The sequence below is a fragment of the Woodsholea maritima DSM 17123 genome, assembly GCF_000382325.1.
In the GTDB taxonomy this organism is placed as follows: Bacteria; Pseudomonadota; Alphaproteobacteria; order Caulobacterales; family Maricaulaceae; genus Woodsholea; species Woodsholea maritima.
On sequence record NZ_KB908058.1, the window covers coordinates 226,064 to 281,783 of the forward strand.

Here is a 55,720-nt window from a genome sequence, read left to right on the forward strand (position 1 = left end):
AACAAAACAGAGTTCGACGGGGCGAGTGTTGTGAGCCTTAATCAGCGCATCGCCAGCTAAGTTTCTTACAGATGATGAGGAAGGCCCCGGGCATAGTCCGGGGCTTTTTTTGTTCGCTTTGCTCTGAATTATTGTGCCACTCCGGATGAAGAGCATGTGCTCGCCTACGTGCGGGGGAGCTGACTGAGGGGGCATAGATCCCGGATCTCACTCTCGTTCGTCCGGGAACCCGGTTGAGAGTTGCCTCTACGCGGCCCCGGACTTGATCCGGGGTCCATCGACCCCAGAGGGGTCGCAAGCGCGAACGCGCGTCCGCAGCGAAGCGAGGATTGGGATAACTGGGCGATCAGCCCGCAAGCGCAAATGTCCTCAAATAGCCGACAGGCGATAGGACAAATAAAAAGTGCGCGCCCGCAGCGAAGCGAGGATTGGGATAACTGGGCGATCAGCCGGCAAGGACGACCGCCCTCAAGTAGGCGACAGCCGTTAGGGCATTAAAGAGATGCCGCCCGCAGCGTAAGCGAGGACTTTTCAAGAAGCTGTCACCCCAAACTTGATTTGGGGTCCATGAAATTAACGCCTCCCACTCAGGGAAGAGATAAATCAACAAAACTTGTCATCCCGGGCAAGCGTTAGCGCTCAAGTAGCCGATAGGCGGTAGCGCACAACAAAGCCCGACCCGGGATCTCCTGAGTTTGCCTATAAGGGAGATAGATCCCGGATCAAGTCCGGGATGACAGTATTCATTGATAAGCTCAGAAAAAAAACGCCCCTAAGGTCCTGACGGACCAATTCCCCCGCTGCGCAGGGGAGGAGAAGAACGGGCCATAATGAGGAAAGACCGTATTTCAATTCATCGCGGCATCAAGGAAATCAATCGCGGCGCGAAGCTCACCGACTTCTAGCCAGATATCCTGGTCACGCCGTCCGTCTTGGCCATAAAGCTCAACCTTGACCCCTTCGCGCGGATCGAGCCCGGCGAGGCGCTGCAAGGTATCATCGGGAAAACGAAAGCTGTAGACCTGGGGCATGGCCTCGGGCGCGGGCGCTTCGCCGTTTTCTGAGATGGGGTAGGCGGTTAAAGGGCCCATCATGCGAGCTGAGGCCCAGATGCGGGTTTGCGCCTGTGGGGGTGGGCCATAGCTGGCCAATACCTGCCCGCCGGGCGGCTGTAATATTCCGCCAGCAGTGGCATCATAGGGCCCTTGAGAGCGCGAGGTGTCGCGTAAAACCAAGGCCGCGCCGGTCATTTGCGTCTGCGTCCGCCCGGTCAGCAAAATGCCATCGCCGTCATCGGTGAAGGCCAGACCAAAGCGGGCTTGCGCCTGGGGCAGGGTCTGATAAAGCGCCCATCCGCCCAGATCCAGGCGATTGCGATCTGCGGTCCAGCTCTGCACCCGGCCGTCGAATTGCCATTGGCGCATGGTGAGATACCCTGCGAAAGCCTGGCGAATATGTTCGGCGGCGGCCTGAATATCGGGATGATTACAATCGGCGCGGATCGCGGCGCGGCGCGCGCGGACCAGCTCTTCATCCAGCTGGCTTTGCCGAACCCCGGTGCGCATCAAGGTGGCGCTGGCTTGGCGTAGGCCCGCCTCTAGGGAGCGACGCTCACGCGCATTGAACAGATGACAGCTCTCATCCAGCGCCAAAGCTTCGGCGCGATCGACAAAGGCGACATCGGCGCGCGCGGCTTGGGCCTGGGCCGAAGTAGGAAGGCTCGCTCCGATCAGAAGCGCAAGGGGAAGGGCATAGCGATAAACCATGCCCCCTTGTTTAGACCGAAAGCTTTGATTTCCGGTTTACTGATGTGCCCATCAACAGCAAAAAGACAGAAAATGCAAACAGCCCTAACGCCAGCCAACGATCGTGCGCGCGCACAAAGCCGATCGCGGCCAGCGCGCTGGTGCGCGCGGTCATGCGTTCGCCAAAGGGGGTGACTTCGCGAATATCCCACAGGGCCGCGCGCCCGGAAAGGGAGGTCCACAGGCCATCATGGCGCGCCAGGCGCCGGGCCGCGCGGGCAAAGTCTGAGCCTTCAGGCGCGGCAAGCACGCCCATCCACCGCTGGGCATCTAAGCGATACAGCGCAGCGACACCGGTCAGGGGATCACGCTCTTCACTGAGATCATCGGCATAGGCGCTGGAGCCGAAATGAAATTGGCGCCGTTCTGGATTACGATTTTCCGCCGCGTCAGTGGCCGCGCGCAATTCTGAGGGTGCCTGCGCCAGGAAGTGGCGGTCCAAACGATCAAGATCACCCAAGAACAGGATATTATGGGTAGAGGGTGCAGCCTTGGCATCGTCGCCATACCAAGCATAGACCCAGGCCTCACCGCCTGCCAAGGCGGCGCGCGCCAGCACGGACAGGGCCGCAATATGCGCGGCCTGCGTGTCGGTGGCGATCACCACGGCACTTTGCGCACCTTGGTTTTGGCTGAAGGGGGCAGCGCTGTGGGCAAAATCGGTCAGATCGCGTTGCAAGCTAGCCGTAAGCGGGCGCGTTTCGCCCAGGCTGGGTGCATTCAGCGCCAAGGCGGGCGTGAAAACGTCACCCTGTCCGCTGAATTGACGCGCCGCAAATAAACGGCTGGCATTGACAAGGCCCTCTAAAGTGGGCGCTTCGACAACCAGTGTATGACCATCATTGAGGCGTAGGCGCGGGCCGGTTGCTTCGCTCGACAGAGCACTGCGGATAACAATTTCGGCCAGTTGGGGCTCTTCCACAAATACCGGCGCTTCGCCCATGCGCAGCGCCAAACCCTGGGCCAGCATGGCATCAATGATCAGGCGCTCACGCCCTGATACGTTTGTATCAAGGGCAATGCGGCGTGGGCCAGCGAAGTCTGACTTCATAGCGGCTTCAAAATCGCTCAGGCTGGCAAAATCTAAAATCGGCGTGGTGCTGACGCGTAAGCGGCTCGCGTCTTGTGAGATGCGCCAGCCCTCGACGCCCTCTTCACCGGCGAAACTCAGGCGCAATGTGTTGGTGCCGGTCCGCAGAGCTTCGGAATAGAGGGTGAAGCGCGCTTCGAAGGTTTGTGCATGAGGGGAAAGCTCAATCGCACGCCCTTCATTGATCGCCACTGATAACACCCCGCCTGACGCGGTGCCCAGGGGTGAACCCTTCATGACGAGTTCAATACGGCTAGGGTCCGAACCGGGTGCGATAACAAAATCAACGCGGGCCGCTGGCGTGGTACTATCAATAACAAGGGGCGCGGTCGAACCGGTAATCTCGCTCAGTGCGATATCTTCGGTGCGTTGGGTCTGGGCCTGCGTTAACCCTGAAAACCCCAAGGCCAGCGAAAAACCAGTGATGACACTCAGCGCAATTCGACGTATCGACATGAAACACTCCCCTGTCTTTAACGTCTTATTAAGCAATTGCCCGGCCATCAAGGATTATGTTTGATCTCAAAACACAGATTTGGCTCGATGCCCTGCGCTGGCGGGCCGAAGCCGGGGGGGCCGCGTTTTATGTGATAAAGCGTGGAGATAGCGATTTTGGCAGCGTCTTGTTAAAGCGCCTGCGCGCCGACGGCATGGCCCTTCTCATGGCCCCAGGCTATGCGATGAGCGGCGAAAAAGTCTGGACATTTCCGCGGGGTGACGTCTGGATGGTAGAGCGTGAACTGGATCAATACATGACACGGCGCGCCGAGGATGATCGTGATCTATGGTTAATCGAGATTGCTGATCGCGAGGGGCACCATTATTTGACTGAACGGGTTGAGGTTTCTTAACTCTGATCCGGTTTCATATGAGGCGTGAGCCGGGACAGTCAGGGAAAAGGGTTTATGCTGTTCGCGTTTAATAATGCCGTGTTTGATTTGGGCGACCCGGCCCAGACCTATAAATCCATGCCGGAAAAATTTCATGGCGCGACCTTGAAAGAGGCGCTGCGGGTCACACAGGGCGTGATCATGGAATATCCCGACGTGGTCAAAACTCATCCCGAAAAAGCCAAGGCGCTGGCCGCCTTGGTGGCCTGCCGGGCCGGGGATGCCAATGCGATGATGGCCTTCGTGCCGCCGGGTGCGAGCGTGTCGCAAAAAGTCGTGGTGCGCTTGGCCTCAGTCTCTTTGGTGGTGCTGCAATCGCTGTTTCAGCTGCATAATGAAGGCAAGCTCAGCAAAAAACACGTCAACGCCATGGTGTGGAAGTCTGAACCTTAGGCGTGCTTAAAGCCGATCAGCAGGCCAGACTTGCGAATTTCGCCGCTGGGCGCTACCCAGACGGCCAAATGTGACGCGACAGTCTAGGACACTTTATGACCGATCTTGCCCCCGCAGGCCAAGGCGCGAACCGTGCGCCCTGGTCCCTTCGCCGGACCTATGCCATTATCTCTCACCCGGATGCGGGTAAAACGACGCTGACGGAAAATATTCTGGCCGCGGCCGGGGCCATTCGTGCCGCCGGTCAAGTGCGCGCACGCGGTGAAAATCGCCGCACCCAATCGGACTGGATGAAGATCGAGCGTGAGCGCGGGATTTCGGTATCGGCCTCGGTCATGACCTATGAATACGCCGGGCTGACCTTCAACCTGCTTGATACGCCGGGCCACGAAGACTTTTCTGAAGATACCTATCGCACCCTGACGGCCGCAGATAGTGCGATCATGGTGCTCGACGCCGCTAAAGGTGTGGAGCCAAGAACGCTGAAATTGGTGGAGGTCTGCCGCCTGCGCGATATTCCAATCCTGACCTTTATCAACAAGATGGACCGTGAAGCGCTGGACACTTCTGTGCTGCTCGATGATATCGCGGACAAGTTGGCGTTGGATGCGGCCCCGATGCAATGGCCTGTGGGCTCGGGTAATCGCTTTAAGGGCGTGATGGATCTGACCAGCCGTGATTTCCTGAAATATGTCCGTCCGGGCGAGGGGCATAATCCAGGCGCAGGCGCACCTCGCTTTGCCATGGACGGCGGGGCCAAGGCCGAGCTCACCCCTGAAGAATACGAGGAATTGGTCGAGGGCGCGGAGTTGGCGCAAGAGGTTTGCCCGACCTTCAACCCTCAATCCTATGAAGAAGGCCATATGACGCCGGTTTATTTCGGCTCAGCGCTGCGCCAATTCGGGGTGAGGGAGCTGTTGGACGCTTTGGCTAGGCATGCCCCAGGTCCGCAAACTCAGGTCGCCACGAATAATGGTCGTGAGGACAAGCTGGAGCCCGGCGATAAAGAAGTTGCAGGCTTTGTTTTTAAGGTTCAGGCCAATATGGACCCCAATCACCGCGACCGGGTGGCCTTTGTGCGTTTATGCTCAGGCGAGTTCAAACGCGGTATGAAGCTGAAAACCGATCAGGGTAAAGCCCTTACCGTGGCCAATCCGACCATGTTCTTCGCCCAGGACCGTGAACTGGCTGATGAAGCCTATGCGGGTGATGTCATTGGTGTTCCCAACCATGGCACCTTGCGGGTTGGCGATACGCTCTCAACCAGTGGAAAATGGCGCGTGGCGGGCCTTCCCAACTTTGCCCCGGAAATGCTGCGCCGGGCACGCTTGAAAGATCCGCTCAAAGCCAAGCATTTGAAAAAAGCGCTCGAAAGCCTCGCCGAGGAGGGGGTAACCCAGCTTTTCCGCCTGCAAGTCGGCGGGGAATATGTGGTCGGTGCCGTGGGCCAGCTGCAAATCGAAGTGATGGCGGAGCGTGTGGACACTGAATATGGCATCGAGGTGACCTTCGAAACCGCCAGTTTTGAAACCGCGCGCTGGCTGGATGGGCCGAGCGACAAGATTGACGCCTTCATTGATCGCCATAAAACGGCCATCGCCGAAGATATTGATGGCGCGATCGTCTTCCTGGCCAAATCGGCTTGGGAAGTGTCGTATTCTGAAGAAAAACACCCCGATATTCGCTTCTTAAAAGCCAAGGAACGCCGGGCATGAGTGCACCCCAGCCCCAAACCGATATGACAGCCGATCTTGATAGCCTGTGGGCGATCGCAAAAGATGTCTGGCATACCAGTTTCATGGGGCTGGATGTGGGCGATGCCCTGATCGCGCTGGGCGTGATTATTCTGTCTTTGGTGGTGCGCGGCCTGTTTACGCGGCTCTTGTTTGCCTTGATCAAACGGCGCACGGAACAGACCAAAACCCTGCTGGATGATCGGATTTTAGAGGCCGTTACCGATCCCCTTCGCCTGATCCCGATCATAATCGGGGCCTATGTGGCGGTGCATATTCTAGGCCTGAATCAGCCGGGTGCGCTGATCAATGGCATCGCGGTTGTGCAATCGCTGATGATTGTCACCTTGTTTTGGGCCTTGCATAAGGCGGTGGAGCCGGTGGCCCATATCATCCGGCCTTTGCAGCGGGTGCTGACGCCAGTTCTGATCGACTGGATGGCCAAGGCCTTGAAAATCCTGTTCCTGATTGTCGGCGCGGCCGCCGTCCTTCAGGTCTGGAATATCCCGGTGGCTCCCATTGTTGCGGGTTTGGGCCTCTTCGGTGTGGCCGTGGGTTTAGGCGCGCAAGATCTCTTTAAAAACCTTATCGCGGGACTTTTGGTACTGACCGAGAAGCGTTTTTTGCCGGGTGAGTGGATTTTGGTCGATGGCGTGGTCGAGGGCACGGTGGAGCAGATCAATTTCCGCTCTACACTGATCCGACGCTTTGATAAAAGCCCGGTCTATGTGCCCAATTCCTTTCTGGCCGATAATGCGGTGACGAATTTCTCGCGCATGACCCATCGCAGAATTCGCTGGATCATTGGGGTGGAGTATAAAACCACCACCGCACAGTTGAAAATCATCCGCGACCGGGTTTTGAGCTTCGTTCTAGAGCATGAAGAATTTGCCAAACCGCCCGAGGTGCCCACCTTTATGCGGGTCGATCAGTTCAACGCCTCTTCGATTGATTTTATGCTCTATTGCTTCACCACGACCACCAATTGGGGCGAATGGCTGCGGATCAAGGAAGAGCTGGCCTTTGCGATCAAGCGCATCGTCGAGGATGAAGCCGGGACCAGCTTCGCCTTCCCATCCACCACCGTCTATCTTGATGATGGTGCAGAGCGTTTTATGCCGCCCAAGGCTGAGCCTGGTTTAAGCGCGAAGGCGCGTCAAGCCGTTGCGATGAGTGAGGCTATGCGCGCGCGTGGTGAGGATGATAGCGGTGAGGGGGCAGAGCGCTAAGCCGCGGCCGCAGCCGCGTTCTTGCGCATTTTATAAAAGCGCATCACCCGTTCAGCCTGTTCCTGGCTGAGATCGTCATAGATCTTGCCCAGCTCGCGGGCATGGCTGAAGGCATCGCCCGGTGCATCACTGCGCAAGACCGCCAAGGTGACAAACAAGGCGCGATCAATGTCCGTGCTGGCTTTGCAGATCAGGGCCAAAGCATCTACTGTGGGCTCTTCCAAGGCTTTTTTAGCGGCGGAATAATCCACGCCGGCCAATTCGGCGAAGCCTATGCAGAATTTAATATATTCCTTTTCGCGCAACAGGCGGACCAAAAGGGCCCCGTTAAGCTCTTTACGCACCTGCTTGGAGGTAATGAAGCGCTGGGCCTCGGCTATAGCTTTATCTTCCTTCAAGCGCGCTTCCAGGCGGGTGTGCGAGGCGGCGAGGGCGGCTTCCAAGACGCCGGGGTCCAGCTTGTCAAAACGGCGCTGGATATGATCGCGCAAGGCCCCTTCCACAACATGGGTCAAATCGGCCAGCAAATCGGTGGGCGTATCGGCACGGTGCGCCAGGGGGGCTTGCAGGATTGGACTGGTCTGCGCGCGTTCGGAAACCACTTCAAAGGTTTGGCGCGAGAGCTGTGCGCCTTCGTTCTTGACCAGGGTCGCGACCGTTTCATCATCGCCGCGTTCGACAATGGCATGGGAAACGCGTTCAGGTACAAGCGGGCGTGCGGAAATGGCACGCAAATGTTGCTGGCTGGTTTCATGGATGATCTTCAGCAGGTCATCCTCGTTTAAGACGCCCGATTTTTGCAAGATGGGGGCGGCGACTTCGATGGCATCACGCGCCAGCTTGCGGATCATGCCGGGCGGGGCCACAGGCGTATCGGCAAAGCGCCGCGATATTTCCGCGCGCGCATCCTGGGCCGCTTCACTGGCGAGTTGGCTTAGCACGGCATCAAATTGCGCCTGCACGGGAGAGCCGGTTTCCGGCGGCGCATCAAAGAATAAATCCGTCACTTCACGCAGCAGCGCCCGGCGGCACTCAGACGAGCGCTCCTTTGCCAATTCGGCGAGTTTGTGAAGCTTGTTAACCGTTGCCATAATGTTGTCCAGTGTCCGCGAATGCTTTGTTTTCCCAGCGCTATAGTATGTAGGCATGCGCGTGTAGTATTGAACCTGTTTAGGGTAAAGATTCAGTGCCTATCGCGCAAAATTTCATCAATGTATTGATCTTCACGCACGCTGGGCTCACGGCTGAGACCGGTTTCGATCCGGGCACGGATCTCAGGGGCTAAACCGCTAACCGCATCGGGGGCGGGACTGGGCGCATGCGCATGACGTAACAGCTCGCATCGCGCCGCGCGATCGGGACGCGGCTGGCGCCAGGTCCAGGCCTGACAGGATGGGTTTTCTGCACACGCTTCGGCACAGTGAAACGGACTTTGGGCGCGCGCATCGTCATAGACGCCGACAAAGGCACCGCGTCGTTCAAATCCGACATCTTGAACGAGGCTCACAGCCAGCAGCGCGCTAAATATCAGGCCCGTCATATCTTTATCCTCAAATGCGCGAGATGCTGAAGCGATTGTAAGGCAAAACCCGTTGCGAAGATGTTGCCAGATCGCTACCCATCGCCAGCATAAAACTATTTTTATAGGACGACTGACGCATGACGAGCCAAGACGCGACATCCCCATCCTTGCTCAAATCCGTGGTGGAAAATGCTTATTTCACAAATGCCATCACCGGCGTGATCTTGCTCAATGCCGCGATTTTGGGCGCGCAGACTTATGCTCTGCCGCACAGTGTGCGCGAAACTCTGCACGTCATCGACACACTGATTGTCTGGATTTTTGTATTTGAACTGGCGTTAAAGCTTCTGGCCTATCGCCAAAACTTCTTCAAATCGGGCTGGAATATTTTCGACCTCTTCGTGGTCTCACTCTCTTTCATTCCAGATGCCGGGGCGTTCACGGTCTTGCGTGCCTTACGGGCGCTGCGCCTATTCCGCCTGTTCTCGGTGATGCCGGAGATGCGCCGGGTGGTCGAATCTCTGGGCCATGCCATTCCGGGCATGGGCGCGATCTTCATGGTGCTGGGTCTGATTTTCTATGTCGCCTCGGTGATGGGGGCAAAGCTGTTCGGGGCCAGTCATCCCGAATGGTTCGGGGATCTGGGGGCTTCGGCCTATACCCTGTTCCAGGTGATGACCCTGGAAAGCTGGTCGATGGGGATTGCTCGCCCGGTGATGGATATCTACCCCTATGCCTGGGCTTTCTTTGTGCCTTTCGTGATTTTAACGACTTTTGCGGTGCTTAACCTCTTCATCGCGGTGATGGTGGATTCGCTGCAATCCCAGCACGCTGAAGAGGCCGATAGTGCGCAAAGTGTGGCCCATGATGAGCGTGAAGTTCTGCGCCAGGAATTAATGAGCCTGCGCGAAGAGATCCGTGCGCTGCGCGATGACATCAAAGCGGGCCGCGATTGATTTAAGGTCTTCAGTCGCAAAGAAAGACAGTCTGGCATGACATGTTCGAACCCGGCAGGGTTCGCAAGCGCGCCCGCGCGCCCGCAGCGCAGCGAGGACACAAAAGAAAAAATGTCATCCCGGACGAACGATAGCGCTCAAGTAGCCGATAGGCGGTAGCGCACACACAGTGAGATCCGGGATCTACTGAGCGTGCCATCAAAGCGCATAGATCCCCGATCACGTCGGGGATGACAGGGTTTAGGGTAGGGTGTCATGCCAGACGTGATCTGGCATCCATGCCGTAAGCTTGCTGTATAATCTGCACGATCAGAACCACGCTCAACCCGTCCGGCATGGACCCCAAATCAAGTTTGGGGTGACAGGATAAAGTATGGACCCCCGATCAAGTCGGGGATGACAGGTTGAGTTTCCCCATTGTCTACGCCTATTTGAGGGCGGATACCCTAATCCTGAGACTGTTCGCCGTCATGGAGACGGGCAAAGGTTTCGGCCAGGTTGGAGTAAAAGGCGGCCAAGCGTTCCTCGCGCTCACCGCGCCGGCGCGGGGCCGGGGCATTTAAAGGTTCGCTCGCAACCCCTTCATGGGCGCGCACCATGAAATCATGCCAGATTTGCGCCGGAATATTGCCGCCGGTGACATTATTCGTCGGGGTATCATCATCATTTCCGGTCCAGACCCCGGCGGTCAGGTGCTGGGTATAGCCGACGAACCAGGCATCACGGCTGTTCTGGCTGGTCCCGGTTTTACCGGCGACGGCGCGATTGCCCAATTGGGCGCGCCGCCCGGTGCCATCACGCACTACGGCCTGCATCATAGTGGACAGCTCACGCGCATAGCGTTGTTCGTAAACGGCGGCGGCGCTCTCGGTCTCTTCACGTTCAAACAAGACGCGGCCGCGCGAATTTTCGATGCGGGTAATCAGATAGGGCTGATAGCGTCGGCCATCCTGGGCGATGGTGTTGTAAACATTGGTCAGATCAATCAGGCGCACTTCCACCGCGCCCAGGGCGATGGAGGGCACGGCCTCCATCTCGGTCGTGATGCCCAGACGGCGCGCCATCTGAACCAAAGTCTGGGGCCCGACTTTGGCCCCGATTTGCGCGGCAACGGTATTGATCGAGCGTTTGAGCGCATCTTCCAAAGTGATCTGGCCGCGATAGCTGCCGCCAAAGTTTTCCGGCGTCCAGCCCTCCAGATCAATCGGCTCGTCTTCAAAAACGCTGGTGGCGTCATAGCCGTCTTCAAAGGCGGCGGCGAAGACAATGGGCTTGAAGGCGCTGCCCGGTTGGCGCATGGCCTGGGTGGCGCGGTTAAACTGGCTGTCGGCATAATCAGTGCCGCCGACCATGGCGCGCACGGCACCATGGGGCGACAGGGCCAACAAGGCTGCTTGAGAGATGTTGCGCGCCTCACCCTGTTCTGCGATGGCGGCGGTGATCACCTCATGGGCGGCGATTTGTAGATCCGGATCAATCGTGGTGTGGATCACCAGATCGGGCGCAATCGTGTCTTCGCCCAAAAGGGTTTGCGCATCCAAGGCCACTTGGTCAAAGATATACCCAAAGATCGCGGTATCGAAATCCCCGCCCGCCGATTGTACGGGCGCGGCGGGATTGGTGCGCGCCTCGATATAGGTGATGTCATCAATGAAGTTTTGCGCGCGCATGGCATCGAGCACCAAGGCCGCGCGGGCCTGCGCGGCGGCGAGATTGGTCGTGGGGGCCAGGCGACTGGGCGCTTTTGGCAGCGCCGCCAGCAGGGCCGCCTCGGCCACGCTAAGCTCGCTCGCGGGCTTGGAGAAATAGCGCTGTGCGGCGGCTTCAATACCATAGGCCTGGGCGCCGAAATAAATCCGGTTGAGATACAGCTCTAAGACCTGATCTTTCGTGAGGCGCGCTTCCAGCGCACCGGCCAGGCGCAATTCCTGGAGCTTACGGCGCAGGCTCCGCTCCGGTGTCAGGATCAAATTCTTCACCGTTTGCATGGTGATGGTCGATCCGCCCTCGACCAGATGGCCCGAGGTGATATTGCGCAGCATCGCGCGGGTCAGGCCGTGATAATCCACCCCGCCATGCTTATAATAGCGCTCATCCTCAATCGCGACGAAGGCGTTGGGGATGTAATCGGGCAGAGCCTCTAGGCGCACGATAGAGCCATAAAGCGGGCCGCGCTGGATCAGGACATCGCCATTTTTATCCAATACGGTAAGGGTTTCTTCGCGCCGTACATCCCATAATACTGCAATGTCTTCAGGCACATCAGGCATGTCGTTGAAAGCCCAGCGCCAGAACAAAGCCCCACCAATGACCAGAACGATCAGCAAGCTCACGCCGCCCCCGATCAGGCTCGGCCAGAAGGCCTTCTGGGCGATCTTCATCCATTTTTGTTTCTGGTCGGCGCGATAGGTGGTCATAAAGGCCCTTATGAACTGATTAGGCTTTTGTCTAAACCAATAAAGACGGCTAAATTCAGGCTATGGCTGAAACGAAACCCTTTTGGGAAACCAAATCCCTGACTGACATGTCGCGCGAGGAATGGGAATCGCTTTGCGATGGCTGCGCGAAATGTTGTGTCGTAGTGTTGCAAGATGAAGACACTGAGCGCTATCACCGCACCAACATTGCGTGCAAGCTGTTGGATGTAAAGGCATTGAAATGTCGCCAATATGGCACGCGAACCCTCCATGTCCCGGGATGTGTGCCTTTAACGCCTGAGAATATTGCCCAGTTGCATTGGATGCCCAGTAGCTGCGCCTATCGGCGTTTGTCTGAAGGCAAGGGGCTGGCCGACTGGCATCCCTTGGTCACCGGTGATCCCAACTCGACCCACACACACGGCCACAGCGTGGCGCGTCCGCTGGTGTCTGAGTTGAATGTGGACGAAGACGATTATGAAGATCACATCATTGAGGACCAAGATTAAGTCCGTGATCGGGGATAGGGCGGGGCTAATCCTGCTTTTGAAATTATAAATTCTATTTTGTTTTAAGTGTTTATTGCTTTGCTCGCCTCTCTCATCCGACCGGGATGGGGCCGCGCTATAGTGTGGGCATGGTCGAGAAAAAGGGCTCACCGAGCCGCCCCCCTCAAACATTGCTCCGCGCGCTTACGGCGTTGCGGCGAGAATTGGCCAAGGGCGCACGCGATGTTGCACGCCTATTGGCCGAAGGTGAGGATCAGGCGGCAAGCGAGCGGGTGAAGGCCCTGGCCCCGATCACCAAATGGATCAAGGATTTGGAGGCGATGTGCGAGACATCTTCTGCTCCCCCACCCCACATTTATACGCCGTCCCCCGAAGAGGCGGCGGTGATTTATGAGGAGATTGTCACCCGCCTCGGCCTTCATCAAACGCACGAAGAACCCTAAAGCGGCCCTAGCGAGCCTGCCTTTTACCCATCAAGCCTTGCTGCGTCATCACTGGCCCTTTTGGGCGCGCCCGGATCAGCTGGCCCCGCCGGGGGCCTGGTCAATCTGGTTGTTCATGGGTGGGCGCGGGGCCGGGAAAACCCGCGCCGGGGCGGAATGGGTGAAGATGAAGGTGGCGCGCGGGGCGCGGCGCATCGCCTTGATCGGGCCAGCCTTTCGCGATGTACGTGATGTGATGATTGAAGGGCCTTCGGGCCTGATCGCCATTTCCGATCCCGGCGCAAGGCCCAGCTATGAGGCGAGCCGACGCCGCTTGGTCTGGCCTTGCGGGGCGGTGGCGGCGGGCTATTCCTCTGAAGATCCGGATGGTCTTCGTGGACCGCAATTTGATCTGGCCTGGGGTGATGAATTCGCCGCCTGGACGTATGCGCAGGAAACTTTGGACATGGTGCGCCTGGGCCTACGCCTGGGGCGGCACCCGCAAATGATGTTGACCACCACGCCGCGCGCCCATCCGGCCTTGCGCGCTTTGATCCATGCGCCGGGCGTGGTGATGACCCGCGCCAGCACGCGCGATAATGCCGCCCATCTTTCGGCGGGATTTGTTGAGGCGCTGGAAGCGAGCTTTGGGGCCAGCGCCCTGGCGCGACAGGAATTGGACGGCATTCTGATCGAAGATCCTGAAGACGCGCTGTGGACCCGCGCCGATGTGGATGGGGCGCTCAAGCGTGGCCCCTTTACACCTGAACGCCTGGTGATCGGGGTCGATCCCCCTGCCAGTGGCGGTCCCAAAAGTGATGAATGCGGAATTATCGCGGCCGGTTGTGACGGGATGGGTCCCACACGGCGCTTCATCGTGCTGGGTGATCATTCGTTACACGGGCGCGCCGAAGTGTGGGCGCGTGCGGTGGTGGAGGCTTTTCATGCCCATGAGGCCGACAAAGTTATCGCCGAGGCCAATCAGGGCGGGGATATGGTGCGCGCGGTGCTGCGCCAGGTTGATCCTGATCTGCCGATCCGCCTTGTCCATGCCAGCCGGGCCAAGCGCGCGCGGGCCGAGCCGATTGCCGCGCTCTATGCCCAGGGCCGGGTCCATCACGGCGCGCGCTTTTGTGAACTGGAAGATCAGATGTGCACCTTTGGCTCGGATCAGATGACACAGCGTAGCCCCGACCGGGTCGATGCCTTGGTCTGGGCCTTATCCCATTTGGCGGGCAAGGGCGCAGAGCCGCGCTTTCGCGCTTTATAAACGATCAGAAAAGAGGTTGGAATGTTGAGATCCTTCTGGGCGCGTGGGCGAAAGTCTGCGCCCTTTCATCTTGCGCTCTCGGGCCTGGCCCCGGCCCAATGGAGCGGGCGCGATTATCATAGTCTATGCCAGGAGGGCTATCGCCAGAACCCGGTGGCCCATCGCTGTGTGCGCCTGATCGCGGAAAGCTGTGCGGCGGTCGGCTTTCGTCTGGACGGTGAGGGCCCCGCCTATGATCGCGCCCGCAGCCTGCTGGATGCCCCAAATCTGGACCAGACGGGGCCCGAGCTGATGGAGACCTTCTTTGGTCATCTGCATATGGCGGGCAATGCCTATCTCGCGATGAGTGAGGGGCCGGGTGGCAGTCTGGAAATCCATACCTTGCGCCCGGACCGGGTAAGGGTAGAGAGTGATGGACGCGGCTGGACCACGGGCTGGACCTATCGTGTGGGGAGCCATACGCAAAGCTATCAGCGTGATCTGGTGCGCGGTACTTCGCCGGTCTTGCACCTGAAACTCTTCAATCCCCATGATGATCATTATGGCCTACCCCCATTAGAGGCCGCTGCGCGCGCGGTGGACATCCATAATGCGGGCGGGGTGTGGACCAAGGCGCTGCTCGATAATGGGGCGCGGCCCAGCGGAGCGTTGGTGGTCACAGGGCGCGATGGCGGAGAGGGCTATCTAAGCCCGGATCAATTCACCCGTCTTAAAGCGCAATTAGAAGACATGCATACCGGGCCGGATAATGCCGGGCGGCCGTTATTGTTGGAAGGCGGGCTTGATTGGAAGCCGATGGCGTTGAGCCCGGCAGACATGGATTATCTTGAAGCGCGCCGCGAAGCCGCGCGCGAGATTGCCCTGGCCTTTGGCGTGCCGCCGCTGCTCCTCGGTCTGCCGGGCGATAATACCTATGCCAATTATAAGGAGGCGAATTTGGCCTTTTATCGCCAGACGGTTTTGCCGCTGGCGCGCAAAACCATCCGCGCGCTGCAAACCTGGCTCAGGCCCTATCTGGGGGAAGAGATCAGCCTTCGCCTGTCCGAAGACAGCTTGTCTGCCCTGGCTGATGAGCGTGCCAGCCTGTGGCAGCGCTTAGGCGATGCTGATTTCTTGAGCCGTGAAGAAAAACGGATGCTCGCTGGGGTGGAGGGGGATCATGCGTGAGGCTTTACCGCGCTGGCAGCTCGATCGCCAGATCAGCCTGGGCGTGATCATCGCCATTGCCCTTCAAACCGCCGGGGCTTTGATGTGGACCGGCGAAGCGGGCGCGCGTCTGCGCCATCTTGAAACCCGTGTCGCCCAGCAAGATCCGGTTTTGGAGCGTTTGGCGCGTTTGGAAGAACAAGCGCGCGACATTCGTGCGGGCCTCATCCGTATTGAAAACCGTTTGAATGAGGAGGGCCCACGATGAGCCTGATCCCCCTTTCGGGTTATGCCAGTGTTTTTGATGTCCCTGATTTGAGCGGTGATGTCACCGTGAAGGGATGTTTTGAAGACAGCCTGGGTGAGCGCGCGGTCCTACCCATGCTGCATAATCATGATCTGAGCCGCCAGATCGGGCGCTGGAGTGAGATCTATGAAGACGCCTACGGCCTTTATGTCGAAGGCGTGCTCGATCTGACTTATGCGAGCGCACAGGAGGTTTGGCCCGCGCTGGCCGCCGGGCGCTTATCGGGCCTCTCCATCGGGTTTGAAACCCGTGACAGCCAGCCCCGCCCCGGAGGTGGGCGTATTCTTCAGCGTGTTGACCTTTATGAAGTTTCGCTCGTGGCCTTGGCACTTTTGCCGCAAGCGCGGCTCGATGCGCCGCCCGATGCGGGCGCGCCTTCACATCTTCAGCCTCACCCCGCCGCCCTTTAGGCGGTTTTTTTATGCCCACAGTAAGGAAGACCTATATGACGCTATCACATGTCAAACCCCATGCCCCGCGCCGGGATATGCGTACCGCTATTCATGAATTTTTGTGCGCTTTTGAAGCCTTCAAACAGGCCAATGATCAGCGCCTGAACGAGCTGGAATCCAAGGCCCACACCGATCCTTTGACCGAGGACAAAGTTAGCCGTCTCGATCGTGCGCTGAGTGAGCAACAGGCGATGATTGAACGCATGGCCCGCGCCCAGGTCCGTCCCATGATGGGCGAGGTAAAGGCGCAGCGTGATCCGGGCTTTAACGCGTATCTGCGTACTGGTGAGGGGCGTGAGGCCAAGGCGTTGGCCTCAGGCTCTGGCCAGGGGGGATATATCGCCCCGGCCCAGACCGAAGAATTGGTCACGCGGCTGATGAGCGAAGTCTCGCCGCTGCGCCAAATTGCCAGCGTGCGCTTTGCCGGATCGCAGACCTTCAAAAAACCGGTCAGCCTGGGCGGGGCCGGGGCCAGCTGGGTTGGGGAAACCGCTAGCCGTGCAGAAACCGATACCCCCACGCTGGACCTTCTGGAATTCCCGGTGGCTGAGCTCTACGCCATGCCCGCCGCGACGCCAGCTCTTCTGGATGACAGCTTTGTCGATTTGGACCAATGGCTGGCCGAAGAAGTGCGCGATGTCTTTGCCGAAGCCGAAAGCAAGGCCTTCATTCAAGGCACCGGTATAAATCAACCCAAGGGCCTGCTCAGCTACACCGCCAAAACCGATGGCACGCAAAACTGGGGTGAGCTGGGCTATGTAGCCAGCGGCGGTGCCGGTGACTTTGCCGCCAGCGCGCCGGTCGATGCCTTGATTGATCTGATCTATGCGCCCAAGGCCGCCTATCGCGCCAAGGGCCAGTTTGTGATGAACAAACAGACCGTCTCACGCCTGCGTAAATTCAAAGACGCCGATGGTCATTATATCTGGCAACCCGCGATGGAGGCCGGGGGGCCGCAGCGCCTGCTCGGCTATCCGCTGGTTGAGGTTGAGGATATGCCCGATATTGGGGCCAATCAGTTCGCGATTGCGTTCGGTGATTTTGAACGCGGCTATCTGATTGTGGATCGCCAAGGCCTTCAGGTGCTGCGCGATCCCTATTCGGCCAAGCCCTATATCCTGTTCTACACCACCAAACGTGTCGGCGGCGGGGTGCAGGATTTCAACGCCATCAAGCTGATGAAGTTTGCAACCAGCTAAGCCAGTCTTGCAGGCTAAATAATAAGGTCATGGTGAAATAATAGGTCTGGTGAACCAGGAAGGTGGCGATCATTGCGCGTTTTAGTCGTGGGCGATCTACGTTTATGAAAACTTCGCCGGGCGCCGCCTTCCACGGGGCATTCCATAACGGGTTTCTGGCCCAAAGATAGGCCAAGACTATGGCAAGACCGCCGAGGGGGGCCGCCCATTCTTTCCAGGCGGGCATGTGGCCCTGCATCGTGACCGTAACCCATCCCCAAATGCCGACGAATATCGCAGTCCGACTGGGGATTAACATCGTCGGCTTGGGCTGAGCGTTTTCTAGAGGTTTCATATGTCTTTATACCCTCTTGCACAACCGGTGCTGGAGCCTGTCAGCGTGGCTGACATCCAGTCTTTTTTGCGAATATCGCCCGATCATGATCAAGAGCTTATTGTAGGGCTCATTCGCGCGTCAAGGGAGTTTGTGGAGCGCTTTACGGCCCGCGCCCTGATCACGCGCAGCTATTCCTGGACGTTTGACGCCTGGCCCTGTGAAGGAGCATTACGCCTGCCGCGCGGACCGGGGGGCAGTATCATAGCGCTGGAACGCCTGGATCGGGCGGAGGGTTGGCAAAGCCTCTCCATCGCCCCTCTGCGTCTGGAAGATGATCAGATCATCGCCCCCGCGGGCACTATCCGCCCCGACATGCCACGCGCGGGCCTGCGCCTGACCTTCACGGCAGGCTATGGCCCCGCCGCCGAGGACGTGCCCGAAATTTATCGCCAGGGCATCCGGCTGGGGGTTAGCGCGCTGTATGCCGAAGCCAGCGCTCCGGAAAGCGCGGCGCGCGGGGATGGGCGTTTTGAAGCTTTGAAAGACTGGCTCTCGCCGTTAAAGGCGGTGCGGTTATGAGTGCGGAGGCGGAGTTTCAACGTGCCCTTGTCAGCGCGCTAAAGGCCGATGCGCGCCTTTATCCCTTGCTGGGTGAACCGCCCCGGGTGGTCGATGAAGGCGGGCGCGGGGCGCTCTTTCCCTATCTGCGCGTGGGTCAATCCACCTCTGAGCCCCTGGTGCAGGGCGGCTTAGAGGGCGGAGGCGATCTTATCGATCACCGCCTCAGCCTAGAGGTTTGGACCCGCTGGGGCGGGCTGGAGGGCAGTAAGCAAGCGGTCAGCCTGGTGCGCACCTGCCTTCAAGGGCTTCGCCTGACGCTGAGCCCCTCGGGGCAAAGCGCGGATGTCATGGTGCTCTATACCGATAGCTTCCGCCAAGCCGATTTACGCACGCATCTGGGCGTGGTAAGACTGCGCTCCATTGTGATTTAGGTGGCGTGATCATTAAGCATAGCTAGAAAATTTCACACTAAAAGCTCTTGTGGGAACGTCCGGCGTCTTATATACGTTATCTAACTGGTGGCCAAAGAGCCACCTTTTTGGACTTCATCGTCATCCTTTAAACATAAAGTTTGTGTTTAAAGAGATGGTAAGAGATGCTCGTTAGACTTCGATAGAAGTTGAGCTTGCATAAAACAGCGAGTCTCGAAAATCTGAGCTAGGCTCAGAGCGGAGATACGAGCTGTAGGAGCAATGGACATGAAAGCGCTAAATTATACTCATGGAGCCATCGAGGGTACCAGCCGTATTGAAGGTACGAGCCGGTGCGAGGGCACAAGCCGTATCGAAGGCATCAGTCGTTAAAGACCTCCGTATTGAATGAATTAAGCCAGCCAAAAGCTGGCTTTTTTTGTATCTTGTTGTGCAACCTTGGGGGGTAGTGTGGCGCAAAACTTTTCTTTATGGGCTTTGTTGAAGAATCATTGGCGTTGGGTTTTAGTCTCGACTTTGGCTTTTCTCATCATTGTAGTGATGTCAGGGCTTTATATTGCAGGCCTTGCGGTTGTTTCGGAGACAGGGTCTACGGCTGAGGATGTCATTGCACGTTCGACTGCGCTGATTTATTTTACAAATCTGTTTGCCCTCTTTGTTCTGATTTCGACGGCCTATCTGGCCTGGTTGACGTTGAGAAGTAACAAGGACCGTGAATGCAAGACAAATTCCTTCAAGCATATTGCTGAGCAAACGCGCGATCGCGAACTGATTGAGATGTTTGAAGAGTTTCGAGTTGTTCGTAAGGAGGTCAAAAATGGAAACGATAATCCGTTATCGATTGACCACATCGTCAAAATTGTGATTGATCATAATGGTCGCGCTTTGAAAGCTGAAGACGTCATCAAGAAGGTGTTTAATTATTACGAAGCAACCGCACTGGGCATTGCCACTGATGCCTTGGATGAAGACATTATCAAGCGCTGGTGGCGAACAAGTTTTGTGCTCGATTGGAGTGACTTCTCTGAATATATTCGACAAAAGCGTAAGGGGCGGAGCGACAGTCCGGGAAATCCGAAACTCTATATTGAGTTAGAAAATCTGGTTAAAAAATGGGCCTTGCCCGAAGAAAGATCAAAGATTTAACCAAAAAAACCGTCCTTTAGGGCGGTTTTTTTATGCCCCACTTCAAGGGGCGCTTTCCATCCATCTGATAACAAAGGAGGCCAGCTTTATGAGCGTGGCAGCGGGTAAGCATGTCTTACTGAAAATCGAACACAGCCCCGGCACGGGGGATTTCGTGACGGTGGCGGGGTTGAAAATCAAAACCTTCACCTTGAAAACCCAAAGTCTGGACGTCACCCATTGTGACAGTCCCGGACAATGGCGTGAATTACTGGGTGGGGCGGGGGTGCGCGGGGTTGATGTGTCTGGGGCGGGCGTTTTCGTCAATAGCCAGGCCGATCAGATCATGCGTCAGCGCTTTTTTGATCAGGCCTTGAGCCGCTTTCAGCTCTGCCTGCCTGAATTTGCCATTCTGTCAGGTCCGTTTTTAATTACGGAGCTGGAATATTCCGGCCGTCATGATGGCGAAGCTGCCTATGTGTTGAGCCTGGCGTCCGCAGGCGCGATCAGCGTGACGGTGCTGTGATGACCAGCCCCTTTGGTGAAGGTGAGTTGAGGATCGCAGGCGAGATCTATCCCTTGCGGCTCAGCCTTGGGGCTTTGGCGCGTATTGAGGCCGATCTGGGCCTGGATCATATCGCCGATCTGGGCACGCGCCTGGCACAGCCACGCGCGGGCGATCTGGTGATCATCTTGCGCCATGTGATGCGCGCGGCAGACCCTCAAGCGCCAGATCCGGCGCAGTTGGACTTTGATTTGCCCGCAGTGATCGCGGCGCTGACGGGCGTATTCGCTGCCACGAAGCCCCGATCATGAAAGACCATTGGCGCGCGGTTTTGCGCATCGGCGTGAAGGCACTGGGGTTAAGTCCGGCTGAGCTTTGGGCGATGAGCCTGCCGGAATGGCTGGCCTTGGTGGAGGCTGAGCCGATTGCCCCGCCCAGTGTGGCGGACATGGCGGCCTTACGTGCGGCCTTTCCCGACCATCAAAACGAGGATCAAGCATGAATGAGGAAAGCCTTATCGCCATGAGCGAGCAGGCCCGTGACGGGCTGGAGCCTTTACGCCAAGCCGGTGAAGATTTGCGTGCGGTGATGCACGAGATTGGCGGCGCGCTAAAAACCAGTTTGGAGGATGCAGCGCGTTCCGGCGAGGTGTCCTTTGCGCGGCTGGGCCGTGAATTGCGCGCCAGCCTGGTAAATCTGGCGTTGGATCAGGTGATCGCACCGGGCCTGGATCAGGTCTTCCATCGCCTGCGCGGCGGGCTGGGCCTTGATCATGGCGCTTCGCGGTCTTCGCCCATGGGGTTCGAACCGCGCAGCCGGATCAACGAAGCTATGGCCCCGATCTCGATTGTCGTGAACCATCAAGGTGGGCCGTTACAAGGCATAGAGGCGTCAGAAAATCAAATCGCGGCGGCGATTGCGCGCGCGGTGCAGCGCGGGATGACCCGGCTATGAGCGGGTTTCATGATGTGCGCTTCCCCTTTCATCTGAGCCTGGGTGCGAGGGGGCAGATTGAACGCCGGACAGAGATTGTCAGCCTGAAATCCGGGGCCGAAGAGCGCAACTCCCCCTGGGCTCATGGGCGGCGGCGCTGGGATGTGGGTGCGGCGTTGAAAACGCGTAGCGATGGCGATCAGCTGATTGCGTTTTTTGAGGCCCGCCGCGGGCCACTACACGCCTTTCGCTTTCGTGATCCTTTGGATGATCGCGCCGAAACCATGCTGTTGGGAGTGGGCGATGGCCTGAGGACGCAGTTTCAATTGATCAAAACCTATGACAGCGGAGCCTATGGCTATGTGCGCCCCATCACCTTGCCGGTGGTGGAAAGTGTTGCGCTGTGGGTCGGGGGGGCGCCCGTCACGGCCAGCATCGAAGCGGGCGGCGTGATCAGCTTGGTGAGCGCGCCTGCCCCGGGCGAAGAAGTGCGCGCGAGTTTCCACTTTGATGTTCCTGTCCGCTTTGAAAGCGAGCGCCTGGCTTTGTCCATGGTCCATCCAGGCCATGTTGAGGCGGGGTCCATTGGCTTGATTGAGGTGCGCTTATGAGACTGATCTCCAGCGCCCTGCAAAGCCATCTTGATGGCGGGGCGACGACCCTGGCCTGGGCGTGGCAGATCACACGGCGCGATGGCGCGGTCTTTGGCTTTTGCGATCATGATGAGGCCCTGGTGATCGAGGGGGTGACTTATCATCCCGGCGTCGGGTTGGAGGCCCAGCCGCTGCGCCGTGATGGCGGCCCTGCCCAAGGCGGGGTCCGGGGGCTGATCGACAGTGATGTTATTACCGAAGCCGATATCGGCGCGGGTCTATGGGATGGCGCGCGTTTGCGCTTGATGAGGGTGAATTGGGCGAGCCCGGATCAGCATGTGCAGATCTTTATCGGCGAGCTGGGGGAGATCCGCCACGGCCCGGCCGGCTTTGAGGCGGAGATCCTAGGGCTCAGCCATCGGCTTAATCGCACGCTGGGCCGGGCGTATGCGCGCACCTGTGATGCCAGCCTGGGCGATGCGCGCTGCGGGGTTGATCTGGGTGATCCCCGCTATGGCGTGCAAAGCTGTGATAAGCGCTTTGAAACCTGTCAGGCCCGCTTTGCCAATGGGGTGAATTTTCGCGGTATGCCGCATATGCCGGGCAATGATGTTTTACTGCGCGCCGGTGATCAAGACCCCATTCGCGATGGGGGGCGGCGATGAGCGAGAGGCTGCGCGCGGTGATCGTGTGCGAGGCGCGCGCCTGGCTGGCAACGCCCTATTGCCATCAGATGAGTGTGAAGGGTGTGGGCTGTGATTGCCTGGGCCTGGTGCGCGGTGTCTGGCGTCATCTTTATGGCGCAGAGCCTGAGACGCTTGCGCCTTACAGTCCCGACTGGGCGGAGCGCAGTGGACGCGAAACCTTGTTGGGCGCGGCAGAGCGCTGGATGATCCGCGTGCCGCGCGATGAAGCCCAGCCCGGTGATGTGGCGCTCTTTCGCTATGGTGCGGGCTATCCCTTGAAGCATTGCGCGATTTTAAGCGCGTCCGGCCAGATGCTGCACGCCTATAGCCCGGTTGGCGTCGTTGAAAGCGCGCTGATCGCCTGGTGGCGCAGGCGTATGGGCGCGGTGTTTCGCTTTCCTGATTTATAACGCAAAGGGGCTTTCCCATGGCGCAAATGGCGTTGAGCTATGCAATAGATAGCGCGCAAACCCTGGCCTTGAATTATGCCAGTCAGGCGTTAAGCGCGGCGCTGGCCCCGCGTGGGCCGGATGGGCCGCGCTTGTCCGAACTGGCGATCCAGACTTCCACCGAGGGCCAGTTTATCCCTATTCTCTATGGCCGGATGCGCTTGGCTGGTCAGGTGATCTGGGCCGCGCGTTTTAAAGAATATGTCACCAAAGCCGACCGCCCGGGCAAGGGCGGCGGCGGGGCCAGGCAATATACCTATTCCCTGTCGTTTGCGGTGGGTCTGTGTGAAGGCGAAATCGCCGGGATTGGCCGGATTTGGGCCAATGGTCAGGAACTGGACCAGACAGAGCTTGTCTACCGTGTCCATACCGGTACGCCTGATCAGGCCCCTGATCCTTTAATTGCGGCCATCGAAGGGGCTGCGCCCGCCTATCGTGATCTGGCCTATGTGGTGTTTGAGGATTTGCCGCTGGATCCCTTTGGCCAGCGCATTCCGAACTTAAGCTTTGAAGTCATCGCGCGCACCAAGGCCAGCGAAGAGGTGCCCTTGGAGGATTTAATCGAAGGCGTGTGTCTGATCCCGGCTTCGGGCGAGTTCAGCTATGCCACCACGCCGGTCCTGCGCGATTTACGGCCTGGTGAAGCGCTCAGTGAAAACCAGCATAGCTCAAGGGGCGTGGACGTGTTGGCCTCGCTAGATGATCTTGAAGCGCGCCTGCCCAAGTGTCGTTCGGTGGCCTTGGTGGTGGCCTGGTTTGGTACGGATCTACGCTGTGAAGCCTGTCAGCTAAAACCGGGCATTGAGGTGCGGTTGAAAACCACCCAAGGCGTAGAATGGGGGGTGGCGGGGTTGAACCGTGATAACGCCTATCTCGTCAGCCAGAAAGAGGGCCGTCCGGCCTATGGCGGCACGCCGAGTGATGACAGTGTCAAGGCTTTGATCGGCGAACTGAAAAGCCGGGGTTTTCAAGTCACTTTCTATCCCTTCATTCTGATGGATATTCCTGACGGCAATCGCTTGCCCGGATTGAGCGGCGGTGTAGGTCAACCGGCCTTTCCCTGGCGCGGACGGATCGCCAGCGTGGCCACGGATCGCACGCGCGCGGTTGCAGACTTTTTTGGCAGTGATCATGATTTCCGCTATCGCCATTTCATCCAGCATTATGCGCGCCTGGTTGCCGAAGCGGGCGGGGTGGATACGTTTGTCATCGGCTCGGAAATGGTCGCGCTCAATCAAATCCGCACGACAGCTGGAGATCATCCGGCCGTCACAGCCTTCCAGACTTTGGCCGGTGATGTGCGCGCGATTTTAGGATCGACGACAACGCTGACCTATGCGGCCGATTGGACGGAGTATGCGGGCTATAGTCCCGCGCAGGGTGATAAAGCCTTTCACCTCGATCCTTTGTGGGCGGATCCCAATATCGATTGCGTGGCGCTGGATTGGTATATCCCACTGGCCGATCAGCGCGATAACCATCTTCCAACCTTAGAAGACATGCACGCCCATATTGAGGGGGGAGAGGGGTTTGAGTGGTATTATAAAACCTCAGAAGACCGCGAGGCGGGGCTGCGTAGCCCCATTGAAGACGGGGCCTATGGGGAGGCTTGGATCTGGCGCTATAAAGATCTGCGCTCTTGGTGGAGCCAGCGCCATTTTGAGCGCACCCAGGGCGTGCGGGCCTCAACCCCCACCGCGTGGCAGCCCCGCTCAAAACCCCTTCGCTTTATGGAAATGGGTTGTCCCGCAATTGATAAGGGGGCCAATCAACCCAATGTCTTCGTCGATCCCAAAAGTAGCGAAAGCACGCGGCCCTATTTCTCCACCGGGGGGCGTGATGATGCGGTCCAGCGGCGCTATCTCAGCGCCCTGATCAGCTATTGGCGCACGCATAATCCGGTGTCGCCGGTCTATGGCGCGCCGATGGTGGATCTGGCCCATAGCCATGTTTGGTGCTGGGATGCGCGGCCCTTTCCAGCTTTCCCCAGCCTCAATGAGATTTGGTCGGATGGTCCGAACTGGCAGGTGGGCCATTGGCTCAATGGCCGGGTCGGGCAATCGCCTCTGGGGGCTATCGTGCGCGATTTGGCGGCGCGTGCCGGGCTGGAGAGCCTGGATGTCAGCCAGCTCAACGCCCCCTGTGCGGGCTATATTCTTGATCATCCTCAAAGTGCGCGCCAAGCCCTTGCGGGCCTGAGCGAGCTTTACGGCTTTCAAATCCTCGACCGCAGTGATGGCCCCATCGCCTTACCCGATCAGCTCAACCCTTCGCGAGCTTTGTCCTATGAGCAGCTTTCCACCCAGGTCTCAGGCCCGCAGGCGGTGCGCCTGGCCCAAACCGATCGGGTGGAGGAGGTGCGCCTGACCCTGATCGAAGATGGGCCGGATTATCGCCCGCTCTCCGTTTATGCCCGCGGCGATGAAGCCCGCGTGGAGGGCGTAAAGCGGATGTCGCTCGCGGTCTTGGGCGATGAAGCGCTTGGCAAGGCGTGGTCCCAAACGGCTTTATCGCGCGCCAAGGGTGGGGAGGCGGGCCTGCGCCTGGCCATTCCCCCCAGCCAAATGGCGTTGGAAGTCGGCGATGATGTCCTGCTGGAGGGGGCTGCAACGCCGTGGCGTATTCGTAGCGAGGAGGGATTGTTTGAGCGCGCCTTGACCCTGGAAGGTCAAAGCGCTGGGCTGGCTCCGCTTTATGGCCCGACGCCCGGCGCGCCGCAGCGTCCTGTTATCAAGGCCAAGGCTGAGTTGGTGATCATGGATCTTCCGCCCCATCCTTTGGCGACGATAGAACGCCAAGGCCCGATTGTGGCGGCCCATGTCCGGCCCTGGCAAGGCGGGGTGGAGCTTTATGTCGGCGCGGATGAGATGAGCGCCGAAGCCCGCCTCAGCCTTAAACATATCAGTCCCATGGGGGAGGTGATCTCAGGGTTAAATCCTCATCCCGAAGGGCGCTGGGATGAAGGCGCGGTCTTGGACATCACGCTTTATGATGGAGTTTTACAAAGCCGTCCGCGCGGTGAGGTCCTGGCCGGGGCCAATGGCATGATTATCGAGACCCAAGCCGGGTGGGGCTGGATGGGTTTTGGCGAAGCGGCGTTGATTGCGCCCGGTCAATGGCGCTTAAGATCTTTGCTGCGTTATGGACCGGCCACGGGGTCGATTGCGCCCCAGGCGCGCTGTGTGATTGTGGGGCCAGGGCTGGGTGAGCTAGCGCTCGCGGACTTTGAAGTCTTTACGCCCTTAAAAGCCTGGGCAGTGCATCCCGGTAAGGGCCTTCATGATGTCTCAACGCGCCAGGTGGAGCTGATCTATCACCGTTTGGACCGGGCCCCCTTGGCCCCGGTGCATCTTGGCCTCAGCCAAGTGGGCGATCAGATCCGCGCGCACTGGGTCCGACGCGCCCGTTTGAACGCTGAAGACTGGGCCGGGGCAGAAATCGTGCTCGTCGATGGGCCGGAGCGCTATCGTGTGCGGCTGGAAACCCAAACGGGTCAAAGCCTTTATGTGCGTGAAGTTGACACGACAAGCCTTAGCCTTTCCCTGTCAGAGCTTGATACAGGCGCGCTGGACCAGGCTGACACGCTCGCCCTTGTGGTGGCGCAAATCAGCGCTATCTATGGGTCAGGACATGAGGCCAGGGCCATCTTCAACTGGCCTTTATCTGCGTAAAAGTCAGCACAAAGCCGCACCTTTTCGCTATGAAGCATCGCGCCTTGGCCCAAGGGCTGCTAACAGCGATGGTTATGACTGATCTATATTCGATTCTAGGTGTTCCCCGCACCGCCAGCGCGGCAGAGATTCGCGCCGCCTATCGCAAGCTCGCTAAAGCGCTGCATCCTGATGCGCGCCCAAATGACAAGGCGGCGGAAGAGCGCTTCAAGCAAGTGACCGCCGCGTTCAAAATCCTTTCCGATGAGAAAACGCGTGGGCGCTATGATCGCGGCGACATTGATGGGGAGGGGCGAGAGCGTCCGCCTTTCCATTTCCGCTCGCGTCCCGGCGGTGGGGCCAGTCAGAAAGGCCCTTCAGGGCGGTTTGAAGATCTGGGGGATGTCTTTTCAGATCTCTTTACGGATTTTGGTGCGCAAAATGGCCGCCGCCAAGGTGCGCATGGCGCGCGCGCGGGGCATGGCTATAGCCCATCCCAAGGCGCGGACATCAAGCGCGCGGTCACGGTCTCCTTTCTGGAGGCCGCGCACGGTACCAAGCGCCGCGTGAGCGTGGCCGAGGGTAAGGTCTTAGACGTCACCATCCCTGAGGGGGTGGAAGATGGCCGGGTCTTACGCCTGAAGGGCCAGGGCGAACCGGGTGCGATGGGCGGCCAGCCCGGTGCGCTGCTCTTAGAGATTCGCGTTGAACCCCATGCGGTTTTGAAGCGCGAAGGCGCAGATATTCGTCTGGATTTACCGGTCGACCTTAAAGAAGCCCTATTCGGCGCTAAAGTGCGCGTACCCACTTTGGATGGTCCGGTGGATGTGCGTGTTCCCGCCGGGGCCAATTCGGGCACCTTGCTGAGATTGCGGGGAAAAGGGGTCAAATCCGATAAGGGTGAGCGCGGGGATCAAATTATTCGCATTCTTGTGGATATCCCATTGAATGATCCTGCGTTAGAGGCTTTTATCGAAAACTGGACCCCGCCGACAGATTATGCGCCGCGTCGGCGTTTTGATGGGTAGCAACAGAAGGCAAGACCGATTTCATGAAGGATGCATTCACCAAGGGTTCAGCCCGCGCGTGTAAGGTAAACGCCATGATGCACCCTATGATCCTTGCTGTTGTGCTGGGCATTTGCGCTGTGGTTATTGCGCCAGGCTCTTATGCTGATGCACAAAAAGGCGGGCAGTTTGACCCGCGCTCACGCTATTCTGCGGACGAAGCCCGCGAAGCGTCCAATCAGGGCGATATTCTACCTGCGCGTGAGATCGTTCGCATTGTGCGTCAACGCTATCCCAATGCTCAGGTGCTGCGCTCTGATTTGGTGCGTAACAATCCGCCCTTTTACAATCTGGTCATTCTGACCCAAGATGGTGAACGGTTACAGGTGCGCATTGATGCGCGCACCGGTCGCTGGATGTAGCGTTACCGACGCTGCCTTCTTCTTCTATCCCTAAACGAAAGACGCCTTGCCATGCGTGCGCTTATTGTTGAAGACGATCCTGATCTTAATCGCCAATTGGTCGATACGCTGACCCATACAGGCTATGCCGTGGATAGTGCCATGGATGGCGAAGAGGGGCATTTTCTGGGCGATACCGAGCCTTATGATGTGGTGGTTCTGGACCTGGGCCTTCCCAAAATGGATGGCGTTTCGGTGTTGGAGCGCTGGCGCGAAGATGGGCGCTTATTCCCCGTTTTGATCCTGACTGCACGTGATCGCTGGTCGGAAAAGGTCGCAGGCTTTGATGCCGGGGCCGATGATTATCTGACCAAGCCCTTCCATCCTGAAGAATTACTCGCGCGCCTTCGCGCTTTGACCCGGCGTGCGGCCGGACATGCCAGCTCGACACTCGATTGTGGTACATTGAGTGTGGATACGCGCGGCTCGCGGGTTTTTGTTGACGATAAGCTGATCAAGCTCACCAGCCATGAGTTTCGGATCATCAGCTATATGGTCCACCATCAAGATCGGGTTATCTCGCGCTCGGAATTGGTAGAGCATATCTATGATCAAGATTTTGATCGCGATTCCAATACGATTGAGGTGTTTGTCGGGCGCTTGCGCAAGAAAATCGGGCCGGAGCGGATCGAGACCGTGCGCGGGCTTGGCTATCGCTTGATTGATCCGCAAGAAGAAGGCACCGCCTAAGTCGTGCGTGATCAGGCCGGAGAGACGAGCTTGATGGAGGCAGAGCGCTTAATCCTACGCGGCTCCTTGGTGCGCCGCCTGGTGGTGTCTGCGGCGGGGTGGGCCTTGGGCCTTCTCTTGATCGGGGCCTTTGCCCTGACGGTGCTCTATCGCGAAACGGTCTATGCAGAGCTGGATGATCGGCTCAATGGTATTTCAGATGCCTTGGTGGCCGGTGTTGAGCTTGATCCGGTGGGCGAGGTGCGCCTGTCGCGTTCTCCCATAGATCCACGCTATGATCAGCTGTTTTCCGGGCGCTATTGGCAGGTCTCAGACCCTACCCCGCCGGGAGCCGCGACGCCTTCCTTGGTGCGCTCGGCCTCGCTTTGGGATGAAATCCTAACCTTGCCGGCTTCGGTTGAAGCCGGTGCGCTCGCCAATACAGGGCCGACTTTGGGCGGCAATGGTGTTGGCCCGGATGGGGAGCCGCTGCGGTTGCGCGTGCGCGCGGTACGCCTTCCCAATCGCGACGATGCGGTGATTATCACCGTCGCCGAGGATCGCCGTAAAGCGGATCGCCAGGTGAGGAATTTCGCCCTGACATCCGCTCTGTTACTGGGGGTCGTGGCCGCAGTGCTGGCCGCCGGGATCATCTTTCAGGTGCGCGTCGGTCTGGCTCCGGTGTTTCGTATGCGCCGCGATGTCGCCAAGATCCGTGATGGTCAGGCCGAGCGCATTGAGGGCGATTACCCCAGTGAGCTTTATCCGCTGGCGGGGGAGTTGAACGCCCTGCTCGATCATTCCAAAGAGGTTGTGGAGCGTGCACGCACGCATGTCGGCAATCTCGCTCATGCGTTGAAAACACCACTGAGCGTTTTGGCCAATGAAGCGCATATGAATGAAGGCGCGCTGGCCGAGCTGGTGGGGCGACAGACCCGCGCCATGCGCGATCAGGTCGATCACCATTTGCGCCGCGCGCGCGCCGCGGCCAATGCTCGCGCGATTGGAGCGAGCACCCCCGTTCATGATGTGCTGGATGGGTTGGGCCGGACGTTACAGCGTATCCATGCCCGCAATGACATCAAGATTGAGTGGAAAAGCGAAGGCGAGCTATTTTTCCGGGGTGAGCGTCAGGATCTTGAAGACTTGTTGGGCAATCTGATGGACAATGCCTGTAAATGGTCGCGCGGCCATGTTCGCGTCTTGGCCAAGTCTTCTGAGGATGCTCAATTGTCTATCACGGTTGAAGATAATGGACCTGGCCTCAGCGATGAAGAATGCAAAGCGGTACTCGCCAGAGGGGTGCGACTGGACGAGCAATCGCCTGGATCGGGATTGGGCTTGGCCATTGTGACGGATCTTGCCAAGGTCTATGGTGGAAGTCTCACCTTGTGCCGGTCCGATTTGGGAGGGTTACGCGCTTGTCTAGCCTTACCCCTTATTAAATCAGGACCCCTTGAAACGTCGCGTTAACTTTGATGAGGTCATAATAAAGCACGCGTTGGATGGGAAAATTATCCGTGTTAAGTGCTTTTAGTCCTGAAAAGCTCAATAAATTGCGCGCCTTCTTACAGGCGATCCCAAAGCCGTTGGTTGATCGCTTAATCGCCGTCGCTGATAGTGGCGATCCTGCGCTTGCGGAAATTCTGCGTTTTTGTGCCGGTGATCCCGACGCCGAAGCCATGAACTGGTTCTTCAAACCCTTAGAGGCTTTGGGCAAGGATCCAGATGATTCGCCTCCATCCCTGGCCATCGTCCCCGCGCAGGTTCGCCGCAATCTCTGGGCTTGGATGGATCAAGAGGTTGCGCCAGAAATTACCGAACGGGTGCGCACTTTGGTGGCAGACCCTGAAGGCCATCATGAGCGCGACTTGGATAATGATCGCCGCTTGGTCGCCCAAAAAATCCTTGAGGCCTTCAAAGCTGTTGAGGACCATCCCAAAGAACAAAAAGTCTTGATGCGGCGCTTGGAAACCCATGATTTAACGGCTTATCGTCATGCGGCGACTTTGCTGCGTACGTCCGAGGCGGTGCGGGTGGCCTTGCGTGAAGTGCCCAAGCTCATCAATGAGCCTAATGACAAACTGTTGATCTATATTCGTGATGCTTATGAGCTGGCCTATGGCAAGGATCCTGATGCCGGGGTCTGGTTCCTCTACATGGTTATGGCGCGCCTTCGTAAACCGTGGATGATTTTACGCGTCTTCCAACGCTTGGATCGACGCGGCGATGACTTCCTGGTCTCACGCACCGATACCTCTGGCATTGGCGATGCCTTGCTGAAAGATGCTGAATATTTTGTCGATCAAATCCGCTCGCCCAATACGATGGAAGAGGCGGATGCCAGCATTTATGCCGTGCAGATGTTTGCTGCGGTAACCATGGGCATGACGCGCGAATTTGGTATTCGTAAAGATGGGCCGTGGGGCCAGAAACTTTTTGCGCTGCGTGCCGATGCGGCCCGGCATATGGAAAGCATTCACCAACGCACGCGTCTGGTGTTTGATGAAGTGCTACCCGATCGTAAGCGCACGCGCGGTAAGGCGTGGCGCATGCAGGCTCTACAAGGTCATCTCGATTTTGCGCGCATGGAAGCGCTCTTGCATTTCCTCTATAAGACCAAGGATGATGCCTCACGCGCGGCCGTGGAGGGCGCGCACAAAACCTTGCTAGAGCATATTTATGATCGCCTGGATGATTTCAGCAATGCCCTTATTGATGCTATTCGCTTGGAAAAAATCGATGATTGGGATGAAGGCGAAGCGCAACTCACTGCCTTGGCGCAATTGATGCGCGTGGGGGGCAAAACCGAAGAGGCCACCGTCGTGGTGCGCCGAGGGGTCGCAGCCCACGCCGCCTAAAAGACTTCAGCAAATGGCCCAAGCCCGGTATGGATAGGGCTATGACGGATCCACTTTCGACCCCCATCGCCCTTGAAGAGCGCGCCTATGAAGGCGCGCGTTTAACCTCGCCCAGTGCTGAGCGTAATCAAGGTGTGATCAGTGAGGTTCTGGCTGAGCATCTGCCCCTGCAGGCCCGCGTGCTGGAAATAGCTTCCGGGACCGGTCAACATGCCTTGGCCATTACCCGCGCCCGGCCGGATTTAACTTGGCAGCCCAGTGACCCTGATCAGGCCTCACGCGCCAGCATTGATGCCTGGGCGGCGCTGGGTGAGGGGCGTATCGCTCCGGCGCTCGCGATTGATACATGTGTGTCAAATTGGTTTGAAGCTTATATAGATCAAATCTCTAGTCTTTATTGCGCCAATATGATCCATATCGCACCCTGGGCGGCGGCAGAAGGCTTGTTCGAAGGGGCCGGGGCCATACTTTCGCGTTCAGCTGGGGTCTTTATGCTTTATGGTCCCTTCTTGGAGGGCGAAGCGAGCGCACCGTCTAATCTCGACTTTGATGTCAGTTTAAAGTCACGAGACCCGCGCTGGGGCGTACGCGCTTTGAGCGATGTTGTGGCCCTGGGGGCGGAGCACGGCTTAAGCCTGAGCGCGCGCATCGCTATGCCGGCCAATAATCTGATGTTGAAATTTGAAAGGGTAGAGGGATGATCCCTTTTGCCATTTTATCGGCCCTCATCGCGGTGGTGGGCGCGTTTTATATCGCTTCGCCCTTGGCTAAAAGCGCGACCACGCCATGGGCACGCCTGGGCGGTTTGGGGCTTGCCGCTTTGATTGCCCTGGCGTCTTTGGGCCTATACGCGTTGAACGCCCATCCCAGCCTGCCCGGATTGCCCCATAAAGCGCGTATGGCTGAGTTGGCCATGGAAAACCCTGAAGCGCTGAACCTCACCGAACAAATTGAGCTAGTGCGTCATCATTTGCGCACTGACGGGCCGAGTGCAGAAGGGTATACGCTGCTCGGGCGCTTATTGGCGCGCCGCGAACCCAATCTTGAGGCGGTTGCGGCGTTTCAAAATGCCTTGCGTTTAGAGATTGATCCCTTGGTCTTGTCGGATCTGGGTCAAACCCTTGTGAATATGAATGAGGGTGAGGTGACCGCCGAGGCGCGCCGGGTCTTTAATGAAGCCCATGATCTCAATCGCGATCTGCCAGAACCGGCGTTCTTTTTGGGGCTTGGCACCTATCAAGATGGGGATCGTGACGGGGCCTATGCCCAATGGGTTGAGATCATTGATCGTTTGAGCCGTGATGACCCGTTTCGCATGGCGATTATCGCACGCGCGGTGGATTTGCTCTCGCGCCCCAATGCTGGACCGATAGAGGGCGAAGCCGGCGCTGCGCCCTTCTTGCAGGCGGGCGGTGATCCTGATGCGATGATTGCGGGCATGATTGCGCGCTTGCGCGCACGGGTTGAGGCCGACCCCAGCGTTTTGGGCGATTGGCTGATTTTAATCCGCGCTGAAGCCACGCGCGGCAATCGCGACCGCGCACAGGCCGATTTGGCCATGGCGCGCACGCAATTTTCCAATGATGAGCATGCAGGCCTGTTCCTTTTTGCCTTGGAACGGGCGCTCTCCTTGCAGAGTGAGGGGGTAAATCCATGAGAAAATCCAATAGACGGCTATGGATGATCGGTGTCGGTGCCTTGGTCTTGGTCGGAGCTAGCGCTCTGGCGGTGACGGCCCTGCGCGATGCCATGGTCTTCTTCTATGCCCCCGGTGAGATTGCCGAAAATCCCCCCGCCGTGGGTGAGCGCATCCGCGTGGGCGGCTTGGTCGTGGCGGGCTCGGTCAGCTTACCAGCTAGGGGCGGGGCGAATTTCACCATTACCGATGGTCTGGGTGATATTGCCGTGAGCTATGAGGGCTCTCTCCCCGATCTCTTCCGCGAAGGCCAAGGCATTGTCGCTGAAGGGGCCTTCGATGAGGCACGCGTTTTTCGTGCCGACACCGTGCTGGCTAAACATGATGAGAATTACATGCCACCTGAAGTGGCCGATGCCTTGAAGAAATCCGGGCTGTGGAATGAGAATGGCGAGCATCGCTATGGGTCCCAGGACGGGGAAGACGTGGGCGCATCTGAGCCGTATGAAGGCTCGCGTCCATGATTGCAGAATTAGGACGTTACTTAATCGCGATGGCCTTGCTGGCCTCTCTGGTACAGATGGTTTTTGCCTGGCTGGGGGCCAATCGCGGCGGCGAAGGCCCGCTGTCTCATGTGGCAAAAGCGAGTAATGAGGTCGCGACCGTTTCGGCTTTTGTGGCCTTTCTTCTGTTGATCTACAGCTTTGTGCGCTCGGACTTCTCCATTGCCTATGTGGCGGCCAAATCCCATGTCGATAAGCCGATGCTGTATAAAGTCGCGGCGGCCTGGGGCGGGCATGAAGGCTCAATGCTGCTGTGGTGTTTGATCTTATGCCTTTTTGCGCTGGCGATGGTTCATTTTGGTCCGAAACTGGCGCGGATGCGTCTGCGGGCGTTGAGTTTTCAGGGGGGCTTACAGGGTCTCTTTTTCGCCTTTCTGGCCCTGGCCTCGAACCCGTTTGATCGTGTCGATCCTGCCCCTTTGGCAGGCGCAGATCTCAATCCAATTTTGCAAGATCCGGCCTTAGCCTTTCATCCGCCCATGCTGTATATCGGTTATGTCGGCCTTTCAGCGGCGTTCGCGATTGCTGCAGGCGGGTTATGGGAGAAGGTCGCGGCAAAGGATCTGGCGCGTGCGATCCGACCTTGGGCCTTATTTGCCTGGTCCGGTTTGACGGCCGGCATCGCCCTAGGGGCCTATTGGGCCTATTATGAGCTGGGCTGGGGCGGATGGTGGTTCTGGGATCCGGTTGAAAACGCCAGCTTTATGCCATGGCTCGTCGGCGCGGCGCTCATCCACTCAGCCATCGCCACTGAAAAGCGTGGGGCCTTTCCTGGATGGACAGCGTTTCTGGCGCTTTTGGCCTTCATCCTCTCCATCTTAGGCGCGTTTCTGGTGCGCTCTGGCGTTTTGACATCCGTGCACGCCTTCGCGCTGGATCCCGAACGTGGGATGTGGATCCTGGCGATGCTCGCCTTTGCTGCCTTGGTCGGGATGGGGGTCTTTGCCTTACGTGTCACGCATTTGAAAGAAGGTGAGGGCTTTGCCCCCACCAGTCGTGAAGCTTTGATTGGGGCCAATAATTTGTTACTCGCGGCCTCTGCCGGGGTTGTCTTGGTGGGAACGCTTTATCCTTTATTGGCCGAAGTCCTGGGCGCGCGTGTTTCTGTTGGGGCCCCTTATTTCAACGCCACAACCGTGCCGATTTTCTTCATCATGTTGGTCTTGTTGCCCTTTGCGGCCTTCTTGCCGTGGGCGAAGGGCGGGATGAAGCGTGCGCTGGCCATGGGCAAGGTTGTGCTGTGGTGCATACCGATGGTCATCGTCGGGGCGATTTTTGCCGTGATGGGCGCACCCTTTATGGCGATTGTCGCCGCGATGATCGGGGCGTGGGTTCTCGCCGGGGTGAGCATGGATCTGTGGGCTCATCGCCAACTTGAAGGGTCTCGTCTTGCGCTCTGGGCGCGCGGGCTGGCCCATGCGGGTGTCGCGCTGATCGCGCTTGGTGCGGCGGCCGATGCGGCCCGTCCGGCGGATAAAAACCCTTTGATGGCCCCAGGCGAAAGCGTAACGATTGCCGAGCGTACTTTAAGGTTTGAGGCGTTGAGCCGCGCCGATGGCCCCAATTATCTGGCGGATCGGGCGCGCTTTACCACCGATAGCGGCGCGGTGATGGCCCCGGAGCGGCGCTTCTATCCCGTAGCTAATCAGAACACGCGTGAAGTGGCGATCCGCTCCAGTCTGATGGGTGATCTCTATATGGCCATTGGTGAACCGCGCATGCGTGAGGATGGTCAGCTGGCCTATGAGGTGCGCGCGGCCTTCCACCCGCTGATCTGGGCCTTGGGCCTGGGGGCGTTGATGATAATGCTGGGCGGTATGTTGGCATTTATCGCCCACACGCATAGCCGCCAAAGCGTGTCAGAGGATAGTCTCGCATGATCGCCCTGATCCTTGTCCTTGCCTTGCAAAGCGTCAGCCCGACTTTGAGCGAGGCTGAAGAAGCCCATGCTCAAGATGTGATGCGCGATATTCGCTGTGTGGTGTGTTCCGGCGAAAGCATTTTAGATTCGCAAGCCGGGGTCGCGCGCGATATGCGCACCTTCATTCGTGAACGCGTCAGCGAGGGGTATACCAGCGAGGCCATTAAGGATGCGCTGGTTACACGTTATGGTGATGAGGTGTTGATGCGCCCGCCGGTGAATGGGCGCACAAGCCTGTTATGGCTTGCGCCTTTGATCTTTCTCGGTTTGGGCGGTGGGCTGCTTTATGGAGCCTCACGCGCCAAAAAGTCAGCCTAGGCCTTTATCTGGCTTAAAACCGGACCACATGACCTAAGGTGTTCATTCCAGGAGGGTTGTGTCGTGCCATCACAAAAAGTCAGCTTTACCGGTGCCCAGGGCGATCGCCTAGATGCGCGCCTGGATCGCCCTGCCGGTCCGGTGCGGGCCTATGCGCTGTTCGCTCATTGTTTTTCCTGCTCCAAAGATATTCATGCCGCCGCGCGCATCGCCAAAGGGTTGGCCGAGCGTGGCATCGCCGTCTTGCGCTTTGACTTTACCGGTTTGGGGAGCTCGGAGGGGGATTTTGCCAACACGAATTTCTCCTCCAATGTCGAAGATCTGATCGCGGCGGCAAACTTCCTGCGTGATGAATATGACGCGCCCCAGATCCTGATCGGGCATTCGCTGGGCGGTGCGGCGGTGATTATGGCCGCGCAGCATTTGCCACAGGTTAAGGCCGTGGTGACCTTGGGCGCACCGGCCGATGCCGATCATGTTACCCATCAGTTCAAAGCCCAGATTGATGAGATCAAGGACAAGGGCTCAGCTGAGGTCAGCCTGGAGGGGCGCCGCTTCACCATCAAGAAGCAATTCTTAGAGGATGTCAGCGGTCATAATATCGAAGCGGCCTTACATGAATTAAAGGCGGCAGTGTTGATCGCCCATGCGCCGCGTGATGAGATTGTGGGTATTGAAAATGCGACCCGGCTTTTTGTGGCGGCGCGCCATCCCAAGAGCTTTTTGAGCCTGGATGATGGCGATCATCTGCTCAGCCGTGTGGAAGATAGTCAGCATGCGGCCAGTGTCATTTCGGCCTGGGCAGAGCGCTATGGCGCGTCGAACTTAATGGATCATGCGCCTCAAGCCTCGCGCGCGAATGTGGGCTTGGTCGCGGAAACGGGCCAGGGCGGCTATCACAGTTTTGCCATAGTGGGTGCGCATAAAGGCTTTATGGATGAGCCCCTCTCTCATGGTGGCCTTGATGGCGGCCCCAATCCCTATGACATGCTGAAACTGGCGCTGGCGGGCTGCACCACCATGACTTTGCGCATGTATGCCGAACGCAAGGGCTGGGATGTCGGGTTGATCCGTACGGAAGTTTCTCACGAAAAAATTGAAATCGAAGGCCATGAAGGGCGCCGGGATGTCTTTACCCGTAAGATTTCTGTAACCCAGCCCATTGAGGCGGCCATTCGTACCAAGCTGCTTGAAATTGCTGATAAATGCCCTGTCCATAAAACGCTCGAGCGCGGCTCGGACGTGAAAACGGGCTTTTCTTAAAGGGGATATCGGCTCAGATTACTGAACCGTAAGACACTCGCAATGGTACGGAGATGGAAAACACGTCATTCCTCTTCTCCACGGACACCGCTTATAAAACGCAACAGGACTGTTCGACATGACACTTTTTCACGCTGTTCGACGCTCGAAATTGGCGCTTCTCGCCGCAACTGTTTTAACCGGAGCCAGCCTGATGGGCTTGCACGGCCATGTGGCTGAGGCCCAGCAGCCTCCCTTTGCTGCGGCGGTCCCCCAAGGGGCGCCGATGTCTTTTGCTGACTTGATTGAACATGTCAGCCCATCTGTGGTTTCGATTTATGCCTCGGGCACGGTTGAGGTGGATGAGCGCACAATCCCGATGCCGAATATCCCGCCGCAATTTCGCGAATTCTTTGATCCGTTCCGCGGCGGTGAAGGCGCACCTGAACCGCGTGAGCGTCGCTCACAAGGCTCTGGCTTTTTCATCTCCGCTGAGGGTTATGTCGTCACCAATAATCACGTGATTGATGGGGCCAATGAAATCACTGTGGCCCTGTCGGATGGGCGCGAATTCGAAGCGACCTTGATCGGTACCGACCCGGCCACGGATTTGGCCGTGTTGAAGGTTGAGGGCGAGGACGCCTTTCCTTTTGTTGAATTTGATCGCGATCCCCATGTTCGGGTGGGCGATTGGGTGATTGCGGTGGGTAACCCCTATGGCCTCTCTGGCACGGCAACGGCCGGTATCATCTCGGCCATTGGTCGCCCGATTGGTAATCAGACCTATACCGATTTCCTTCAGATCGATGCTCCGATTAACCGGGGTAATTCCGGCGGCCCGACCTTTGACATTCATGGCAATGTTGTCGGTGTGAACTCACAGATTTTCTCCCCCACCGGCGGTAATGTCGGGATTGGCTTTGCCATTCCTTCAGACTTGGCTGCGCGCATTGCGGATCAGTTGATCGCCAATGGCGAAGTCCAACGCGGCTGGTTGGGTGTCAGCATTCAGACCCTTACCGAAGATCTCGCCGAAGGTCTGGGCGTCGATAAAGATCTGAGCGGCGTTCTGGTCGCCGATGTTGTTGAGGGGAGCCCCGCGCAAGAGGCAGGTCTTCAGCCCAATGATGTCGTCACCAAATTCAATGGCGATGAGATTGAAGATGCGCGCGATTTAACCCGCCGCGTGGGTGAAGTCGCCCCCGGTGATCGCATCCGTTTGACGGTGCTGCGCGATGGCCGCGAAGAGACCGTGCGCGTGACGATTGCTCAGCGCAAAGATGATACAGCAAGCGAAAATACCAACCAGCCGAACCTCGATCCCGGTCAGGTCAGCATGTTTGGTATGGTGCTAGAACCCGCCAATGATGCCGCGCGCGAGCGCTTCAATTTGGATGATCAGGTCGGCCTGGTCGTCAGCGCCGTGGATCGCGGATCAGAAGCGGCCAACAAAGGTATCCGCCCCGGCGATTTAATCGTTGAGGCCACGGGGCGCGATGTCGCCTCGGCAGCAGATTTCCGTGAGGCGGTTCAGGCCGCACGGGATAATGGTCGACGCGCCCTTCTGGTCAGGGTCGTCAGCCAAGGCGGTGTGCGTTACGCCGCGTTAGAGTTCCAAGACGAAGAATAATAAGGGGATCGCAAGGTGGTCAGGCCTTAAGCGATCCGAGGGACATGAGGAGAAAAAAGAAGATGCGCGTTTTGATTGTTGAAGATGATCGCGACGTATCCGCCTTTATGGCAAAAGGATTGCGAGAGGCTGGCCATATTGCCGATACGGCCGGCGATGGCGAGGTTGGGCTCGATATGGCCCGGGCCTCAACCTATGATGTGTTGGTTGTCGATCGCATGATGCCTAAACGCGATGGACTGTCCATGATTGAAGCCATCCGTAAGGAAGGCGATCAGACCCCGGTCTTGATCCTTTCCGCGATGGGCGAGGTGGACGACCGGGTTGAGGGATTGAAAGCGGGCGGGGATGATTATCTCGTTAAGCCCTATGCTTTTGCAGAGCTTTTAGCCCGCGTTGAGGCGTTGGCCCGTCGACGGGACCCTGAAACGGTACGTACGCAATTGCAGGTTGGCGATCTGGAAATGGATTTGCTGGCCCGCACTGTTAAGCGGGGGCCAGAAGAGATTTTGTTGCAACCGCGCGAATTTCGCCTGCTGGAATTCCTCATGCGCCATTCAGGCCAGGTTGTGACCCGCACCATGTTGCTGGAAAAGGTCTGGGATTATCACTTTGACCCCCAGACCAATGTGATTGATGTTCACATTTCACGCTTACGGTCTAAGATCGATAAGCCCTTCAATACGAATATGCTTCACACGGTGCGTGGGGCAGGATACCGCTTGCAGGCTTAATTGTGACCTCTACTTGGCGCGTGCCCGCCTTTGCGCGCACAACCGCATTTAAGTTGACGCTTCTCTCGGCAGCGCTGTTTGCGCTGTCGAGTTTTGCCATTTTGGCCTTGGTCTATGGGGCCTCAGTCGGGGCGGCGATCCGCCGGGCCGATGCCTCGATCACAACCGAGTTGGCCGCCATCGAAGCGCGCTATGTCACGGGTGGCCTTCAGGGCGTTAACCGCTATGTGGTACAGCGCTCAGTGGGGGGCAGTGAGTTTCTTTACCTGTTGACGGCGGCCAATGGACGCCGGGTCTCGGGTAATCTTTCCGGCATTCCAGAAGCCAATCCCGATATTCAAGGCCGGGTGCATTTCCAATATGATCGCGCCCCGATTGATGAGGTCAGCGAAGATCCCAGCCTGACCCCCACTGGGCGTGCCGGGCGGGGCCGGATCACCACCTTCGAAGATGGCTATGTCTTGTTTGTCGGCCTGGATGTGGAGGAGGAGACGCGCTTCGTCTCCAACATGCTCAACGCGGTTCTGGCCGCCTCTGGGCTTTCGCTGGGGCTTGGCATTATTTCCGGTGCAGTGGTCAGTCGACGCTTTGCCAAGCGGTTAGAAGCGATCAATGTCGCCGCGCGCCAGGTGATGGCGGGCGATCTTCAAACCCGAACACCGCGCACTTATTCTGGGGATGATCTCGATGAATTGTCGGGTAATTTCAACGCTATGTTGGATCGGGTGGAGCATTTGATGCACCGCATGCGCTCAGCGGGCGATTCCATTGCGCACGATTTGCGCATGCCCTTAACCCGCATGCGCGGGCGCTTGGAAACTGCGCTTGTGCAAGGCGGCACGGAAGGCGATTATGAAGCGGCGCTGGCCCAGGCCGTCAATGACACCGAAGAATTACTGAAGACTTTCAACGCGGTTTTAAGTCTGTCCCGCTTGCAAGCCGGTGAACGGCGTAAAGCGATGGAGGTTTTGAACCCGTCTGAGATTTTGGCTGATGTCGCAGAAATGTATGAGCCGGTCTGCGAGGATGTTGGCTTGGAATTTACCGCGGAAATTGAGCGCGATCTCTCGCTAACAGGGGATCGAGAGCTGATCGCCCAGGCGGCGGCAAATCTGATCGACAATGCCGTGAAATACACCCCTGAAGGCGGGGCGGTTTGCCTGCGGGCGCGGCGGTGTTCCAACGGTGCGATTGAAATCTCCGTCACTGATACCGGGCCCGGCATTCCGGCAGAAGACCGCGCGCGCGTGCTCGAACGCTTTGTGCGTCTGGAGAAAAGTCGCTCACAACCGGGTGTCGGCTTGGGGCTTTCCCTGGTGCAGGCGATTGCCGAATTACACCGCGCCGATCTGACCTTGGATGATGGTCCGGGCGAGGTGGAAGGCGCACGTGAAGCGGCGGGCCCGGGCCTACGCGTGGCTTTGGTTTTCCCACCAGCTTAGAGCCTTGCGAGGTGGGGCCAAACAGGTCAATCTCGCGCCCATGACCGAGACCTTACCCAGCCTGATCCGCTTTACCTATCCTGACTTTGCGCCCAAGGCCCATCCGGTCTTGCGCGAGCAATTGGGCGAGGCGGTGTTCAAGGCCTGGGGCGAGAGCGAAGCCTTTCTAGAGACGACGCTGGCCTTAGCGCCTTATCTAGCGCGCACCGCGCGGCGCTATCCAGATGTGCTGCTGGGCCTCAGCCGGAAATCGCCTCAGATCTTGTGTGAAGATATTCTGGACAAGGTGCGCATCGCCGGGCGAGAGTGCGCGGACGAAGCCGCCTTGATGGCGGCGCTGCGCCAGGCCAAAGCGCAGATACATCTGATCTTGGCGCTCAGCGATTTGGGCCGGGTCTGGGATTGGCGACACACCACCGCGCTGTTGAGTGATTTTGCCGATGCCTGCGTTGAAGCGGCTTTGGTGGGCGCGGCGCGGTTTTGTGGGTTTGAACTGGGCGAAGATCCGGCCAATCCCATACCGGGCTATTTCATTTTGGCGCTGGGAAAGCACGGCACGCGCGTGCTCAATTATTCCAGCGATATTGATCTGGTCATCTTGTTTGAGCCTGAAGTGTTGGCCCCGCCGCCGGGAAAAGATCCGGCCAAGACCTTGATCCGGGTGGCCCAGCGTGTTGCGCGGTATCTGCAAGAGGTGACGGCAGAGGGCTATGTTTTCCGCGTGGATCTGCGTCTGCGTCCTGACCCCAGCTCCACACCTGTGGCCTTGTCCGCGGATTCGGCGCGCAATTATTTCGAAGCGCTGGGGCAAAATTGGGAACGTGCCGCCTATGCCAAGGCGCGGGTGTGCGCGGGCGATAAAGCCGTTGGTGAAGCCTTTTTAGAGGATTTAACCCCCTTCATCTGGCGCAGATCCCTAGATTATGCCGCGGTGGAGGATATTCACGCCCTCGCGCGCCAGATCCAGGCCGTGGGCGATCGCGCCCAGATCCAATCGGCAGGCCATGATGTGAAGCTGGGGCGCGGTGGCATTCGCGAGATTGAGTTCTATTGCCAGGTTTTGCAATTGGTGTTCGGCGGGCGCAAACCGGATTTGCGCGTCGCCGATCCGCTGGCCGGGTTATGGGCCTTACAAGCCCATGATTTGATGGAGGCCGCGATAGCGGATCTCCTCTCCAACGCGTACAGCTATTTGCGCGATGTCGAGCACCGCATTCAAATGCTGGAGGATGAGCAGACCCAAACCCTGCCGCGTGAAGACCAAATGCGCGCGCGGGTCGCGGCCATGATGGGGGAGGCGAGCTTGGCTGGGTTTGATGCTAAGCTGGTGGCGTTGTTCCAAGGGGTTCATGGTGCCTTTTCCAAGGCTTTTTCTCAAGGCGAAAGCCTTGCGACCGATCAAGGCAGCCTGGTGCTGACCGGGGTCGAGCCGACACCCGATACATTGGATACCCTTCGCACCTATGGTTTTTCCGATCCTGAACGGGTTTGGCAACGCCTCAGCGCCTGGGCGGCGGGTAAGGCGCGTGCGGTGCGTACCGAACGCGCGCGCGGGCTCTTCTCGCGCCTGGCTCCGCGCTTGGTCGAAGCGATTGGCGCGAGCGGCGATCCCGATGCGACTTTCATACGCTTTTCCAGCTTTTTAGAGGGCCTGCCCGCCGGGGTGCAGCCCTTGTCCCTTTTGGCCAATCAGCCGGAATTGGCCGATGAGTTGATCATCATTCTGGGCCTGGCTCCGCGCCTGGCGGAGCGCCTGTCGCGCCGGCCGTCGCTGTTGGATGTGATGCTGGAGCCGAGCTTTACCAAGCCGGTCAAAGATGATGTGCCGGGGCTCTATGCTAGCCGGTTCGACAATCAAATCCACCCGGATACCCCCTTTGAAGAGGCCATGAATATTGCCCGGCGTATCACGCGTGAGGAACGCTTTCGCATTGGTACCCAGGTCTTGCGCGCACGTACGGGCGCGGGCGAGGCGGGCGCGGCCTTTGCCGATCTTGCCGATGCGGGCCTGGATGCGATGGCGCGCGCCGCCGAGGGCGAGATGGCGCGCCGTCATGGCCCCGCGCCGGGGCAATATGCGGTCGTGGGGCTGGGTAAATTCGGCGGGCGCGAATTGTCTGCGGATTCCGATCTGGATCTGATGGTGATCTATGATCCGCAAAGCGCCTATTCTGACGGCGACAAACCCTTAGATGCGGAACGATGGTTTACCCGCTTTACCCAGCGCTTGGTCAGTGCGCTGTCTGCGCCCACTGAAGAGGGCCGCCTTTATGAGGTGGATATGGCGCTGCGCCCCTCAGGCTCTGCCGGACCGATCGCGGTGCGTCTATCAGGTCTACGCAGCTATTATGAGCATGAAGCCTGGACGTGGGAGCGTATGGCCATGACCCGCGCGCGGGTCGTCTCAGGCTCGCTCGGAATGGCCGCACGGGTCGAGGCGGTTCTGGGCGAGGCGCTCGATAGCCCTAAGGATCCCAAAGTGGTGCGCGCCGATGCCTGGGATATGCGCCAGCGTCTGCTGCGCGATAAACCGGCTTATTCAGACTGGGATCTGAAACTACGCGCCGGGGGCATGATTGATATTGAATTTATTGCCCAGGTTTTACAGCTAAGCGGGGCGGGGCGTTTATCGGCCAATACTTATGATGCGTTGGGCCTGCTTCATACCGGGGGCACACTGCGCGCGCGCGATGTGGAACCGCTTAAAAGCGCTTATCGCGCCTATGCCAGCATTACTCAATTGATGCGGGTTGCCCATGGACAGAAATTTGATCCGGAATGGGCCAGTGAACCCTTTAAGATGCGTTTGGCCGGACTGGTGGGGGCCAAAGACCTCAATAGCCTCAAAGCTCTATTGGATGATCATGCTCAACACGTCCATGAAATTTTGGTAAGGCTTTTAACCTCCGACACTTAGGTGCGACGGATCTTTATTCTTTCCTGCGTTGAAGGGGTGTAGCTCGGACGGCTTCAAACCCTTAGAAGGGATGTAAGATGACTTTGCGCACACAGATTGGATTAGTGACGGCGAGCCTTATGCTGGCGGCCCTGGGCAGCCAGGCGATGGCCCTGGAAGAGCGCGCGCCCCATCATCGCGGTGGCCATCACGGCCTGGGCGGCTTTGGGATGTTGTTACGCGCCGCCGACACCAATCAAGATCACGCCATCAGCTGGGCCGAAATTGATAGCCTGCAGCGTGAAGAATTCACCTTCCGCGATCGCAATAATGATGGCGTGTTAAGCCTGGAGGATCGCGGACCCATGGCTCAGCGTATCCATGCCTTGCGCGAAGAGCACCGCGCCGCGCGCGAAGAGAACGCAGATGAGGGCCATGAAGGCCGGGGCCGTCACCGTGCCCATCGCATGGCCGTGATCGACACCAATGGTGACCAGCGCATTTCCTATGATGAGTTTTCGGCGCACCATCGTGCGAAATTCGATGAATGGGATACCAGCCATGATGGGGTGGTGAGCCAAGATGAATTCGATGCCGCGCGTGAGGCGTATCGTGCTGAACGCCGCGAACGCCGCGGTGACCGTCAACGCCGCCATGGCCGCCAGCGCGATTAGGTAAGGGACTAGTGGCGGGTTTCGAACTCGGTTATGTTCGCACAAAGATCTGAAAGGATAAATTCCGGTGCGACCCATTTTGAACGTCATTCAAGGGCAAAAAACACACGCCGCGGGCGATGTTTATGCTCAAGATCATGCGTTCGCTAAGGCCATTGCGCGCGGCGATAGTGATGCCGCGCGCGCGTTCACTTTGCGGTGCCTACCCCAGGTGCATGGCGTGGCGATGCGGATGCTGGGCAATGCCAGTGACGCCGAAGATGTTGCCCAGGAAACCTTTATTCGCGTCTGGCGCAAAGCCCATCAGTGGAAGCCGGGTAAGGCCCGCTTTGAAAGCTGGGTTGTGCGTATTGCGATCAATCTTTGCTATGACCGGCTTCGTAAAAAGCGCGAGGTTTTGGGCGAAGATATCCCCGAAATGGTCGATCCCAGCCCCGGCGCTGGCGCAGTGATGGTAGAGGCTGATACCTCAGCGGAGGTCCAGGCCGTCATCGCCGCTCTGCCGGAGCGTCAGCGCCTGGCCTTAGAGTTATGCCATTTTCAAGAGTACTCAAATATTCAGGCGGCGGAGATTATGGAGGTCAGCGTGGACGCTTTGGAATCTCTGCTGGCCCGTGCCCGTCGCAGTTTGAAAACGGCTCTGGCCGAAAGTGTCACCGGCCTGATGGCCGATTTTAATGCCGCCAAAGGTGAGTGAGATGGAAGCGCTCAACGAAAATCGCTGTTTGGAACTGATCGAAGCCTATGGTGCGAATCTAGCGCGCTGGCCTGAGGGTGAACGCGCGGCCGGGAAAGTGCGCCTGGATAAGCCAAGCCCTGCGATCTTGCGGGCGATGGAAGAGGCGCGCGGCCTGGATCGTCTGTTGAGTTTTGTTCCGCTTCCCCTTCTTTCCCCCCTCCTGACCCGGCGGGTCATCGCCCTTTATGAGCGCGAGCGTAGCCAACCGCGCTGGGCCCCTCTGGCGGCGGCGGCAACCTTGCTGATCGGGGTGAGCCTGGGCTGGATGGGGGCGGCCTCTGATCCCTTGAGTGCCGCTGAGATCGGGACCGAAATTCCGGTCTATTCGGCCCTGGATGTGCCGCAAACGTGGTTGTTTGAGGATTTTTCATGAACCGCATCAATATCTGGATTGCGGTGCTGTTGGTGTCTGTGCTGATCAATGGCGTGCTGATTGGTATGGTCTTGCAAGGCCAGGTCAGCCGCGATGTCCCTGAGCACAGCCATGTCAGTGACGGCGATGATCACTGGGGTGGCCGATTCAATCCCCGCGCTTTTGTTGAGGCCTTACCCCCCGATCATGCTGAACGCGCCCGCACGCGTTGGCGTGTGCAACGCGAAGCCATGCGTGAGCATTTCCACGATATGCGTGAAGCGCGCGAGCAGGTTATGATCGTTGTCGCGCATGAGCCCTTTGACCCTGAAGCCATGATGCGCGCCCTCCATACGGTACGCGCTGCGCGTACCGAGCTGGAATTGAAGATGGAAGCCTCCATGGTGGAAATTTTAAGCCAGCTCACCCCGGAAGAGCGTGAACATGTCTTTATGGCGGGCTTGAACGGCGGGCGCTATAGCGGACCCGGGTATGGCAACCATCACCGCCGGTGGCGCGAAGGTGAACGCCCCTCTCATGACGAGCGCAGAGACCATGATCGTCTTGAAGACCATGAAGAGGAAGGCCATCCTGCGCCCCGGCCTTAGGTCATCTTTCAATGGATTAGTTTAGTCCTTCCCCCTTACGCGGCCCCGGACTTGATCCGTGGACAAACTGACAATCACGAGCTGAGCATGTGAGCAATGCGAACAATTTTATAGCCTGTCATCCCCGATTTAATCGGGGATCTATGATCATTCATGGCAAACTCAATAGATCCCGGATCTCACTGGCGTTCGTCCGGGATGACAGTTTCTTTCTTGACTATTAACTGTCGGCGAAGATGGCTGAGAGGGGCCTGCGCAGGAGACACTCTTGCGGCCTATCCGACCACCTCCCCCGCTGCGCAGGGGAGGATAAATCACCAAGCTGTCACCCCAAACTTGATTTGGGGTCCATGCCGGAAAAGTTGAGCTTGGTTTAGATCAGACAGAATAACACGGAACGTCACGTCATGGATGCCAGATCAAGTCTGGCATGACATCAAAGAAAAAGACGAGCTGTCATCCCGGAGAAGCGAAGCGCACATCCGGGATTTGTTGCGCTTGCCCTTAAGGCCGATAGATCCCCGATCAGGTCGGGGATGACAGTCTATATTTTTGTCATACCTATGCGCGCATACATCTCGCCATCAAGAGATCCCGGATCTCGCTCATGCTCGCCCGTGAACCCGGTTGAGCCTTAAGCGGCTTCTTCGTCGCTTTCGTCTTGGACAAGGACTGTAACTTTAGGCAGGCTGAAGGACACGGTGGTGCCTTTGCCCAGCTCTGAATCGATACGCAGCGTTCCGCCATGCATATCGATGAGTGATTTAGACAGCGCGAGGCCCAGGCCAGAGCCCTGATGGGTTTTTGAATGCTGGCTTTCGATCTGTTCGAACGGACGGCCCAGGCGCGGAATATCTTCCTTCGCAATGCCAATCCCGGAATCGGCGACCTGCAGCACAATGCCATCGCTGGCATCAAAGGTGCGCACCACGACTTTGCCGCCCTCAGGGGTGAATTTCACGGCATTCGACATCAGGTTCAAAATCACCTGTTTGATGGCGCGTGGATCGGCTTCAATCTCGGTTAGCTCATCGCCCTCAACCTTGATCTCGATCTGTTTTTCCTGCGCGCGGGCCGCCATTAAGCGCACGCATTGTTCGATCAGCTCATGGGGCACAATGGGCTCGGCCTGGAGATGCATTTTACCCGCTTCGATCTTCGACATATCCAGGATGTCATTGATCAAGGAGAGCAGGTGCTGGCCGGAATTCAAGATGTCATTGACGTAATCGGCATAGCGTTCGTGGCCCAGTGGCCCGAACATTTCGCGCAGCATAATTTCTGAGAAGCCATTGATGGCGTTTAGGGGCGTGCGCAGCTCATGGCTCATATTCGCCAGAAACTCAGACTTGGAGCGGTTGGCTTCTTCGGCGCGGATTTTCTCTTCTTCATAGCTCTTAGCGAGCTCTTGAATACGCTCTTGCGAACGTTTGAGATCATCCACAGTGCGCCGCATCGCACGGTCATTTTCTTTCAGCGCCTGTTCCTGGATCTTAATGGCGGTGATGTCGGCACCGACGCTGACCAGGCCGCCATCGGCGGTAGGGCGCTCTGAATAGTGCAGCCAGCGGCCATCGCCCAGCTCTAGCTCATAAAACTCGCTGCCTTCTTCGCGCGCATGGACGGCACGAATGGCACTGCCAGCTAAGTGCTCAACCTGATCATAGGTCGTACCGGGTTTCAGCGCGCCTTCATCGAGATTGAAGAAGTCGCGGAATTTGCGGTTCCACAGCACCAGGCGATTGCGGGAATCCCATAGGACGAAGGATTCATTCATGGATTCCAACGCGGCGCGCAGGCGCGATTCCGCCGCCGCGACGCGCGCCTGTGCGCCCTTGCGCTCGGTCACATCAATCGCCACCCCGACAATGCGCTGTCCATGATGGGTGCCATCGGCGAAGGGGCGCCCGCGCATATGCAGCCAGACGGGCAATTGATTGGCGCGCACCTCGACATCCAATTCAGACGAATTGGGCGCAGCACGTAAAGCCGTGCGCAAACGGGTGCGGTCTTCCGCGCGTAGCAGATTCATAAACTCAGACCCGGTCAGGGATTGCTCATTGGGCCGGCCGACCATGCGCGCAAAGCTGTCCATCATGAAGACTTGATCATTGGCGAGATCCCAGTCCCAAACGCCGCAGCGCGCGCCTTCAATCGCCAAACGGAAGCGGCGATCAGATTCGACCAGCTGGCCCTGGGCTTCATTGAGCTTATCCATCTGCATCAATAAGAGCGCACTTAACGCCACGGCGGTCACCAAGGGGGCGAGGAAGAGAAGGCCGTAGAAAATGAGGGTTTTGCGCCAAACCGCTTGGTTGAAATTGGCTGGACCCAGGGCATAGGCCTGTAAAGGCGCATTGGTCAGCGCGGCTGCGCCCAAAATGCGCGCATCACCGGCGACTTCAATGCCAGAAAGCGCACCGCCGCGTTCGGCCATAGCGCTTAATTGCCCGGCATTGAGCCCAAAGCGTTCGGCCGCGATGGGCGCGCTGGCGAGGGGGACTTGCGGGTGAATGGCCAGCGTGCGCCCTTGCTTGTCCGTCAACAAAGTCACAGAGCCTTGACCCCATTGCGGCAAGACCGCTTGCGGGTTCAAAATCGCAATCACCGCACCGACTTGCCCGCCGGGAAGCGGGGCCGGTTCGGCTAAAACCAAGCGCGGTCCGCCCGGCGCTTGCGGCAGGGCGGCCAGACCGGTTTCTTCGGCCAGTGCACTATCTGCGGCGGCGCGTAAATCCAGATCCGTGTCACCAGAGCGCAAGATCCGTCCATCCGGTATGAGCAGTGCTGCGGTTTCCACCATGGACGATCCGGCGAGCGAGGCCAGACGGGTTTCAATCCTTTGATCGAAATCCCCATCATAGGCATCAAGGCCCGTGGCGGCCTGGGATACCGCGCCGCGCAATTCGGCCAAATTAGCTGAGGCCCGTTCAGCCAAGAAAGCGGCGGTGCGTGCCTGGCTGCGCTCTGATTCCGAAATCATGCTGGCGCGTTCTTGGCCCAGCTTGATGACAATAACGGCCCCAAAGACCAGAGAAAACGCCATCACGGCCATCAAAATGACACGCGCCGAGAGGACCGGCGCCCGCAAGGCGTGGCCAGCTTCGCCCGATCCATCAGGGGCGGGGCGCTGCTGAGCAGCGCGAATCGCTCGGTTTTTGCGAATCATAAATTGAACATTAAGATGCACCGGATTGACCCGTCTAGCGTCAAAAGCGGGTTTTCACCAAGACTTAAAGCTTTGTGGTCAGGCGATCACGCGACTGAGGCGAAAATGAGGATCACACAGCGGGGTGAGGCGATTTATTCTGCCTAATCAGCGCTGACCTGATCGACATCCTGCTCGCTGGCGCGGCGTTCTTCTCCGCGATAATTTGCCCCGGTGTGGCGACGGCGGTCCGGACCAAAGAAGGTTTTCGAGCGCACAAAGGGCCGCGGATTGTTAATCACAGAAGCAATTTTGGTGTAAAGCTCATGCGGGGTCACGGGTTTGCGGCACACTTCAGTCACACCGGCATCGCGCGCGGCAATGATCCGGCTGCGTTCAGTATAGGCGGTTAGCAAGATAATGGGGACCAGCTTGTTACGGCTATCTTGGGCGGTACGCACCATCTGGGTAAACTCGATCCCATCCAACAGGTCCATCTGATAGTCAAGAATGACGATATCAATCGGCTCCATTCGCGTGATTTCAAGGGCTTCTCCAGAATCGCGCGTTTCATGGATATCGATAATGCCAAAGCCACGCAGCAGCGAGCGCACGATATGGATCATGTGAATATTGTCATCAACGACGAGGACACTAATCCGGCTGAGATCGCCTGCCATTATCGCGCGTACCTATTTTGATTTCAGTGAATATGACTTTTAACGTGGGGGTCTTGCTTTAGGGTTAAGCGTTAGGAGGGGGGGCTGGGTCTTCATGTGAAAATTCAGTGGGTTCAGCCTTAATATGACGCAGCGTGTCTTTAGCATGTCGCGCCAAAGACACCAAGTCTGCGGGTGCGTCTGGCATGTCATTCCCCAAGCGCGCGAACGCCTCAAGCAGGCCCATGAGGCGCGGAGCGTTGGCGATAAGGCGCGCTTGAAATTCAATTCGTCCAGGATCACGGTCATATTCGGCCCCCGGAACCCGCCAACCGCCCCAATTCTGGCTGTCGGTCACCACGATGGGATAAGTGCCGGGCACGGGATGGTGGGCGCATTCTTCAGGCGTTTGCCATTTATTGCGCGCGCGCATCAAACGCCATTGGCCCGCGAAATCGTCTTGAACCTCTTCGGCTGATAAATCATCAGCGCGAAAATCACGCCCCAGCCCGCAATCATAATGAATGCGCACAGGCTCTTCGACGTCTTTGACCCAATGGGGTTTAACCTGTTCAATTATGGCCCAGGTTCCGACCGGTTTTACAAAGACGCGCTGGTGTTTATGGAAAACCGCCTTGGCCATAATTCTGGCTCCTTTTGCTTGGTATGAGCGCTTGAGCTAGTGTGGGGCGCGAGGCTTAAAAGAGTGTGCATCGCGGATCGTTCGTACTGCTGTCATGAGATATGGCGCGCGCTTTTGCCTTGTCTGATCGAATTTAAGGCGTACATGTAGGGGTAAATGTCCTGTTGAAGGACGAGGAATGGGGGACGTCATGTCAAATGATCGTGGATCACAACTGGAATCGCTAAGCATTGATCGCGGCTCGGACAGCCAAAATGGTTCGTCTGGCGGCGGCTTGATCGGCATGGCCGTGGCTTTGGTTCTGGGGCTCGCGATGGGCGGTGGGGCGGTTTGGGTGTTGAAACCCACCCCGGACGTGCCCGCTTCCAGTGTTGCGCAGTCCTCAACGCCTGCGTCTTCAACGCAAAGTGATGCATCTCAAACCCAAGTCGCTGCGCCCACCCGCGTGCGTGCGCCATCGGGGCTGGCCGCATCGGGCTATGTCACAGCGCGCCGTCAAGCAACTGTCTCAGCCGAAATTACCGGACGCATCACCCAAGTGCTGGTGGAAGAGGGCGCAGAGGTTGAGGCCGGTGAGATCCTGGCTCATCTCGATGATACCCGTGCGCGTTTGGACTTGGAGCGCATTGAGGCCCAGCATAGAGCGGCCAACGCTCAAATCGCTCAGATCCGTGCTGAACAAGCCGAAGCGCGCCGGGTGCTGGAGCGCGCCGCGCAATTGGCAGAGCGAAATGTCGGCTCTGAAGCTCAGGTGACAGCTTCACGCGCGCGTCTAGAATCGCTCGATGCGCAATTGACTGCGGCTCGTGCCAATGTCAGCGCGCTGGATGCCCAGGTCGCCAGCCAACACGATTATATCGAGCGCCATGTCGTGCGCGCGCCCTTCGCCGGTGTTGTGATTGCCAAAAATGCCCAGGTCGGTGAGATCTTATCGCCGGTCTCTGCAGGCGGTGGGTTTACCCGGACCGGTGTTGCGACCTTGGTGGATATGAGCTCGCTTGAGATCGAGGTTGATGTCAATGAGGGCCAAATCGGTCGCGTTGAACCCGGCCAGCGGGTTGAGGCCATCTTGGATGCTTATCCAGACTGGCGCATTCGCGCCCATGTTGAAGCCATCATCCCGACCGCTGATCGCGCACGGGCCACCATCCAAGTGCGTGTCGCTTTTGATGAGGCAGATGGGCGTATCCTACCCGATATGGCTGCACGCGTGACCTTTATCGAACCGGGAAGTTAAGCTACAAAAGTAAAGCTTGCTTTCCCTTTTGAGTTTTGCTAAAGTGCTTTATGATTTAAAGCACGGGGAGGGCCTGCATGAACCTTTACACACTTCGCGATCTGTCGAAGCGCTATTCACGTGGCGGTGAAGCAGTCACCATTTTTGAGGGTCTCAATATGCAGATCGCTCAAGGGGATTTCATTGCCATTATGGGCCCATCAGGCTCGGGCAAGACGACGCTGTTGAACATGCTGGGCGGGATTGACCGGCCCAGCAGTGGCACCATTGAGTGTCAGGGCGAGCGGATCGACAATCTGTCTGAAGCGCGTTTATCCAAATGGCGCGCGGCCCATGTTGGCTTTATTTTCCAGTTTTATAATCTTATGCCGACGCTGAACGCGGCTCAGAATGTGGAATTGCCGCTTCTCTTGACCAAGCTGTCGCCGAAACAGCGCAAAGAACATATCGCCACGGCGCTTGATATCGTTGGGATTTCTGATCGCGCGAAACATTATCCGCGTCAATTGTCTGGGGGCCAGCAACAGCGCGTCGCCATTGCGCGCGCCATCGTGTCTGATCCCAAAGTTCTGTTGTGTGACGAACCGACCGGGGATCTCGACCGCGTCAGTGCGGATTCGGTGCTGGAAATGCTGCAGCTGCTCAATTCCAAGCTCAATAAGACCATCATCATGGTGACCCACGACCCAGCCGCGGCCAAATATGCGCGCCGCGAGCTGCGCCTGGATAAGGGCCGCTTTATCGAGCAGGAGAGTGCGCAGTGAATGATCTCACGCTGATGTGGAAGAATCTCTTCCGCAAGAAAACGCGCGCGATCTTGCTGTTGATCTCCATCATGATCGCGTTTTTCATCTATGCCGCGCTGTTCACCATGAATGGTGCGCTCAATGCCGGTGTGCAATCGGCAAAAGCCAATCGCTTGGTGACGGTCAATTCGATCAACTTCACCGTGTCCTTGCCCTTTGCCTATTATAACCGCGTCAAATCGGTTGAAGGGGTGGTGGATGCGGCCCATGCCAGCTGGTTTGGGGGCTATTATAAAGAGCCCGTCAATCAGTTTCAGACCTTTGCCACCGATCCTGAAGCCTATCTCAACGTCTATCCCGAGCTGATAACCTCACCTGAGGAACGCGCCGCTTTTATCAATACGCGTGATTGTTTGGCGGTGGGCCGGGAATTGGCGACGATGAACCAAATCTCCTTGGGGGATCGCATCCCGGTGATGAGCAATATCTTCTCCAAGCAAGATGGCTCGCGCAGTTGGGAGTTCGAGGTGTGTGCCATCATGGATTACGAGCCTGAAACGGGCCGTGATGTACCGGCCAATTTCGCCCTGATGCATTATGATTATTACAATGAAGCCCTGGCGTTTAACCGCGATATGCTGGGCTGGATTGTGATCTTGACCGAGGATGTCAGCGTGAATGATGCGGTCAGCCGCACCATTGATGAGATGTTCGCCAATTCACCTTATGAAACTGAAACCTCCACCGAGGCGGCCTTTGGCGAGGCTTTCTTGAGCCAGTTGGGCAATATCGGTTTGATGTTGTCTTTGGTGGTGGGCGCAGCCTTTGTCACGATTTTGATGATTGTCGGAACGACCATGGTTCTGGCGATCAATGAGCGGATCAAGGAAATTGCGGTCTTTAAGACCTTGGGTTTTCCCGCACCGCGTATTTTCCGCATGGTGATGGGGGAATCGCTCTTGTTGTGTTTCTTCGGCGGGTTCTTAGGCATCGCTGCGGCCCAAGGCGCGATCACCTTGATCAATCCAGTGATGAAGAATGTCCTGGGTGAGCTTTCTATTTCCTGGGATGCGATGGGCTATGGGGCCCTGTTGATGCTGGGTCTGAGCCTGATCACAGGGTTACTGCCCGCATTTTCCGCGATGAATGTGCGTATCGTTACCGCCTTTGGTAAGCATTAGGGGAGGATGAGATGAGACAAACGTTGGCGGTAACCGCCTTGAATATCAAATCCATCCCGCAACGCTTGGGCATGTCTTTGGCGACCGTGATGTCGGTTGCTTTGGTGGTCGCGGTGATGTTGGGCTTTATGGCCTTGACCAATGGCTTTGCGGCGACCTTGAACAATGCGGGCTCGGAAGATGTTGCGATCATCTTGCGGGCGGGCTCCCAAGCGGAGCTGAATTCCGGCCTCAGCCGCGATGATGTTGTTCTGATTGAAACCGCTCCGGGCATCGTGCGTGACGCAGAAGACCGCCCCGTTAGCTCAGCTGAGCTTTATGTGGTGGTCGATGGCATTAAGCGCTCTTCGCAAACCGAGGCCAATCTGCCCTTGCGCGGTGTGGAAGAAGGCGCAGAGCGCCTGCGCCAAGGCTTTACCCTGGTCGAGGGGCGCATGTTTGCTCCCGGTGCCGCCGAATTGATTGTCGGTGAAGGCGTGGGCCGCGAATTCCAAGGCTTTGATGTGGGTAGCACCATACGCCTGGGCTCGAATGTCTGGACGATTGTCGGTAAATTCTCCACCGGCGGGACGGTCTTCGATTCAGAGCTTTGGACCGAGGCTGGGGTGTTGCAAAACCTCTATCAACGCGGGGCTAGCTATCAATCGGTGCGCGTGAAGCTGGATGGGCCTGAGGGTCTGTCTCAGTTGCAAGACTATGCCGAAAATGAACCGCGCCTCAGCCTGGATATCATTACTGAGAAGCAGTATTTCGCAGATCAGGCCGTGGGGATGACCCGTTTGATCAGTGCTGGTGTTGCTTTGGCTTATATCATGGCCATTGGGGCGCTCGCCGGGGCCTGGAATACGATGTATTCCTCGGTTGATGCGCGGGTCCATGAAATCGCAACTTTGCGCGCGATTGGCTTTAGCGGGGGATCGGCCTTTATCGGTACAATGCTGGAATCGCTGATGCTGGCCGCCATTGGCGGGCTCGTCGGGGCGATCGCGGTTTATGTCATCTTTGATGGCATGAGTGCGTCAACCCTAGGCGGGGGCTTCACCCAAGTGGTGTTCAGCCTGTCACTGACGCCTTCCAGCATCATCTCCGGCATGATCCTGGCGATCTTTGTCGGTCTGTTTGGCGGTCTGGTGCCCAGTATCCGCGCAGCGACGGTGCCTTTGTTACAAGTTCACCGCTAATCGCATTCTTCTATCTCGCCTTGACCTGCCGCAGCTAAGCTGTGGCAGGTTTTTTTATGTCCGCATGTGCGGGCGCGCGGCATAAAATGTGATCACGGCTTCGAGCAGGGTAATACCGCCCAGCGCGATCCAGGCCAGGTGAAGATCGCCGGTCAGATCGCGAATGATACCGGCAAACAATGGGAATAAGGCCGCAATGATATAGCCCCAGCCCTGGACAAAACTATTTAGGCGCGCAGCCTCATCCGGGCTATGGGCATGATCCATGATCAAGATGACAGAGAGCGGGAACAGCCCGCCTACGCCAAAGCCCATTAAGATGCCCGCAGGCCAGGCCAAGGCGAGCGGAGCAATCAGCATGGCCGCCAGGCCCAGACCCAAGCTGATCAGCGCGGCAAAAATCAACACACGCCGGTCCGGGAAATGGGTGATGAAGCTGGAAATGAACAGTCCGCTGAACACCTCTGCCAGGGTTAGTGCGCCCAACAGAGCCCCGGCCTTTAGGGGGCTCCAGCCCAAATGGGTATAAAAAGCCGGTAGCCAGGCCATTAGAATAATGAAGGATCCGGTCCCGATACCCATA

General features: G+C 57.9%; 57 protein-coding genes (2 of these 57 cut by a window edge). 47 read left to right on the forward strand and 10 right to left on the reverse strand.

Annotation, left to right across the window (positions count from 1 at the left end; genetic code table 11):
• Nucleotides 1-60, forward strand: partial view of a sensor histidine kinase gene (locus H151_RS17090; RefSeq protein ID WP_169336733.1) — the end only. 1,728 nt of this gene lie to the left of the window's left edge; the window shows 60 of its 1,788 coding nt (coding positions 1,729-1,788); its start codon lies off the left edge, out of view; its stop codon occupies nucleotides 58-60.
• A gap of 788 nt (nucleotides 61-848) precedes the next feature.
• Here H151_RS17090 and H151_RS0109300 read toward each other — a convergent pair.
• Both H151_RS0109300 and H151_RS0109305 read right to left on the reverse strand, forming a co-directional pair.
• Nucleotides 849-1,766: a hypothetical protein gene (locus H151_RS0109300; protein ID WP_019961391.1), complete on the reverse strand. Its 918-nt coding sequence runs from the start codon at nucleotides 1,764-1,766 to the stop codon at nucleotides 849-851.
• Nucleotides 1,767-1,776: 10 nt separating this feature from the next.
• Complete coding sequence (locus tag H151_RS0109305; RefSeq protein WP_019961392.1) at nucleotides 1,777-3,351, reverse strand: hypothetical protein; 1,575 nt, start codon at nucleotides 3,349-3,351, stop codon at nucleotides 1,777-1,779.
• Between the two features lie 56 nt (nucleotides 3,352-3,407).
• On the opposite strand from H151_RS0109305, the gene H151_RS0109310 reads away from it, so the two are divergent.
• The 4 genes from H151_RS0109310 (at nucleotide 3,408) to H151_RS0109325 (ending at nucleotide 7,140) form a co-directional block, all read left to right on the forward strand.
• The gene (locus H151_RS0109310) at nucleotides 3,408-3,746 is read left to right on the forward strand and encodes a DUF1491 family protein (RefSeq protein ID WP_019961393.1); all 339 of its coding nucleotides are present in this window, start codon (nucleotides 3,408-3,410) and stop codon (nucleotides 3,744-3,746) included.
• 54 nt (nucleotides 3,747-3,800) lie between these two features.
• Entirely contained in the window at nucleotides 3,801-4,178 is a 378-nt protein-coding gene (locus tag H151_RS0109315) for a hypothetical protein (RefSeq protein WP_019961394.1), read from the forward strand.
• Nucleotides 4,179-4,273: 95 nt separating this feature from the next.
• On the forward strand, nucleotides 4,274-5,893 hold the full coding sequence (locus H151_RS0109320) for a peptide chain release factor 3 (protein ID WP_019961395.1): 1,620 nt from the start codon (nucleotides 4,274-4,276) through the stop codon (nucleotides 5,891-5,893).
• Nucleotides 5,890-7,140 carry a mechanosensitive ion channel family protein gene (locus H151_RS0109325; RefSeq protein ID WP_019961396.1) on the forward strand — a complete coding sequence of 417 codons (1,251 nt, stop codon included), beginning with the start codon at nucleotides 5,890-5,892 and terminating at the stop codon, nucleotides 7,138-7,140. The genes H151_RS0109320 and H151_RS0109325 overlap by 4 nt, the downstream gene beginning before the upstream one ends.
• On the opposite strand, the gene H151_RS0109330 is transcribed toward H151_RS0109325, so the two are convergent.
• Both H151_RS0109330 and H151_RS0109335 read right to left on the reverse strand, forming a co-directional pair.
• Nucleotides 7,137-8,231, reverse strand: a complete 1,095-nt coding sequence (locus tag H151_RS0109330) for a DUF2336 domain-containing protein (protein WP_019961397.1) — start codon at nucleotides 8,229-8,231, stop codon at nucleotides 7,137-7,139. The two genes, H151_RS0109325 and H151_RS0109330, sit on opposite strands and share 4 nt — an antisense overlap.
• Before the next feature lie 92 nt (nucleotides 8,232-8,323).
• On the reverse strand, nucleotides 8,324-8,680 hold the full coding sequence (locus tag H151_RS0109335) for a PAN domain-containing protein (RefSeq protein WP_019961398.1): 357 nt from the start codon (nucleotides 8,678-8,680) through the stop codon (nucleotides 8,324-8,326).
• 119 nt (nucleotides 8,681-8,799) lie between these two features.
• On the opposite strand from H151_RS0109335, the gene H151_RS0109345 reads away from it, so the two are divergent.
• The gene (locus H151_RS0109345; RefSeq protein WP_019961400.1) at nucleotides 8,800-9,618 is read left to right on the forward strand and encodes an ion transporter; all 819 of its coding nucleotides are present in this window, start codon (nucleotides 8,800-8,802) and stop codon (nucleotides 9,616-9,618) included.
• A gap of 446 nt (nucleotides 9,619-10,064) precedes the next feature.
• On the opposite strand, the gene H151_RS0109350 is transcribed toward H151_RS0109345, so the two are convergent.
• The gene (locus H151_RS0109350) at nucleotides 10,065-12,035 is read right to left on the reverse strand and encodes a transglycosylase domain-containing protein (RefSeq protein ID WP_019961401.1); all 1,971 of its coding nucleotides are present in this window, start codon (nucleotides 12,033-12,035) and stop codon (nucleotides 10,065-10,067) included.
• A 62-nt stretch (nucleotides 12,036-12,097) separates the two neighbouring features.
• Here H151_RS0109350 and H151_RS0109355 point away from each other — a divergent pair, with 62 nt between their 5' ends.
• The 7 genes from H151_RS0109355 to H151_RS0109385 all read left to right on the forward strand — a co-directional run bounded on the left by H151_RS0109355 (nucleotide 12,098) and on the right by H151_RS0109385 (nucleotide 17,340).
• Nucleotides 12,098-12,544, forward strand: a complete 447-nt coding sequence (locus tag H151_RS0109355) for a YcgN family cysteine cluster protein (RefSeq protein WP_019961402.1) — start codon at nucleotides 12,098-12,100, stop codon at nucleotides 12,542-12,544.
• Nucleotides 12,545-12,672: 128 nt separating this feature from the next.
• Nucleotides 12,673-12,987: a hypothetical protein gene (locus H151_RS0109360; RefSeq protein WP_019961403.1), complete on the forward strand. Its 315-nt coding sequence runs from the start codon at nucleotides 12,673-12,675 to the stop codon at nucleotides 12,985-12,987.
• On the forward strand, nucleotides 12,935-14,236 hold the full coding sequence (locus tag H151_RS0109365; protein WP_083918522.1) for a DNA-packaging protein: 1,302 nt from the start codon (nucleotides 12,935-12,937) through the stop codon (nucleotides 14,234-14,236). Before H151_RS0109360 ends, H151_RS0109365 begins: the two co-directional genes overlap by 53 nt.
• A 21-nt stretch (nucleotides 14,237-14,257) precedes the next feature.
• Nucleotides 14,258-15,403, forward strand: a complete 1,146-nt coding sequence (locus H151_RS0109370; protein ID WP_019961405.1) for a phage portal protein — start codon at nucleotides 14,258-14,260, stop codon at nucleotides 15,401-15,403.
• Entirely contained in the window at nucleotides 15,396-15,650 is a 255-nt protein-coding gene (locus H151_RS0109375) for a hypothetical protein (RefSeq protein ID WP_019961406.1), read from the forward strand. Before H151_RS0109370 ends, H151_RS0109375 begins: the two co-directional genes overlap by 8 nt.
• Complete coding sequence (locus H151_RS16050; protein ID WP_019961407.1) at nucleotides 15,647-16,099, forward strand: HK97 family phage prohead protease; 453 nt, start codon at nucleotides 15,647-15,649, stop codon at nucleotides 16,097-16,099. The genes H151_RS0109375 and H151_RS16050 overlap by 4 nt, the downstream gene beginning before the upstream one ends.
• A gap of 35 nt (nucleotides 16,100-16,134) precedes the next feature.
• The gene (locus H151_RS0109385; protein WP_019961408.1) at nucleotides 16,135-17,340 is read left to right on the forward strand and encodes a phage major capsid protein; all 1,206 of its coding nucleotides are present in this window, start codon (nucleotides 16,135-16,137) and stop codon (nucleotides 17,338-17,340) included.
• Here the strand turns inward: H151_RS0109385 and H151_RS0109390 are convergent.
• Complete coding sequence (locus tag H151_RS0109390) at nucleotides 17,312-17,674, reverse strand: hypothetical protein (protein ID WP_019961409.1); 363 nt, start codon at nucleotides 17,672-17,674, stop codon at nucleotides 17,312-17,314. The two genes, H151_RS0109385 and H151_RS0109390, sit on opposite strands and share 29 nt — an antisense overlap.
• Here H151_RS0109390 and H151_RS0109395 point away from each other — a divergent pair, their 5' ends adjacent.
• The 30 genes from H151_RS0109395 (at nucleotide 17,675) to H151_RS0109540 (ending at nucleotide 46,342) form a co-directional block, all read left to right on the forward strand.
• Nucleotides 17,675-18,235 carry a head-tail connector protein gene (locus H151_RS0109395; protein ID WP_019961410.1) on the forward strand — a complete coding sequence of 187 codons (561 nt, stop codon included), beginning with the start codon at nucleotides 17,675-17,677 and terminating at the stop codon, nucleotides 18,233-18,235.
• Entirely contained in the window at nucleotides 18,232-18,648 is a 417-nt protein-coding gene (locus H151_RS0109400; RefSeq protein ID WP_019961411.1) for a DUF3168 domain-containing protein, read from the forward strand. The genes H151_RS0109395 and H151_RS0109400 overlap by 4 nt, the downstream gene beginning before the upstream one ends.
• A 450-nt stretch (nucleotides 18,649-19,098) precedes the next feature.
• Entirely contained in the window at nucleotides 19,099-19,794 is a 696-nt protein-coding gene (locus H151_RS0109405; protein WP_019961412.1) for a DUF4760 domain-containing protein, read from the forward strand.
• Nucleotides 19,795-19,882: 88 nt separating this feature from the next.
• Entirely contained in the window at nucleotides 19,883-20,299 is a 417-nt protein-coding gene (locus tag H151_RS0109410; RefSeq protein WP_019961413.1) for a phage major tail protein, TP901-1 family, read from the forward strand.
• Nucleotides 20,299-20,589, forward strand: coding sequence for a GTA-gp10 family protein (locus H151_RS16055; RefSeq protein WP_019961414.1), 291 nt, complete (start codon nucleotides 20,299-20,301; stop codon nucleotides 20,587-20,589). Before H151_RS0109410 ends, H151_RS16055 begins: the two co-directional genes overlap by 1 nt.
• Complete coding sequence (locus H151_RS0109420) at nucleotides 20,586-20,780, forward strand: phage tail assembly chaperone (protein ID WP_019961415.1); 195 nt, start codon at nucleotides 20,586-20,588, stop codon at nucleotides 20,778-20,780. Before H151_RS16055 ends, H151_RS0109420 begins: the two co-directional genes overlap by 4 nt.
• On the forward strand, nucleotides 20,777-21,232 hold the full coding sequence (locus H151_RS0109425) for a hypothetical protein (protein ID WP_019961416.1): 456 nt from the start codon (nucleotides 20,777-20,779) through the stop codon (nucleotides 21,230-21,232). Before H151_RS0109420 ends, H151_RS0109425 begins: the two co-directional genes overlap by 4 nt.
• Complete coding sequence (locus tag H151_RS0109430; RefSeq protein WP_019961417.1) at nucleotides 21,229-21,822, forward strand: DUF2460 domain-containing protein; 594 nt, start codon at nucleotides 21,229-21,231, stop codon at nucleotides 21,820-21,822. The genes H151_RS0109425 and H151_RS0109430 overlap by 4 nt, the downstream gene beginning before the upstream one ends.
• Nucleotides 21,819-22,469 (forward strand): DUF2163 domain-containing protein, encoded by a 651-nt coding sequence (locus H151_RS0109435; protein WP_019961418.1) that lies wholly within the window; start codon nucleotides 21,819-21,821, stop codon nucleotides 22,467-22,469. Before H151_RS0109430 ends, H151_RS0109435 begins: the two co-directional genes overlap by 4 nt.
• On the forward strand, nucleotides 22,466-22,900 hold the full coding sequence (locus tag H151_RS0109440; RefSeq protein ID WP_019961419.1) for an NlpC/P60 family protein: 435 nt from the start codon (nucleotides 22,466-22,468) through the stop codon (nucleotides 22,898-22,900). The genes H151_RS0109435 and H151_RS0109440 overlap by 4 nt, the downstream gene beginning before the upstream one ends.
• Nucleotides 22,901-22,917: 17 nt before the next feature.
• Entirely contained in the window at nucleotides 22,918-26,610 is a 3,693-nt protein-coding gene (locus H151_RS16060) for a baseplate multidomain protein megatron (protein ID WP_019961420.1), read from the forward strand.
• Between the two features lie 74 nt (nucleotides 26,611-26,684).
• Nucleotides 26,685-27,617 (forward strand): DnaJ C-terminal domain-containing protein, encoded by a 933-nt coding sequence (locus H151_RS0109450; RefSeq protein ID WP_040759317.1) that lies wholly within the window; start codon nucleotides 26,685-26,687, stop codon nucleotides 27,615-27,617.
• A gap of 23 nt (nucleotides 27,618-27,640) precedes the next feature.
• Nucleotides 27,641-28,018: a PepSY domain-containing protein gene (locus tag H151_RS0109455; RefSeq protein WP_156823453.1), complete on the forward strand. Its 378-nt coding sequence runs from the start codon at nucleotides 27,641-27,643 to the stop codon at nucleotides 28,016-28,018.
• Nucleotides 28,019-28,069: 51 nt separating this feature from the next.
• Entirely contained in the window at nucleotides 28,070-28,747 is a 678-nt protein-coding gene (locus H151_RS0109460; protein ID WP_019961423.1) for a response regulator transcription factor, read from the forward strand.
• Between the two features lie 3 nt (nucleotides 28,748-28,750).
• Complete coding sequence (locus H151_RS0109465; RefSeq protein WP_233354558.1) at nucleotides 28,751-30,199, forward strand: sensor histidine kinase; 1,449 nt, start codon at nucleotides 28,751-28,753, stop codon at nucleotides 30,197-30,199.
• A gap of 32 nt (nucleotides 30,200-30,231) precedes the next feature.
• The gene (locus tag H151_RS0109470; protein WP_019961425.1) at nucleotides 30,232-31,587 is read left to right on the forward strand and encodes a hypothetical protein; all 1,356 of its coding nucleotides are present in this window, start codon (nucleotides 30,232-30,234) and stop codon (nucleotides 31,585-31,587) included.
• Nucleotides 31,588-31,628: 41 nt separating this feature from the next.
• Nucleotides 31,629-32,288 carry a DUF938 domain-containing protein gene (locus H151_RS0109475; protein ID WP_019961426.1) on the forward strand — a complete coding sequence of 220 codons (660 nt, stop codon included), beginning with the start codon at nucleotides 31,629-31,631 and terminating at the stop codon, nucleotides 32,286-32,288.
• On the forward strand, nucleotides 32,285-33,244 hold the full coding sequence (locus H151_RS0109480) for a tetratricopeptide repeat protein (RefSeq protein ID WP_019961427.1): 960 nt from the start codon (nucleotides 32,285-32,287) through the stop codon (nucleotides 33,242-33,244). Before H151_RS0109475 ends, H151_RS0109480 begins: the two co-directional genes overlap by 4 nt.
• Nucleotides 33,241-33,747, forward strand: a complete 507-nt coding sequence (ccmE, locus tag H151_RS16065; RefSeq protein ID WP_040759219.1) for a cytochrome c maturation protein CcmE — start codon at nucleotides 33,241-33,243, stop codon at nucleotides 33,745-33,747. The genes H151_RS0109480 and ccmE overlap by 4 nt, the downstream gene beginning before the upstream one ends.
• Complete coding sequence (locus H151_RS0109490; protein WP_019961429.1) at nucleotides 33,744-35,666, forward strand: heme lyase CcmF/NrfE family subunit; 1,923 nt, start codon at nucleotides 33,744-33,746, stop codon at nucleotides 35,664-35,666. Before ccmE ends, H151_RS0109490 begins: the two co-directional genes overlap by 4 nt.
• Entirely contained in the window at nucleotides 35,663-36,025 is a 363-nt protein-coding gene (locus H151_RS16070; RefSeq protein ID WP_019961430.1) for a cytochrome c-type biogenesis protein, read from the forward strand. Before H151_RS0109490 ends, H151_RS16070 begins: the two co-directional genes overlap by 4 nt.
• Nucleotides 36,026-36,088: 63 nt before the next feature.
• Entirely contained in the window at nucleotides 36,089-37,288 is a 1,200-nt protein-coding gene (locus tag H151_RS0109500) for a bifunctional alpha/beta hydrolase/OsmC family protein (RefSeq protein ID WP_019961431.1), read from the forward strand.
• Between the two features lie 118 nt (nucleotides 37,289-37,406).
• Nucleotides 37,407-38,897, forward strand: coding sequence for a DegQ family serine endoprotease (locus H151_RS0109505; RefSeq protein WP_019961432.1), 1,491 nt, complete (start codon nucleotides 37,407-37,409; stop codon nucleotides 38,895-38,897).
• Nucleotides 38,898-38,959: 62 nt separating this feature from the next.
• A complete protein-coding gene (locus H151_RS0109510; protein WP_019961433.1) occupies nucleotides 38,960-39,631 on the forward strand; it encodes a response regulator transcription factor in 672 nt (223 codons plus the stop codon).
• A 2-nt stretch (nucleotides 39,632-39,633) separates the two neighbouring features.
• The gene (locus H151_RS0109515) at nucleotides 39,634-41,073 is read left to right on the forward strand and encodes a sensor histidine kinase (RefSeq protein WP_040759222.1); all 1,440 of its coding nucleotides are present in this window, start codon (nucleotides 39,634-39,636) and stop codon (nucleotides 41,071-41,073) included.
• A gap of 40 nt (nucleotides 41,074-41,113) precedes the next feature.
• Nucleotides 41,114-43,990 carry a bifunctional [glutamine synthetase] adenylyltransferase/[glutamine synthetase]-adenylyl-L-tyrosine phosphorylase gene (locus H151_RS0109520; RefSeq protein WP_019961435.1) on the forward strand — a complete coding sequence of 959 codons (2,877 nt, stop codon included), beginning with the start codon at nucleotides 41,114-41,116 and terminating at the stop codon, nucleotides 43,988-43,990.
• Nucleotides 43,991-44,067: 77 nt separating this feature from the next.
• Complete coding sequence (locus H151_RS17095) at nucleotides 44,068-44,643, forward strand: EF-hand domain-containing protein (protein WP_019961436.1); 576 nt, start codon at nucleotides 44,068-44,070, stop codon at nucleotides 44,641-44,643.
• Nucleotides 44,644-44,710: 67 nt separating this feature from the next.
• Nucleotides 44,711-45,340 carry an RNA polymerase sigma factor gene (locus H151_RS0109530; RefSeq protein WP_019961437.1) on the forward strand — a complete coding sequence of 210 codons (630 nt, stop codon included), beginning with the start codon at nucleotides 44,711-44,713 and terminating at the stop codon, nucleotides 45,338-45,340.
• 1 nt (nucleotide 45,341) lies between these two features.
• Nucleotides 45,342-45,755: a hypothetical protein gene (locus H151_RS16080; RefSeq protein ID WP_019961438.1), complete on the forward strand. Its 414-nt coding sequence runs from the start codon at nucleotides 45,342-45,344 to the stop codon at nucleotides 45,753-45,755.
• Nucleotides 45,752-46,342: a periplasmic heavy metal sensor gene (locus H151_RS0109540; RefSeq protein WP_019961439.1), complete on the forward strand. Its 591-nt coding sequence runs from the start codon at nucleotides 45,752-45,754 to the stop codon at nucleotides 46,340-46,342. The genes H151_RS16080 and H151_RS0109540 overlap by 4 nt, the downstream gene beginning before the upstream one ends.
• A gap of 634 nt (nucleotides 46,343-46,976) precedes the next feature.
• Here the strand turns inward: H151_RS0109540 and H151_RS0109545 are convergent.
• The 3 genes from H151_RS0109545 to H151_RS0109555 all read right to left on the reverse strand — a co-directional run bounded on the left by H151_RS0109545 (nucleotide 46,977) and on the right by H151_RS0109555 (nucleotide 50,792).
• Nucleotides 46,977-49,511, reverse strand: a complete 2,535-nt coding sequence (locus H151_RS0109545; RefSeq protein WP_233354560.1) for a PAS domain-containing sensor histidine kinase — start codon at nucleotides 49,509-49,511, stop codon at nucleotides 46,977-46,979.
• Nucleotides 49,512-49,654: 143 nt separating this feature from the next.
• On the reverse strand, nucleotides 49,655-50,170 hold the full coding sequence (locus H151_RS0109550; protein ID WP_019961441.1) for a response regulator: 516 nt from the start codon (nucleotides 50,168-50,170) through the stop codon (nucleotides 49,655-49,657).
• 64 nt (nucleotides 50,171-50,234) lie between these two features.
• Nucleotides 50,235-50,792, reverse strand: a complete 558-nt coding sequence (locus H151_RS0109555; protein WP_019961442.1) for a hypothetical protein — start codon at nucleotides 50,790-50,792, stop codon at nucleotides 50,235-50,237.
• A 190-nt stretch (nucleotides 50,793-50,982) separates the two neighbouring features.
• On the opposite strand from H151_RS0109555, the gene H151_RS0109560 reads away from it, so the two are divergent.
• From H151_RS0109560 to H151_RS0109575, 4 genes are all read left to right on the forward strand, one after another.
• A complete protein-coding gene (locus H151_RS0109560; RefSeq protein ID WP_156823454.1) occupies nucleotides 50,983-52,029 on the forward strand; it encodes an efflux RND transporter periplasmic adaptor subunit in 1,047 nt (348 codons plus the stop codon).
• Nucleotides 52,030-52,106: 77 nt separating this feature from the next.
• Nucleotides 52,107-52,793: an ABC transporter ATP-binding protein gene (locus tag H151_RS0109565; RefSeq protein ID WP_019961444.1), complete on the forward strand. Its 687-nt coding sequence runs from the start codon at nucleotides 52,107-52,109 to the stop codon at nucleotides 52,791-52,793.
• Complete coding sequence (locus H151_RS0109570) at nucleotides 52,790-53,956, forward strand: ABC transporter permease (protein ID WP_019961445.1); 1,167 nt, start codon at nucleotides 52,790-52,792, stop codon at nucleotides 53,954-53,956. Before H151_RS0109565 ends, H151_RS0109570 begins: the two co-directional genes overlap by 4 nt.
• Nucleotides 53,957-53,967: 11 nt before the next feature.
• A complete protein-coding gene (locus H151_RS0109575) occupies nucleotides 53,968-55,137 on the forward strand; it encodes an ABC transporter permease (RefSeq protein ID WP_019961446.1) in 1,170 nt (389 codons plus the stop codon).
• A 54-nt stretch (nucleotides 55,138-55,191) separates the two neighbouring features.
• Here H151_RS0109575 and H151_RS16085 read toward each other — a convergent pair whose 3' ends face one another.
• A protein-coding gene (locus tag H151_RS16085) for an MFS transporter (RefSeq protein WP_019961447.1) crosses the window boundary here: on the reverse strand, nucleotides 55,192-55,720 show its final stretch. The gene runs 668 nt beyond the window's last position; 529 of the gene's 1,197 nt are visible here — the last part of the coding sequence; its start codon lies off the right edge, out of view — the gene reads right to left on this strand; the stop codon is at nucleotides 55,192-55,194.

Excerpts from the sequence above, each read along its gene's own strand:
- H151_RS0109430 (WP_019961417.1), top strand. The coding sequence starts at position 21,229 with ATGAGCGGGTTTCATGATGTGCGCTTCCCCTTTCATCTGAGCCTGGGT.
- H151_RS0109505 (WP_019961432.1), top strand. The coding sequence starts at position 37,407 with ATGACACTTTTTCACGCTGTTCGACGCTCGAAATTGGCGCTTCTCGCC.
- H151_RS0109575 (WP_019961446.1), top strand. The coding sequence starts at position 53,968 with ATGAGACAAACGTTGGCGGTAACCGCCTTGAATATCAAATCCATCCCG.
- H151_RS0109350 (WP_019961401.1), bottom strand. The coding sequence starts at position 12,035 with ATGACCACCTATCGCGCCGACCAGAAACAAAAATGGATGAAGATCGCC.
- H151_RS0109470 (WP_019961425.1), top strand. The coding sequence starts at position 30,232 with ATGGGAAAATTATCCGTGTTAAGTGCTTTTAGTCCTGAAAAGCTCAAT.
- H151_RS0109510 (WP_019961433.1), top strand. The coding sequence starts at position 38,960 with ATGCGCGTTTTGATTGTTGAAGATGATCGCGACGTATCCGCCTTTATG.
- H151_RS0109440 (WP_019961419.1), top strand. The coding sequence starts at position 22,466 with ATGAGCGAGAGGCTGCGCGCGGTGATCGTGTGCGAGGCGCGCGCCTGG.
- H151_RS0109325 (WP_019961396.1), top strand. The coding sequence starts at position 5,890 with ATGAGTGCACCCCAGCCCCAAACCGATATGACAGCCGATCTTGATAGC.
- H151_RS0109330 (WP_019961397.1), bottom strand. The coding sequence starts at position 8,231 with ATGGCAACGGTTAACAAGCTTCACAAACTCGCCGAATTGGCAAAGGAG.
- H151_RS0109310 (WP_019961393.1), top strand. The coding sequence starts at position 3,408 with ATGTTTGATCTCAAAACACAGATTTGGCTCGATGCCCTGCGCTGGCGG.
- H151_RS0109370 (WP_019961405.1), top strand. The coding sequence starts at position 14,258 with ATGTTGAGATCCTTCTGGGCGCGTGGGCGAAAGTCTGCGCCCTTTCAT.
- H151_RS0109335 (WP_019961398.1), bottom strand. The coding sequence starts at position 8,680 with ATGACGGGCCTGATATTTAGCGCGCTGCTGGCTGTGAGCCTCGTTCAA.
- H151_RS0109555 (WP_019961442.1), bottom strand. The coding sequence starts at position 50,792 with ATGGCCAAGGCGGTTTTCCATAAACACCAGCGCGTCTTTGTAAAACCG.
- H151_RS0109550 (WP_019961441.1), bottom strand. The coding sequence starts at position 50,170 with ATGGCAGGCGATCTCAGCCGGATTAGTGTCCTCGTCGTTGATGACAAT.
- H151_RS0109475 (WP_019961426.1), top strand. The coding sequence starts at position 31,629 with ATGACGGATCCACTTTCGACCCCCATCGCCCTTGAAGAGCGCGCCTAT.
- H151_RS16080 (WP_019961438.1), top strand. The coding sequence starts at position 45,342 with ATGGAAGCGCTCAACGAAAATCGCTGTTTGGAACTGATCGAAGCCTAT.
- H151_RS0109565 (WP_019961444.1), top strand. The coding sequence starts at position 52,107 with ATGAACCTTTACACACTTCGCGATCTGTCGAAGCGCTATTCACGTGGC.
- H151_RS0109365 (WP_083918522.1), top strand. The coding sequence starts at position 12,935 with ATGAGGAGATTGTCACCCGCCTCGGCCTTCATCAAACGCACGAAGAAC.
- H151_RS16070 (WP_019961430.1), top strand. The coding sequence starts at position 35,663 with ATGATCGCCCTGATCCTTGTCCTTGCCTTGCAAAGCGTCAGCCCGACT.
- H151_RS0109480 (WP_019961427.1), top strand. The coding sequence starts at position 32,285 with ATGATCCCTTTTGCCATTTTATCGGCCCTCATCGCGGTGGTGGGCGCG.
- H151_RS0109455 (WP_156823453.1), top strand. The coding sequence starts at position 27,641 with ATGAAGGATGCATTCACCAAGGGTTCAGCCCGCGCGTGTAAGGTAAAC.
- H151_RS0109305 (WP_019961392.1), bottom strand. The coding sequence starts at position 3,351 with ATGTCGATACGTCGAATTGCGCTGAGTGTCATCACTGGTTTTTCGCTG.
- H151_RS0109375 (WP_019961406.1), top strand. The coding sequence starts at position 15,396 with ATGCGTGAGGCTTTACCGCGCTGGCAGCTCGATCGCCAGATCAGCCTG.
- H151_RS0109345 (WP_019961400.1), top strand. The coding sequence starts at position 8,800 with ATGACGAGCCAAGACGCGACATCCCCATCCTTGCTCAAATCCGTGGTG.
- H151_RS16055 (WP_019961414.1), top strand. The coding sequence starts at position 20,299 with ATGACCAGCCCCTTTGGTGAAGGTGAGTTGAGGATCGCAGGCGAGATC.
- H151_RS0109460 (WP_019961423.1), top strand. The coding sequence starts at position 28,070 with ATGCGTGCGCTTATTGTTGAAGACGATCCTGATCTTAATCGCCAATTG.
- H151_RS0109385 (WP_019961408.1), top strand. The coding sequence starts at position 16,135 with ATGACGCTATCACATGTCAAACCCCATGCCCCGCGCCGGGATATGCGT.
- H151_RS0109490 (WP_019961429.1), top strand. The coding sequence starts at position 33,744 with ATGATTGCAGAATTAGGACGTTACTTAATCGCGATGGCCTTGCTGGCC.
- H151_RS0109320 (WP_019961395.1), top strand. The coding sequence starts at position 4,274 with ATGACCGATCTTGCCCCCGCAGGCCAAGGCGCGAACCGTGCGCCCTGG.
- H151_RS0109540 (WP_019961439.1), top strand. The coding sequence starts at position 45,752 with ATGAACCGCATCAATATCTGGATTGCGGTGCTGTTGGTGTCTGTGCTG.
- H151_RS0109315 (WP_019961394.1), top strand. The coding sequence starts at position 3,801 with ATGCTGTTCGCGTTTAATAATGCCGTGTTTGATTTGGGCGACCCGGCC.
- H151_RS0109560 (WP_156823454.1), top strand. The coding sequence starts at position 50,983 with ATGTCAAATGATCGTGGATCACAACTGGAATCGCTAAGCATTGATCGC.
- H151_RS0109400 (WP_019961411.1), top strand. The coding sequence starts at position 18,232 with ATGAGTGCGGAGGCGGAGTTTCAACGTGCCCTTGTCAGCGCGCTAAAG.
- H151_RS0109425 (WP_019961416.1), top strand. The coding sequence starts at position 20,777 with ATGAATGAGGAAAGCCTTATCGCCATGAGCGAGCAGGCCCGTGACGGG.
- H151_RS16060 (WP_019961420.1), top strand. The coding sequence starts at position 22,918 with ATGGCGCAAATGGCGTTGAGCTATGCAATAGATAGCGCGCAAACCCTG.
- H151_RS0109520 (WP_019961435.1), top strand. The coding sequence starts at position 41,114 with ATGACCGAGACCTTACCCAGCCTGATCCGCTTTACCTATCCTGACTTT.
- H151_RS16050 (WP_019961407.1), top strand. The coding sequence starts at position 15,647 with ATGAGCCTGATCCCCCTTTCGGGTTATGCCAGTGTTTTTGATGTCCCT.
- H151_RS0109395 (WP_019961410.1), top strand. The coding sequence starts at position 17,675 with ATGTCTTTATACCCTCTTGCACAACCGGTGCTGGAGCCTGTCAGCGTG.
- H151_RS0109435 (WP_019961418.1), top strand. The coding sequence starts at position 21,819 with ATGAGACTGATCTCCAGCGCCCTGCAAAGCCATCTTGATGGCGGGGCG.
- H151_RS0109355 (WP_019961402.1), top strand. The coding sequence starts at position 12,098 with ATGGCTGAAACGAAACCCTTTTGGGAAACCAAATCCCTGACTGACATG.
- H151_RS0109545 (WP_233354560.1), bottom strand. The coding sequence starts at position 49,511 with ATGATTCGCAAAAACCGAGCGATTCGCGCTGCTCAGCAGCGCCCCGCC.
- H151_RS0109360 (WP_019961403.1), top strand. The coding sequence starts at position 12,673 with ATGGTCGAGAAAAAGGGCTCACCGAGCCGCCCCCCTCAAACATTGCTC.
- H151_RS0109390 (WP_019961409.1), bottom strand. The coding sequence starts at position 17,674 with ATGAAACCTCTAGAAAACGCTCAGCCCAAGCCGACGATGTTAATCCCC.
- H151_RS0109300 (WP_019961391.1), bottom strand. The coding sequence starts at position 1,766 with ATGGTTTATCGCTATGCCCTTCCCCTTGCGCTTCTGATCGGAGCGAGC.
- H151_RS0109410 (WP_019961413.1), top strand. The coding sequence starts at position 19,883 with ATGAGCGTGGCAGCGGGTAAGCATGTCTTACTGAAAATCGAACACAGC.
- H151_RS17095 (WP_019961436.1), top strand. The coding sequence starts at position 44,068 with ATGACTTTGCGCACACAGATTGGATTAGTGACGGCGAGCCTTATGCTG.
- H151_RS0109450 (WP_040759317.1), top strand. The coding sequence starts at position 26,685 with ATGACTGATCTATATTCGATTCTAGGTGTTCCCCGCACCGCCAGCGCG.
- ccmE (WP_040759219.1), top strand. The coding sequence starts at position 33,241 with ATGAGAAAATCCAATAGACGGCTATGGATGATCGGTGTCGGTGCCTTG.
- H151_RS0109420 (WP_019961415.1), top strand. The coding sequence starts at position 20,586 with ATGAAAGACCATTGGCGCGCGGTTTTGCGCATCGGCGTGAAGGCACTG.